Here is a 57,671-nt window from a genome sequence, read left to right on the forward strand (position 1 = left end):
TCGAGCGTCAGCAGCTTGCGCTGACCACCAGCGTGCTGAAGCTCGACGCGGGAAGCCGTGATACCCAAGAGCGGGTGGCGCAGTGGCTGGATCTGCACGCCGACCTGCACCGCCGTTGGTGCCGTCTTATTGAAGAGGTGCGCGGTGGCAGTGAGGGTGGCTTTGCCCTCTTCGCCGTTGCGGTGCGCGAGCTGGTAGACCTTGCCGAGAGCGATAGCGAAGCGTAAACGCTTTTCCAGCCGTTCGTGTCATCAACACCGCACCCCGTGCTTCTCGGGGTGCGGTGTTCTCGTTTTTGGTCAACCTGCCTGTGACAAACCTGTCTGCGATTGAGGTCGGGTTTGCGCTATACTATGCGCCGCCCGCTAAGCCAACCGTTAAGCCGCTCTGGAGAGACGCTGAAAATGTATAACCTCGCCCGCTCGATCTTCTTCCGCGTTGATCCAGAAAAGTCCCACGGTATGGCGCTGAGCGCGTTGGATGCACTGCATCGTGTCGGTGGGGTAACGCGGCTATTTGGTAAGCCGGTAAACGATCCCGTCGAGCTGATGGGGCTGCGGTTTTCCAATCGGGTGGGGCTCGCCGCTGGGTTGGACAAAAATGCTGACCACCTGGATGCGCTTGGCGCGCTGGGCTTTGGCTTTGTCGAAGTAGGCACCGTCACGCCTAAGCCACAGCCAGGCAACCCCAAGCCCCGGCTGTTTCGCTTAGCGCAGCATGAAGCGATCATCAACCGCTTTGGCTTTAACAATAAGGGGGTTGAGCACCTGATTCAGCAGGTCAAACAGCGCCACTACGGCGGCATTGTGGGCATCAATATCGGTAAAAACCTGACTACTTCGGTAGAGCAGGCGTTGGATGACTACCTGGTATGTTTAGACGCGGTGCACCCTTATGCGGATTACATTGCGGTTAACGTCTCCTCGCCGAATACTCCGGGACTGCGCAGCCTCCAGTTCGGCGAACAGCTGGACGCGCTATTAGGGCCGATTCGAGCACGAGCCACAGAGCTCAATGACCAAACGGGCCGCAACGTACCATTGCTAATTAAGATTGCCCCGGATATGAGCGCTGAAGAAGTAGCCTTAATGGCGGCAAGTATCGAGCGCAACGCCCTTGATGGCGTGATTGCCACTAATACCACGGTTTCCCGTGAGGCCGTGCAGGGCGATCCCCAAGCGGATGAGGCCGGCGGACTCTCTGGGAAACCGGTCTTTGATGCATCCAATCGTGTTATTCGCCAACTGCGCGAGCATCTACCCGCGTTGCCAATTATTGGCGTAGGCGGTATCGATAGTGCCGCTGCAGCCCAAGCCAAGATCGCCGCTGGAGCAGATTTAGTACAGCTCTATTCAGGCTTGATCTACCAAGGCCCGAAGCTGGTGGGGGAGTGCGTCAGAGCGTTGAAGGCTTTAGCTGCTGGAGCGCCAGCCGCTGGAACGCCAGCCGATAAAAAGCCCACCGATTAAAGTGGGCTCACTTGAAACCTTCGTTCAGACGTAAAGAAAAATAAAACGTTAAGTCATGACCATGGGGTTCTTATGGATACCGGAGATGCCGGTCATCCCATCCCACTGGTCGCCGCGACCTTCACGCCAACCGCTCATCCAGTATTCGCGTAAATTGATATCTTGACTGGGACAGTCATCACGAGAACGACCCGATACACCCGCTTTGTAGCCGTGGACATAAGCCCGCTGGAAGCGATCACGTTTTTGCCGTTTCATTGGCTAACCTCTTTTCACGAAAGCCTTTGATAAGAAATAGGATATTGTCGAATCTATTCACAAAACATGTTCGCAAATATCCATTATTCCGAGAGCTTGCTTCAAGAGCGAGTCGCCGCCTCAACTCAAATGTCTAGCACTCACGAGCTGAACGGGTCGAGTGGCGATCTCATTCAAATCATAGGCCGAGTCTTAAATCGACCCTGACAGGTAACGCATGCGTTTTTCAGTAGCTACTCTCTTATTGTTAGACCATGATGGTGTCATCTGTCGACTATCAATTTGTCATAAAACGTAAACTCATTTGCTATATATAGGAATTCCGCGCCATTACGCGCCGTTATTATCATGACCGAGTCGAATCAAAACGCCCCCTTGAGTCTGCTAGCCACTTGCCCGAAAGGCATTGAAGGCTTGCTCCACGATGAACTAGTGGCATTGGGCGCCACGCCGGGTAAAACCACGGTGGCCGGTGTGTATTTCACCGCCAGTCAAGCTATCGCCTACCGGGTATGCCTATGGTCGCGATTGGCCAACCGGGTCATTTTGACCCTGGTACGCGAATCGATGATCGACACCGCCGATCAGGTGCGCGATGTAGTTGCTCGCATAGCCTGGACTCAACACTTGGCGCCTGGCAATACGCTGGCGGTTGATTTTCACGGCCGTAGCGAACAGATTCGCCATACCCGCTTTGGTGCGCAAACCGTTAAAGACGGCGTGGTTGATGCCCTCCAGCTGGCGGGGCAGGAACGCCCCAATGTGGATACCAAAACACCGCACTTGCGTATCTACGCCCACTTGCACCGTATGAACTTAACCATTGGCCTGGATCTCTCTGGTGAAAGCCTGCACCGCCGCGGCTACCGCCGGGATGTAGGCCATGCGCCGCTAAAAGAGAATTTGGCCGCCGCGCTGTTGGTGCGTGCAGGCTGGCCAGAGCGCTTAAAAGCGGGAGAGCCGTTGATTGACCCGCTGTGTGGTGCAGGCACGCTGCTTATCGAAGCCGCCATGATGGCAGCTGACCAAGCACCGAACCTGAACCGTGAACGGTTCGGCTTTCACGGCTGGGCAGGTCACGATGACGAAGCGTGGCGGGAACAGAAGCGCGAAGCCGAAGCGCGTGCTTCGATTGGTCGCAAGCGCTGCAAGGCCCAGCTATTAGGCTTCGACCAGAGCCCCGCGGCGCTCTCTGCGGCGAAAGCCAATGCCATGCGAGCGGGCATCCCGGCATTGATTGCTCTGCATGGGCAGAGCCTAGCCCAGCTTACCCGCCCCGAAACGCTCACCGCCGAACGTGGCCTGCTGATCACTAATCCTCCTTACGGCGAACGCTTGGGCGAGCTGCCTGAACTGGTGCGTCTCTACGCCCAGCTGGGTGAGAAAGCCAAAGCGCTATTCCCCGGCTGGACGCTGGCGGTATTTACCGGCAACCCTGATCTCGGCCACCGATTGGGGATGCGTGCGCACAAACAGTACGCGCTTAAAAACGGTGCCTTGGATGCCAAACTGCTGCTCATGGAAATTGGTGACGCCGAGCACCTGCCGACCGTTAGCGATACAAAGCCTGTTCAGAGCGAGAGCGGTGCAGTGGCGGCGCCTAGTGAAGAGGCTAGCGAAGAGCAAACGGCTCATAAAAACCAAGACAATGCCCAGATGTTTGCCAATCGGCTGATTAAAAATCAGAAGCGGCTGAAAAAGTGGCTGAAGCAGAGCGGCGAAACCAGCTATCGCGTGTATGACGCCGATATGCCCGAGTACGCGTTGGCGGTGGATCGTTACGGTGACCGCGTACACGTGCAAGAGTACGCGGCGCCCAGTTCGATCAATCCGGCTCAAGCGCAGAAACGCTTGTACGATGCCTTGGAAGTCATGCCAGAGGCGCTTAACGTTGACGCCAGCAAAATCTATATCAAGCGTCGCGAGCGCCAAACCGGCAGTGCCCAGTACCAAAAACGCGCTGCCAGCGGCGAACGTTTTGAGGTGCAGGAAGGCACAGCTCGGCTCTGGGTAAACCTGCGTGACTACCTGGATACCGGTCTGTTTCTAGACCACCGCCCGGTACGACGCATGCTGGGTGAAATGGCCAGCGGTAAACGCTTTTTGAACCTGTTCTGTTATACCGCCACGGCAACGGTGCAGGCCGCCTTAGGCGGCGCCAGCGACAGCGTCAGCGTGGATATGTCCAATACCTACCTGGAGTGGGCCAAGGACAACTTTGCGCTGAATAAGCTCGATACACGGCTGCATCGCGTGGTTCGCGACGACTGTTTCCGCTGGCTGGAGACCGCCAACGCCGAGTTTGACCTGATCTTTATGGATCCGCCGACGTTCTCCAACTCGAAGAAGATGCGCGACACCCTCGACGTGCAGCGCGATCATCCACGGCTTGTGGAGCTCGCCATGGCGCGCTTGGCATCCGGTGGAACCTTGGTGTTTTCTAATAACCAGCGGCGCTTTAAACTGGATGAATCACTCAGCGAGCGCTACGCGGTAGAGGATATCACCGGGCGCAGTTTCGATCCCGATTTCCAGCGGCGTACGAACCTGCACCATGTGTTTTTACTTCGTCATAAGGCGTCATAAGAGAGTTTTTGCATGATTCAGCTATCCCTTTACACGACCATGGGTTGCCACCTATGTAGCCAGTTAGAAGCACTGGTGGCCGCACTAGCGAATCAAGAGGTGTGGCTGCACCACATCGAGATTAGTGATGACGACGCCCTGGTTGAGCGCTACGGCGTGCGGATACCGGTGATAGTGGATAGCGAAGGCAATGAGCTGGATTGTGGCTTTGAGCTGGAGCGTTTAAGCGCCTGGTTGCGCGAGCGCGGCTGGCTGGATGAGGCAGCGCTGGCAGCGTTTACAGCACTGCCAGACACCGCGCCGCCTAAAGGCGCCCATAAGCGTGATGGCCGACGTTTCTTAGGTTAATAAATGCATGGTTAATAAGTGCGTGGTTAATAAATGCATGGCCGGATTCGAGCGGCTCATATCGCATCCAGTAGCGATAGCTGGCGCATCGCTTCCTGACCTTCCGGGGTATGGTCGGCCACTTCCAGCACCTTGCGAAAGCCTCGTGAGGACTGGATGGTGGCCTCGTCCTCCAGCCACATATGGGCTTGATCCAGCGTATCGGCTAGCTGATGTTTCAGGCCGCCAAACTGAGTGCCGATTTGGCCCCAGGCGCGACTGAAAATCCAGTCACCAAACATATCCTGGTGAATATGAACCAACACATAGTCATGGTTGGTTTCCCAGCGTACGATCACAACACTCTCCTTACTTAGCCTTTAAAAGATAGCCTTTAAACACGCCTGCCCATCAAGCCGTCGCGGGCGTATTGTAAAGCTCGGATACCCAAACGCCTATGAAACTTGTCATCGACGCCAATATCCCCGCTGCCGAGCATTGTTTCGGCCATTTCGGTTCGCTCACCCGCGTGCCTGGGCGGGAGATAAACGCCGCCCACCTGCAGGATGCCGATGCACTCATCGTGCGCTCGATTACCCAGGTCAACAATCAGCTAATTGCCGATAGCGCCGTGCGCTTTATCGGCACCTGCACCATCGGCACCGATCATATTGACCAAACAGCGCTTGCCCAGCGCGATATCGATTTTGCCAGCGCGCCAGGCTGCAACGCCGAAGCGGTGGTGGATTATGTGCTGAGCAGCCTGCTGACCCTGGCGGAACGCGATGGCTGGGCACTTAGCGAGCGTACCGTGGGTATTGTGGGGGTGGGCAATGTGGGCAGCCGACTGCAGGCGCGGCTAACCGCCATGGGTGTGGCAACGCTGGCCTGTGATCCGCCCAAGGCAGCTGTAGAGAGGGCAGAAGAGGGATCTGAGCAAGGGTTTCACTCCTTAGACGCCTTGATCGAGCGCTGTGATGTGCTCTGCCTGCATACACCGCTTACCCAAGCAGGCCCTCACGCGACTTACCAGCTCCTCAATGCCCAGCGCATCGAGGAGCTGGCACCCGGTTGTGTGCTGCTCAATGCGGGGCGGGGTGACTGCGTGGATGGTTTAGCGCTACGCAGTCGCCTTGCGAGCAAGGGCGATATCAGTGCCATACTGGATGTGTGGGAGGAGGAGCCCAGTATCGACGCAGGATTGCGTGATCTGGTCTCACTAGCCACGCCCCATATCGCCGGGCATAGCTTGGACGGCAAACTACGCGGCACTTGGATGATTCAGCAGGCGCTGGCCCGTCACTGCGACCAGCCTAGCGAGTTGACGTTTGCTGATATCTGCCCATCACCCGCCCTTGTGTCCCTGCATCTGCAGCACGCACTTCCCCCGGAAGACGCTCTGCGGCTCTGCATGAGAGCGGCGTATGACGTGCGCCGCGACCACGATGCGCTTCAGCGTCAAACCCAGCACCACGGAATGCGCAAAGGCTTTGATGATTGCCGTGCCAACTACCCGCTGCGGCGTGAATTCGCCACGCTCAACGTGCAGCTATCAGGGGAAGCGGTAACGCTGGAAGGCGTATTGCGTGGGGCTGGGTTTGCAGTAACGCTTGCTAGGTTGTGAAAAACACGCTGTGAAAAACAGGTAGCGAAAAACAGCAAGGCCCGCAGATGCGGGCCTTAAATGTATGGAGCTACTGAAAAACTTACTGACGATAAGCGGCTTCTTTCAGCGCGCGGATGCGCTCATCCAGAGGCGGGTGGCTGGCAAATAGCTTTTCCACCAGCGAACGCGTTTGGCCTTTGGTGATGGCCATGGCGCGCAGCGTATCCGGCATTTGATCGGGCATTTCGGTTTCGGTTTTCAAGCGTGCCAGGGCACTCACCATGGCGTTGGTGCCCGCCAACCGCGCACCTGCTTCGTCGGCGCGGTACTCCCGGTAGCGCGAGAACCAGGCGACGATAGCCGAGGCTAAAATGCCGAATACAATTTCAGCGACCATGACTACCGCGAAGTAGCCCATAAAGCCCAGTCCGCCTTCGCCATCGCTGCGGCTGCGTAGGAAGTTATCCACTAGGTGCGCCACTACCCGGGCAAAGAACATCACAAAGGTGTTCACCACGCCCTGAATTAGCGCCAGGGTGACCATATCGCCGTTAGCGACGTGACCAATTTCGTGAGCCAGAACCGCACGCACTTCTTCCGGGCGCATGCGGTTGAGTAGGCCAGCCGAAACGGCCACTAGCGCATCATCCTTGTTCCAACCGGTGGCAAAGGCGTTGGACTGCTGAGCCGGAAAAATGCCCACTTCCGGAGTTTTGATACCCGCCTCGCGAGAGAGCTCAGCGACCGTGTCCAGCAGCCACTGTTCGGTAGAGTTGGAGGGCGTTTCGATAATCACCGTGCCGGTGCTGCGCTTGGCCATCCATTTGGAGATAAACAGCGAAACGATGGAACCTGCCATGCCGAAGATAAAGCAGAAGATCAGCAGGCTGGTGAAGTTGATGCCCTGGCCGCGGAGGTAGCTTTCTACGCCTAGCAGGCGCAAGGTAATACTGGCGACCAGCAAAACCGCTATATTGGTGCCTAAAAACAGCAGAATTCGCATCATAATGCAGGTACTCCCCTAAAGTTTATCGAAGCTTTACTAGATTAATGGCTTAGATACGTGCTGTTCATGGCAGTTTCAAGTCATGGCTACAAAAGCTACTGCCGATAGCGTGACAAGAAATTGGCAAAGCGATCGAGTGCATCACCTAATTGATCTGCCCAGGGCAGCGTTACGATGCGCACATGATCCGGTTCTGGCCAGTTAAAGGCCGTGCCCTGTACCAGTAAGATCTTTTCCTGCAGCAGCAAATCCAGCACCATCTGCTGGTCGTCTTTGATATTGAAAACCTTGGGGTCGAGCCGTGGAAAGGCGTAGAGCGCGCCTTTAGGTTTTACGCAGGAGACGCCGGGGATTGCGTTCAGCTTTTCCACGGTAATATCGCGCTGGGCCAGCAGCCGCCCGCCGGGCAGGATCAGATCATTGATCGACTGATAGCCCCCCAGTGCGGTCTGAATCGCATGCTGGGCAGGCACGTTGGCACACAGGCGCATGGAGGCGAGCATATTCAGCCCCTGGATATAGTCCTGAGCGTTGAGCTTGGCCAGGGTGCCGGAGATAATCATCCAGCCCGAGCGGAAACCGGCGCAACGATAGCTTTTGGAGAGGCCGTTCATGGTGATGACCAGTTGGTCATCGTCCGCCAGGGCGCCCGTGGCAGTGTGCTCGACGTCGTCATACAGAATCTTGTCGTAGATCTCGTCAGAGAACACCACCAGGTTGTGCTGCTTGGCGATGGCCAACACCTCTTTTACCACGGCGGGGGGGTAGACCGCGCCAGTGGGGTTGTTGGGGTTAATCAGCACAATGGCGCGAGTGTGGCTGGTGATCTTGGCACGAATATCCGCCATGTCAGGCGTCCAGTCCGCCTGTTCGTCGCACAGGTAGTGCACTGCGTGACCACCGGAAAGGTGGGCGGCCGCCGTCCAGAGCGGGTAGTCCGGCGCGGGAATGAGTACTTCATCACCGTCGTTGAGCAGCGCCTGCATGGCCATCACGATCAGCTCAGAGACGCCGTTGCCGATAAAGATATCTTCTATACCCACGCCGGGAATCTGCTTGCGCTGGCACTCCTGCATGATCGCCTTACGGGCAGAGTAGAGGCCTTTGGAGTCGCAGTAGCCCTGGGCGGTGGGCAGATTACGCATCACATCCTGAAGAATCTCTTCCGGCGCCTCAAAACCAAAGGGCGCAGGGTTACCAATGTTTAGCTTGAGGATTCGCTGACCTTCCTCTTCCAAACGCTTGGCATGGTCGAGTACCGGGCCGCGAATGTCGTAGCAGACATTGTGCAGTTTATGAGATTTCTTTAACGGGTGTGATTCGTGCGACTGCGGGGTATCCATGAGGTGTCTGTCCAAAAGTAGCTAGAGGCCCAAAAGTGTCCAAAAAGCATGAGTGTCTAAAAACTGCGCCCACAAGCCATCGTCGGCTATAGAGCTATTAGGCCATTATGCGTCGGAAAGTGCTTGATTGTCTTCGTCGTTTTGCACGGGCGGCGGAGGAATGTCTGCCGGGGTTTCAAGCGTTAACCTGCCCAGCTTGCCATCACGCAGTTCGTGAAGCAGCACTTCCGCGCCGCGGTGCAGATCAACGGCGCCGCCGGGACGCAGACCGCCTCGGCGGGCAGCGATATCTTTTAAGATGGCGTTACCGTCGAAGCCAGCAATAGCGAGAAAGTCGGGCTTTTTCGGGCCATCTGCATCAATGTCGTGGGGGATCTCTGGAGCGGCGTAGGGCGGCAGCTCTTTGAGCTTATAACGCTCGGTGAGCGCTTTGGGGTAGCGTTTGGCCAGCTCTGCGCTGGTGACAATCGCCACATCGGCGTACTCGATAGCAGTATCACGAATGGCGCCGGTGGCCGCAAGACGATAGGCGCTAGCCTGATCTTCAATTTTCGGCCATAGCACTCCAGGCGTATCGGTAAGCGCCACGCGCCCATCGATGCGCACCTTCTGCTGGCGCTTGGTCACCGCGGGCTCGTTGCCGGTTTTAGCGATTTTTCGCCCGGCCAGGCCGTTAATCAGCGTTGATTTTCCGACATTCGGTATGCCCATCACCATCACGCGTACATCCCGGTCAGCACGAACGGCTCCGGCCAGCTCATGGCACAGCTTGGGGATTTTCTTGAGTTCGCGGGTGTTGGTAGTGGTCACCGCCAAGGCGCGCATATTCTCTTGGGCATCGAAATAAGCCACCCATTCGGCCGTTCGCTCTGGGTCGGCGAGGTCGGCGCGGGAAAGAATTTTCAGCACCGGCTTGTGGCGGGTTAGCTCGGCCAGCATCGGATTGGCGCTGGAGTAGGGCAGCCGCGCATCGAGTACCTCAATGACGACATCAATTTCAGGCAGCACCTCCTTGATCTGGCGGCGGGCCTTGTTCATATGTCCGGGGAACCAGCCGAGCATGGGTTTCTCCTGCAAGTACAAAAATAACGGCACAAAAAAAGCGGGCGTCCATTCTAGCAGATGGCGCCCGCCTTGCTGGGTTTCCTTGAGAGGATTTATCAGCGATTACTCGTCGGGGTGAAATTCCAGTGAGACTGAGTTGATGCAGTAGCGTAACCCGGTAGTCTCCGGCGGCCCATCGGGAAATACGTGGCCCAGGTGAGCATCGCAGTGGGAACAAACTACCTCCGTGCGCTGCATGCCGTGAGTAGTATCCGTATGCTCCTCAACGCAGCGGCTGCCCAGCGGCCGATCAAAGCTTGGCCAGCCGCAGCCAGCATCGAATTTATGCTCGTTCTCAAACAGTGGCGCGTGGCAGCAGACGCAGTGGTAAATGCCCTGGGCGTCGCTGACCTGATAATCACCGGTGAACGGGCGCTCGGTGCCTTTCTCACGCGCTACGCGGTACTGCTCGGGGGTTAGCTGCTGTTGCCACTCGTCAGGGGATTTTTCTATTTTCGCCATGCTCTGTTCCTCTCCCTTATACATTGCTCTATACATCGCTGAGACCAAGCGTTGTTTGGGCTCACTAGCCTAGTGACACCACTTGGTCATCATGAGTTTCAGCATGGGCGATTATACATCGCTGTGCCAGGACAGGTTTCCGCGAGGGCGCTGTGAACCCATCCGTGGGCGCTACTTGCGACATCCCTGTCGCAAGACCCTCGCTTCAACCTGTCCTAGCACCCCACTATCAAGGGTTTTATAAGCCTTTATATTTAATCTAATTCTATACGCTAGCCGCACCGCCGTTACTGCGAGGATCGTGGGCGCTCTCTATCAGCCCATCCGGGTGATGCACAATACCGCCCGCATGGCCCATGGTGTCACTGAACGCCTCGGGCAGCACTTCCACATCGTGGCCTGCTGTGGCCAGGGCTGCCACCAAGGTGTCATCAAAACGGTTCTCAAGTTTTAGGTTAGTGCTGGTTTCGCCCCAGGTACGCCCCAACAACCAGCGGGGCGCCGTAATCGCCTGCTGCAGCGGCATACCGTGCAGTGCGTAGCGTGAGAATATCGCCGCCTGGGTTTGCGGCTGGCCTTCACCGCCCATGGTGCCGTAGACCAGGGTGCGACCATCGTTAAACTTGGCCAGCGCCGGGTTCAGCGTGTGGAAGGGTTTGCGCCCAGGGGCTAAGCCGCGCAGGTCTTCAGGATTAAGCGAAAAGCTGATGCCGCGGTTTTGCCACAGTACACCGCTTTCCGGCAGCACTACGCCGCTGCCAAACTCCCAGTAGATGCTCTGAATAAAACTCACCGCACGCCCTTCGTTATCCACGGTGCCCATCCAGATGGTGTCACCTGGCGCAGGCTCGTGGGGCCAGGGCAGGGCGCGCTGTGGGTCGATGTGAGTCGCCTCCCGGCCAATATTCTCTTCGCTGAGTAACTCCTGCAGCGGTGTGGGTACGCGGCCGGGGTCAGTGACGTTTTGGTCGCGCAGGATAAAGGCGCGCTTGGTCGCCTCGATGAGTCCGTGCAGGTGCTCAAAACCGTTGGGTTCGGCGGCTTTTAAGCGCTCGTAAATGCCTAAAATCATTAACGAGGCCATGCCCTGGGTGGGGGCGGGCAGGTTATATAGCGTGGCATCCTGCAGGGTTACTTCCAGCGGCGTGACTTGCTGGGCGCGGTAGGCGTGAAAGTCTGCCAGACGCAGTGGGCTGCCTACCGCCTCTAAGTCCCTCGCCATGCTCGCGGCCAGTTCGCCGCGGTAGAAGTCGTCTAACCCCGCTTCCGCCAAGCGCTTTAGTGTCGCGGCCAGGCGCGGCTGGCGCAACCGCTCGCCTTCGCGGGGAACCTGGCCGTTAAGCAGTAGGGCTTCAGTAAAGCCGGGGCTTTGAGACAGGCGCTCAACGTGCTTAGCGGTGAGTGCTTCTTGGCTTTGAGTAACTGAAATACCTGATTCTGCATGCCGAATGGCATCCGCCAGCAGCGTTGTTAGGGGCAGTGGTTTACCCCAGGCTGACGCTACGTTTAGTGCTTCCTGCCAACCGCCAATAGTACCTGCCATGGTCAGAGCAGCTTTAGGGCCGCGCTCGGGAATCTGCGCTTCACCCGCATAGAAATCTCTATCGGCGAGCCCAGCCGCTGGGCCGCAGGCGTCAATGGCAATGGGCGCTTTGCCCGGCTCATGAATGAGCCAGAAGCCATCGCCACCCAGGGCGTTCATATGCGGGTAGACCACCGCAATGGCGGCCGCCGCAGCGACCATGGCTTCTACCGCATTGCCGCCCTGTTTAAGCACATCGCGCCCGGCGCTGGCGGCGAGGTGGTGAGGGGCGACACAACTGCCGCCGTAACTGCGTTGGGTGTGGAGCATGACGAGTATCCTTTGTTATTAATAAAAATTATCAGGTAGAGGGTTACCAGCCAATCGCGTTCGGCAGCCACGTGGCAATACTGGGGAAGATAAAGACCAGTGCCACGGCGATAAACTGTAAGCCGATAAACGGTAGCGCGCCTTTATAAATATCCAGCGTCGAGACTTCTTTCGGCGCTACACCCTTGAGGAAAAACAGCGACCAGCCAAAGGGCGGGGTAAGAAACGAAGTTTGTAGCACGAGCCCCACCAGAATACCCAACCACACCATATCGACGCCCATCTGCACAAAGAAGGGCAAAAACAGCGGTAGGGCAATATAGCTGATCTCTATCCACTCAAGGAAGAAGCCCAGCACAAACATCAGCAGTAGCATGAATAGCATCGCGCCAAGCTCGCCACCGGGTACCCAGTCGAACATACGGGCCACCAAGTGCTCGCCCCCCAAGCCACGAAATGCCAAGCCAAATACCTGGGCGCTGATCAAAATAAAGAACACCATGGCCGAGATCACCAGCGTGGCCTTGGCAACCTCTTTGAGCAGCGCAAAGGTTAACCGCCCTGAGCAGGCTACAAACAGCAGTGCACCTAGCGCCCCCATGGCCGCAGCTTCGGTGGGAGCGGCGATACCGCCAATAATTGATCCCAGTACGGCAAACACCAAGCCCACAGGAGGACCCACTACGGTGAGCACTTTGCGTACCAGTTGGCGCCGCTCCATACTCGCACGCTCTTCGGCGGGAATCGGCGGCATCAGGTGTGGATACATTTTGGCGATCACCAGAATGGCAATAATATACACCGCCGCCAGGGTCAGCCCCGGCACCATGGCCGCTGCGAACATGGTGCCGACCGATTCACCCAAAATTTCCGCGAGCAGAATCAGCACCAGGCTAGGCGGAATAATCTGCCCCAAGGTGCCGGACGCGCAGATCATCCCGGTGGCCAGGGTTTTAGGGTAGCCGCGGCGTAGCAGCGTCGGTAGCGTGAGCAGGCCAAGGGTGACGATAGTGGCGCCCACAATGCCCGTGGCGGCGCCTAACAGCACACCCACGAGGATGATCGCCACGCCCATGCCCCCCGAGAGGCCGCCAAACAGGTGGCCGATGACATCGATCAACTCCTCGGCAAGCTTCGACTTCTCCAGCATCACCCCCATAAACACAAACAGCGGTATGGCCATAAAGGTGTAATTGGTCACTACGCCGTAAATACGTGACGGCAGTAGATTAAACAGCATCGGGCCAAAGCCAATGTAGCCAAAGAAAAAGGCGGTAGCGGCGATGCTGATGCCAACCGGGATGCCGACCAGCAGAAACACGAAAAAAGCCACGATCATGCCGATCGCCAGCCATTCATTGGGAGACATGCGTTATTCACCTCGTGTGGGTAGGGCGAAAGCCTGACGCAGCGCGTGGGCCAACCCTTGCAGCGCGAGAAGGACAAAACCGAATGGAATCAGCGATTTGAGCAGCCAACGCAGCGGCAGGCCACCGGGGTTGGGCGACGCTTCGCCGCGGGCGAATGACTGGGCGATCCAGGGCAGCGTCAGCCAGGCGATATACAGCCCCATCACCAGCAGCATTAGACCGCCGATGACCTCGATCACCCGTTGCAGGCCCAAGGGGAAGCGTTCGTAGAAAACATCTACGCGCACCTGCTCGCCCATCAATAGCAAATACGACATGCCAAACAGCGCAATAGGCGAAATCAAGTGCCACTGCAGCTCCTGCAGCCATATCGCGCCAATGCTGAACACATAGCGCATCAATACATCGCCAGCGACGAGTCCGATTAAAACCACGCAGATCCAGGCGGCGATCCAGCCAAATAGCCGAACCACCGCCTCAACTCCGTGGACAAAAAATGCCACGGCGCGCATATCAGACTCCGATAATGTCGTTTAACCAAGCCCGCTCACTGGCACCCGCCCAGCGGTCGTGGTTGGCTTTAAACGCCATGTAGCTATCGTGCACTTTGCGCACCAGCGGGTCGGCGTTGGCTTCGCTAGAGAGTGTGTCCATTGTCGCTTCGCGCAGCGCATCGACAACCGGTTCGGGCAGCATGCTAGCGGTCACGCCTTCGTTCTCCACTAGATCGGTCATGGCCTCGCCATTGACCGCTTCAGACCAGGTCACGCTCTCCAAGCAGGCGGCCATACAGGCGGTTTTGACAATCATCTTCAGGTCTTCTGGCAGGCTGTCCCAGTGGGTTTTCGAGATGAGCAGCTCACCCGTGGTTGAAGGTTCGTGCCAGCCGGTGGTGTGGTAGAACTTGGCCGCGTTGTGGAGCCCCATACGGCGGTCTTGGAAAGGACCCACAAACTCGGCTGCATCAATCACGCCACGCTCCAGCGCGGGGAAAATTTCACCACCGGGCAGTACCCGGGCATCCACGCCAAGTGAAGAGTAAACCTGGCCCGCCAAGCCAGGAACGCGCATGCGCAGCCCGTTGAGCTGGCTAATATCCTCAATCGGCTCGCGGAACCAGCCAGTCATTTGCACGCCGGTATTATTTAGCGGGAAGGCGACCATGCCGTAGGGCTCGTACACCTCGTGCCAAAGCTCCAAACCGCCGCCGTGGTAAAGCCACGCCATATGGCCCATAAAGCTCATGCCAAAGGGCACGGTAGTAAAGTACTGAGCGGCAAAGGTAGTGCCGGACCAGAAATAGCTGTTAGCGGCGTTCATTTCGATGGTGCCGCTTTGAACGGCTTCAAAGCCTTCAAAGGCCGGAATCAGTTCGCCGGATGAAAAATGCTGAATATTGAGTCGCCCGCCGGACATGGCGTTGATTTTGGCGATCACATCAGTGGGGCTGCCAGGGCCTTCCACGTAAAACGGCGAGCCGGGCGGGTAGGCATTGGTCATACGCCAGTTGAAACTCTCGGCGGACTGCGCGCGGGCGATAGATGGGGCGCCCAAGACAAGGCCTGCCGTGGAAGAGACGGCAGCTGTGGTGAGAAACTTGCGACGGGATAAGGACATAGCACACCTCATTAATGGGGGAGTTGGTCAGCAAGGGAACACAATGAAGTAGCAAGGGGTGTGCCATAAAAATCGATTTTTTTTATAAATAAAAGATTTTAAAGGTTTTTGTAGGTTGTGGCTTGCGAGTGTAAGTACAAGAAAAATAACCGCTTGCACCGATATAGCGCCTAATGAGTGCGCAGAGCACTCTCAGCGTGCACGTTGGCATCGCAGGCTTTGCTTTTTTTGACCCTTTCGGTTTTGGGAGCTTCAGGTAGAGCTTCGTGTGTAGGTGATTGAAAGAGGGGCAGTTAGCTTAGAAGTGGCAGAGTGCTTGACAGCTCAATGAGGTCTGAGTAACATACGCGCCACCTCGACGAGGCAATGAAACGTCCCATTCGTCTAGTGGTCTAGGACACCGCCCTTTCACGGCGGTAACAGGGGTTCGAACCCCCTATGGGACGCCACTTATTTTTGAGGCTGAGCCTTTAAAGATAAGAGATCGTCAGGTTTATCGGAATGCGGGAATAGCTCAGTGGTAGAGCATCGCCTTGCCAAGGCGAGGGTCGGGAGTTCGAATCTCCTTTCCCGCTCCAAGTACTAAAAGTGTTAAAAGCAGGCGAGGGCCGGGAGCTGGTGTGCCAGCCCAGTCGATCTCCTTTCCAGCTACACGTAATTGAAGTACTTAAAGTGTCCCATTCGTCTAGTGGTCCAGGACACCGCCCTTTCACGGCGGTAACAGGGGTTCGAACCCCCTATGGGACGCCACTTCCGATAAACAGAATGTTGCATAGCAAGTGTTCTATAAGCGGGAATAGCTCAGTGGTAGAGCATCGCCTTGCCAAGGCGAGGGTCGGGAGTTCGAATCTCCTTTCCCGCTCCAGTTTTAGGTGTCGGATTAAGTTATTGTCCTGCTCCAATTAGTCCCATTCGTCTAGTGGCCTAGGACACCGCCCTTTCACGGCGGTAACAGGGGTTCGAACCCCCTATGGGACGCCATCTAGCTTTATACGTTGTTTACGTTGCGGGAATAGCTCAGTGGTAGAGCATCGCCTTGCCAAGGCGAGGGTCGGGAGTTCGAATCTCCTTTCCCGCTCCATATAAACAAGATCAGATAGTTCTGCAATTTCCCAGCTTCAAAAGTTTAGTCTTCCCTTTGTTTCCATGATGTATCGGCTAATTGCTGGGCATCACTGTTTGCGTGTCTGACGATTGGTGGTCTTGCCCGCCTTGAAAAAAGTCGTTTGCGCCCTAATGTTTTACCTTCTCTTCTTTTTTTGCTGACAGGACATGTTCATGGCCGAACCGGCATTGTCGATCCGTGGCCTCACCAAGGTGTATGGCAACGGCTTTCAGGCGCTTAAAGGTATTGATCTAGACGTCCAGCAGGGCGATTTTTTTGCGCTGTTGGGCCCCAATGGCGCCGGTAAATCCACCACCTTGGGGGTGGTTTGCTCGCTGGTGCAAAAGACGGCGGGCAAGGTCTCCATATTCGGTATCGATGTGGATAAAGACTTCGCTAAAGCCAAGTATCAGCTGGGCGTGGTACCCCAAGAGTTCAACTTCAATCAATTTGAGAAAGTGCTCGATATCGTGCTGGCTCAGGCAGGCTACTACGGCATGACCAGTCGCGAAGCTTTGCCCCGCGCTAAGCAACTGTTGACCGATCTGGGCCTATGGGAAAAGCGCAACGGCAGCGCGCGCATGCTGTCAGGTGGCATGAAGCGCCGCCTGATGATCGCTCGAGCGCTGATGCATCGTCCCAAGCTGTTGATTCTGGATGAGCCAACCGCCGGGGTGGATATCGAGCTGCGGCGCAGCATGTGGGAGTACATGCGGCGGATTAACCAAGACGAAGGCACCACCATCATCCTGACGACTCACTACCTGGAAGAGGCTGAGAGCCTGTGCCGTAATGTGGCGATTATCAATAATGGCGACATTGTGCGGAACACTAGCGTGCGAGGCCTGCTGGCTGAGCTGAATACCGAGACCTTCCTAATTGATACCTCCGAAGCTATTACAGAGATCCCTAAGATAGACGGGTTTGAGATAAAACAGCTGGAGTCTACTCAGCTATCACTCGTGGTGCATCGCGGGCAACGTTTAAACGATGTCTTCAAGGCGTTGAGTGAGCAGGGCATCCAGGTGGTTTCCATGCGTAATCGAGCCAACCGCTTAGAGGAGATGTTTGTGTCGATGGTGGAAGGTAGTGGGCTAGGGGCGATAGACCAGCGCGTTGAGAAGACGGAGGAGCGCGCATGAATGCTACGCAAACATTGATTGCTCTTTGGACGCTAGTGCTAAAAGAGATCAAACGTTTCACCCGCATTTGGCCGCAAACGCTGCTGCCTCCCTCAATCACCATGGCGATGTACTTCATTATCTTCGGCAACCTAATCGGTTCGCGGATTGGTGACATGGACGGCTTCAGCTATATGGACTTTATTGTCCCAGGGCTGATCATGATGTCGGTGATTACCAACAGCTACTCCAACGTGGCGTCGAGTTTCTTCTCCAATAAGTTTCAGCGCTCGATCGAAGAGATGATGGTTTCGCCCATGCCCAATTGGGTGATCCTGGCCGGCTTTATTTTAGGCGGAATGGCGCGAGGCTTGGGCGTGGGGTTAATCGTTACAATCGTTTCGCTGTTCTTTACCCGTTTAACCATGGAGCATCCGCTGCTCACAGTATTAGTTGTCGTGCTCACGTCTGCGTTGTTCTCTATTGGTGGCTTTATTAATGCGTTACTGGCCAATAAGTTCGACGATATTTCTATCGTGCCGACCTTTATCCTTACGCCGTTGACCTATTTGGGTGGGGTGTTCTACTCGATCTCAATGTTGCCCGACTTCTGGCAGGGCGTTTCCATGCTCAATCCAATTTTGTACATGGTCAACGTTTTCCGTTATGGCTTCCTGGGCGTCTCGGATATTCCTGTTGGTTGGGCCCTCGCTGCCATTTTTGCCTTTATTATCGTGCTATTTGGTATAGCGTTGGTGATGCTGGAGCGCGGTAAGGGAATCCGCAGCTAAACCCATGACCGCCAGATTGAGAATCATTAGGGAGTTTTGACGCCATGGCGCATCGACCGGATACTTTAGAACACGCGCCGTTAGGGCGCGATTCCGCCTACCCTGAGCAGTATGACGCAGGGCTGTTATATCCGATTCCCCGGGCGGCCAACCGCGCGCCTCTGGGGATAGAAGAGGGTGACTTGCCGTTTATAGGCGAAGACGAGTGGCACGCCTTCGAAGTCTCCTGGCTGAACAGCCGTGGCAAGCCCATTGTGGCGGTAGCACGCTTTCGTTTGCCAGCCGCCTCACCCCATCTGATTGAGTCTAAATCTTGGAAACTCTACCTCAACAGCTTCAATCAAACCCGTTTCTATAGTCGTGAGGACGTGATGAAAACCCTCGCTCACGACTTGGCCGCTGCAGCGGGTGCCGAGGTGAGCGTTGAGTTGTTCGATGTGGATGCCCCAGAGCTTTCAGCACGCTCCCTGCCGGGGGAGTGCCTGGATGATTTAGATATCGCCATAAGCGATTACACGCCTAGCAGCACTCATCTAACGGTAGGGGAGGAGATCGTCGAAGAGACACTCTACTCGCACTTGCTGAAATCTAACTGCCCTGTTACCGGCCAGCCAGACTGGGGCAGCGTACTGGTGCGTTATAAAGGGCCTAAAATCGATCGCGAAGGGCTGCTTCGTTACCTCATTGGGTTTCGTCAGCACCAGGATTTTCACGAGCACTGCGTTGAACATATCTTTACCGACCTAATGGCCCAGGCAAAGCCTACACAACTGCTAGTGCTGGCGCGCTATGTTCGCCGTGGTGGCTTGGATATCAGCCCCTGGCGGGCAACGCCCGGGCTAACCCCGCCCACGCCGCTGCGTCTGGCAAGGCAGTAAACGGCAGTGTTATAAAGGGTGGTGCTACAGTAGCCCTTCACGATTGGATTTGGAGTCATTAATGGACGCACTTACGCTGCTTCACGAACGTAGCTCAATGGGCAAGTTGACGGAACCAGCGCCCAGCGCCGAACAGCTCAGCGCTATCTACCAGGCCGCACTACGTGCGCCCGACCATAAAGAGCTGCGCCCCTGGCGCTTTATCGAGTTCAGCGGGGAGGGGCGTGAGCGGCTAGGCGAGCTATTTGCTGAGGCGGAGTTTCAGGAAGACCCCAGCGCCGACGACGAAACGCTCAACTCTGCACGCAAAAAACCGCTGCGGGCGCCGATGATTATCGCCGTGATCGCTAACGTTACGCCCGAACTGGAAAAAGTGCCCAAAATGGAGCAGGTGATCTCTGCCGGATGCGCCGCTCATGGCATTCTGCTGGCGGCCCACGCCCTGGGTCTGGGTGCTATGTGGCGCAGTGGCAAGTACGCGTTTGACCCCGTGGTTCGTAAAGGGCTAAGCCTGGATGAAGATGACGAAGTCGTCGCGTTTATCTATCTGGGCACCTTAGGTGGACGCCACAAACCCGTGCCGCAGCATAATGTTGCCGACTTTGTGGAGCGTTGGGACTAGCGATGAGTCTCCCCCGTCAGCCAGGCATCCCTCATCCACGATTGCCCCTGCCAAAAGGCCAGCCGGAAAATCTGGCCGCTTTTCAGCAGTGGTTGAGCGATGCCATACCTATGGTGAGTGCGTTGGGCATTCGCGCAGTAACGCGCCAAGGCGATGCACTAACCTGGCAATTGGCGTTAACGCCCAACCTTAACGATAAAGGCACGGGCTTTGGTGGTGCATTAACGGCGCAAACCACACTGCAAGGCTGGTGCTGGGTAACGTTATGGTTGCGTGAGCGGGGGATCAACCGGGATGTCGTCGTCGCCGAGGCCAGTCAGCGCTTTCTTGCGCCGGTAACAAGTGACTACCGCCTGGTATGTACGCCAGCCGTGCCAGAAGGCCCCACTCAGCTTGCCAGCAAGCTCGCTGAGCGAGGAAAAGGCCGCATAGCTCTGACCCAGCAGCTCTATTGCGGCGAGAGGCTCTGCCTGGAAGCCAGCGGCAGCTACGCTGTGTTGCCGCCACACTAATCGAAAGGGCCATCAGCCTGAAAAGGCTTGCTATTTCGAGGCTTAGCCAATAGTATATGCGCCGTTCTGTCGCGAAAGGTTCAGCCTTTTAACAGCGCCAAAACGCGGAGGGGTGTCCGAGTGGTCGAAGGAGCACGCCTGGAAAGTGTGTAAGCCGCAAGGCTTCGAGGGTTCGAATCCCTCCCCCTCCGCCACAGAATTTTCAAGGCCGCCAAGCACTTAGCTTGGCGGCCTTTTTCTTTGTGTGCAAAGCATAGTGCGCAAGGCTCTGATGGTGTCAGCTAGTTGGCCACAACGCAGTAATGGTCAACGCTGTGTGGTCAGTGAGTCCTACTCTAGTTCAGTCGGCGCCGCGCGGAGTTCGATGTATGACATAAGGAAACACATTAGCGGAATGCTCAGGTATTGCACTCAGTTCCTGCGGTCAAAATCAATATAGTCGCGGGTGCAGGCCATGCACGCACCGTCGGCTTAGCTATTTATTTGCGTTGGCGATCCTTGGCCTTTTTAGTTGTTCGTATAAAGGCGGGTAAGGATAAAGCCAGCTTGCGAATAATTAGTCATTTTTAAGGTGTAGGTAAAGTGAGTCAAACTCGCCAGCTTCTTGTAATTTTTGCCAGTCAGGTATGATTATCTGTCTTCTGTTAGTGTGGATTAAGCCATTGTTGCGAAGCGATTGTAATACCCTATTGACATGCACTGGGGTCATTCCCGTTGCGTCTGCCAGTTCCGCTTGGCTAATGGGCATGTGAAAAGAATTACCCTCCACTAACCCCACTGCCTTCAGGCGTAGCAGGAGCTCACAGATAACATGAGCGATGCGTGAGTAACCTTCGCGTTGCCCGACATTTAAAAGCCACTCGCGGAAGATAGAGGCGTCCACTAACGTCTCGTGCCAGAAGGGGGTGATGAGGCGAGGGTGCTGCTCAAATAAAAGATGCAAATCACGGTGCTGTATGAAACCGAGTTTACATGGGCTGAGTGAGGCAATATTAATATCGATGACTTGCAGGTGCAGGCTTTGCAGATCTGGCATATCTCCAGGTATATGCAGTGCCATTATCTGCCGTTTCCCCTCAAGGGTTAATTTATATACACATGAGAAACCCTCTAGGAGTAAGCAACATTGAGTAGGTTGATCACCCATTTTGACGATGTCTTGACCAGGCTTTACGTCTACGGTTTGTACCGGTAATTTCTGCAGTGTCAGCTTTTCCTCACTAGTAAGAGTATAATTACTTTCTATCTTGCGAATCATTAGATAGGTATGAGGCGGCAGAGCAGTAGGCATGCTTAACTCCTAAGTTGGTAGGAATGAGATATTTTTCAATAGTGCCTATGATGAGCTGCTAATCTAAATATATGTAAAAATCTAGCCTGCTTTATAAAAGGCGTATAACAATAGTGTAATTAGTTGTAGTTAATGAATAAGTTGTAAAGAGGCTTTTGATTGCCTGAGCTAAAAATATGGTTACGTCTTACTGGATTAGAATGTTTTACAGTTTGTAAATGTAATCGAATGGTGGTAGGGGGTTATTTGATATGAACGTTTTGATATTGAATGATTAGCAGCTGACCCTCAGTAGGCCAGCTGGGTAGGTATGAAGCAGAAGCGTTTCAACGCTCTACGTTAATCTATTCGCGTATTAAAAAGGCAGCACGCCGCTGAAGCCGACACCGAGTACGGCAACGATAACAACAACGATAACGACGATAGTGGTAGTAGACATATTCTCTTCCTTTGAGTAGTGAGCGTTTCTACAGCGTAGTCGCGAAAGCGCTATTTCGCACGTTGGCAAAAACAGCTGCACTGCGTTTCCTCACGACGGAATGAAGTAACCAGCATGCGCCAGCGAGAGTAAGGCAGGTAGGGGGGCTGCTGAGCTTGGCGCCGTGCTTACCTGATTTGCTGTTGTTCTTTTAGGCAGTTAAGCAGCAACTGACGGATTTCTTCATGTTGCTTCGCATCGCCGCGCCATATGCAGTGCGACTGATGTCGTGTCGTTGAATCGCTCAGAGGGAGAAAGCTCACATTGGAAAATCCAGCCTTGGCAAGTGATTGGGGAACTAGAGCAACGCCCATCGCATTGGCTACCAGGGCAAGAATGGTCAACCAGTGGGAGACTTCGTGACAAATATGGGGTTTAACATCGGCGTGGTGGAATAGACCGATGATCCTGTCGTAATAGTGAGGGGCAAGGTCGCGTCCAAACAGGATGATGGGCTCATTGTCCAGTTCCTTGACCGCCAACTCGCGTCGGCCTGCCAGGTGGTGATGTGCTGGCAAGCAGCACAGGAAGGGCTCGTCCGACAGGATGACCGACTCGATCCCCACGGGTAACGGCATCGAGTGGATGAAGCCGATATCGAGTTGTTCTTGCATCACTGCTTCTACTTGATCTGCCGAGTTGCGTTCGATCAATTGTATTTCGATGCCGGGATAGCGGGATTGCAGGCGTTTGAGCAGTTCCGGCAGGCCGCGAAAGAGCATGGCGGGAGTAAACCCGACACGCACCAGGCCGGTAGCGCTTGAAGCAATGCGCTGCACCAGCGTTTGCGAGTCTTCTAGCTGCTCGAGAATCCGGCGTGCCTGGCGCTGGAAGGCTTCTCCGGCGGGTGTGAGGGTAACGCGTTTGCTATTGCGCAGCAGCAGCTTGACCTTTAGCTCCTCTTCCAGTTGACGCAGGCTGGCACTTAGCGGTGGTTGAGAAATATGCAGGCGCTGCGCTGCTCTACCGAAATGCAGCTCCTCCGAGAGCACCAGAAAGTAACGCAACTGTCGAAATGTCAGCGCCATTGGCTTCGTTCCTTATCGTTTCTTGTTCTTCAATCATACATAAAACTGAATCAATGGATCCTAAAACAGTATTGGAGACGGCCTCCGTACCCGCCTAATGTGACGATAAAACATATAATAAGTCCAAGAGGTACACCGTCGTGAATGAACTGATACACCGCAATATCCCCGATTCCTGGGGGCAGAACAGTTACCATAACGATCCCACCCTTTCCCAGCTTCTGGATCTTTATTTGCCGAAGGCGCTACGTCAGCACCTGGAGCGCCACTTCAACGAGATGGGAGCCCTTGCTGGCGGTGAGCTGGAAGCGCTGGCCATCGAGGCTGACAAGCATCCGCCTGAACTTGCCCTGCGCAGCAGAAATGGCGCCGAGCGTCAGCAGATCCTCAAACATCCAGCCTATCAACGCCTGGAAGCGTATGCCTATGGGCAGTTCGGGCTGGCGGCGATGTCGCACCGCGGTGGAGTGCTTGACTGGTCGGAACCCATGCCGCCGGTAGTGAAGTATGCGCTGACGTACCTGTTCGTACAGGCAGAGTTTGGCCTTTGCTGCCCGCTTAGCATGACCGATGCACTGACTCGCACGTTGCGCAAGTTTGGCGACGAAGCGTTGGTGAACCGCTACCTGGAAGCGTTGACCTCACAGGATATGGATCTGGCCTATCAGGGAGCGATGTTCATGACCGAGCAGGATGCAGGCTCTGATGTTGGGGCGATTACCACGGAAGCGAGGCAGGAAGAAGGCAAGTGGCGCCTTTATGGCGACAAATGGTTCTGCTCTAACCCTGATGCCGCGCTGGCGATGGTATTGGCGCGCCCCGAGCAGGGGGAGCGGGGCACTCGCGGTCTCACGCTATTCCTGCTGCCCCGGTATCTAGAAAATGGTGATCTTAACCATTACCGCATTGTACGCCTGAAAGACAAACTGGGCACTCGCTCCATGGCGAGCGGTGAGATCCTGCTCGAAGGCGCCGAAGCTTATGTGGTGGGAGAGCCGGGGCAGGGCTTCAAGCAGATGACGGATATGATCAACATGTCTCGTCTCTCGAACGGAGTGCGGTCGGCGGGGTTGATGCGGCGCTCACTCAACGAGGCGCTTTTCATTGCCCGCCATCGTCAGGCGTTCGGTAGCCAGCTCATCGAGCTGCCGCTTATGCAGCGTCAGCTCAGCAAGATGATGCTCACTGCCGAGCAGGGGCGCACGATGGTCTTCCACACGGCAGAGTGCCTGCGGCGTGCCGATGCAGGGGATACCCAGTCAGCCAAGCTATTGCGCATCCTGACGCCCATGATCAAGTTCCGCACCACGCGGGATGCACGCAAGGTGGCTGGGGATGGCATGGAAGTACGTGGTGGATGTGGCTACATCGAGGAGTGGTCGGATGCCCGCGTGCTGCGCGATGCCCACCTTGGCTCAATATGGGAAGGCACCAGCAATATCGTTGCCCTGGATGTTTTCCGGGCGATTCGGCGTGAACAGACCTTGCCGATACTGGCTGACTACTTGCATCAACAGTTGCAAGCGTCCGTCATTGAGGATCACGAGCGCCACCTGTTGCAGGTGCTCCTCGACAAGGCAGTAGAGGGCGCGAATGCACTGGCAGAGGATCCTGCCTGCGAGCACGATGCACGGCGGATCGCCAGCGGTCTCTACCACATTACCTCCGCCATTCTTATGGCCTGGGAGGCGTCTCGGATCACGGGAGACAGGCGGCGATTGGCACTGGCCTGGCTGGTGGTATGCCACAAGTTACTCCCTCCCGATCCGCTCTCGGTCAGTCGAGCGTCGCCGGAAGCGCTGGCGCTGCTGCTCAGCGAAACGCCGATGACCGACGAACAGGTCGCGGCGGTGGTGAATACCCAAGCACTGGCGCGTTCCCACGGGCTGGAGGTGGTTCATGGATAAGCCCAATGGCGCACTGAGCGGAATCAGGGTGATCGATCTGAGCCGTGTGCTGGGAGGCCCGTACTGCACCCAGGTGCTGGGTGACTATGGTGCGGATGTGATCAAGATCGAGCCTCCTGGGGGGGATGAAACCCGCGGCTGGGGGCCTCCTTTCGAAGGCGATGCAGCTTCCTATTTCCACGGTTTGAACCGCAGCAAGCGCGGGATGGCGCTGGATCTCCGCCATCATGACGGCAAGGCACTATTACTGCAGCTGTTGGAGGGAGCCGATGTCCTGGTGGAAAACTTCAAACCGGGAACCCTGGAAAAGTGGGGGCTGAGCTATGACATTCTCAGTGCGCGCTTTCCCCGTCTGATCCAGTGCCGAATCAGTGGGTTTGGTGCTGATGGTCCGATGGGCGGTTTGCCTGGCTATGACGCCGTCATCCAGGCAATGGCGGGGCTGATGAGTGTCAACGGTGAGAAACAGGGGGAGCCACTGCGGGTGGGGCTGCCCATTGTCGATATTGTGACCGGCCTCAATGCCGTCATTGGTATCACCTTGGCTCTCCATGAGCGTACGCGCAGCGGGCTTGGGCAGTTTGTCGAAACAGCACTGTTCGACTCAGGGCTCTCCTTGATGCATCCCCATTTTCCCAATGTATTCTACGGTGGGCCGCCGCCGCGTCGCACGGGAAATGAACATCCCAATATTGCCCCTTATGAGGTCTACCGGACGGCGACACAGCCGATTTTTCTGGCGGTTGGCAATAATGTGCAGTTCGCGCGCTTATGCGAGTTGCTCGAATGCCACGACGTTAGCCTGGATGAACGTTTTGCAACCAATGGTGCCCGCCTGGGTAACCGCGATGCACTGCGTGATGTTCTGGAGAGTGCCATGGCCAGGTGGGAAGGGGATAAACTCGCCGACCGGTTGATGCGTATCGGCGTTCCCTGCGGGCCCGTACTCGATACCACGCAAGCGCTGGCGCATCCGCATACCCAGCACCGCGATATGATCGTCAATATCGGCCATTACAAGGGCACTGGCTCGCCGATCAAGCTAGCCCGTACGCCCTCACGCTATGAAACGCCACCCCCACGCTTTGCCGAACATACCGACGCAATCCTTCATGAAGCAGGATTGACCGTGCAACAAATAGAACACCTTAGAGCGAAAGGCGTGCTGCCGGATGTGCCGGTGGCCTAGCCCTCAGTGCACCATTGTGTGCCTGACTGCCCAGTCGAATGGGTTGATAACAATCACCAATGATGTTGATGCCAATAACAACACAACATGAGAGTAAAACCATGAAACGCACGCACCTGACCACTGGCCTTATCTCCACCGTTTTTGCCGTTCTAGCCAATACGGCCTCGGCCGCAGAGCTTCCCAGCACCATGACATGGACCGCCTATGATGTGGGCTCGCAAGGACACTCGGAGGCCTCCGCCATCGCCGATGCCTTTGGCAAGGCCTACAACACCCGCATACGTATCCAGCCTGCGGGATCGGCTATTGGGCGATTGCAGCCCCTGGTGAGCGGCCGAGCTGACTATGCCTTTCTGGCTACGGAGTCCTTCTTTGCAACGGAAGGAAGTTACGACTTCAGTGAGCGCCGCTGGGGGCCACAAGACCTCAGAGCCGTTGCAGGAAGACCGTCTACCTTCGGTGTGCCATCGGCTGCCGACGCCAATATCCACACGCTCGATGACTTGCGGGGGCAACGGGTTGCCTACGTGGCAGGCAACCCTTCGGTCAATGTGAAATGTGATGCGATCTTGGCCTTTGCAGGGCTGAGACGCGACGATGTGGAGGCGGTGATGTTCCCGACTCACGGCGCAGCCATGAGTTCGTTGGTCGAGGATCGGGCCGACGCCACCTGTACGACCACCACCGCCAGCCAGCTTTATGAGCTGGAAGAGTCGTCTCGTGGTATTCGCTGGGTGGATATTCCTGCCGATGATGAAGAAGGCTGGGCGCGCATGAATCAGGTGGCCCCCGTTTTCCAGTCATTCCGTGAAATCATTGGCGCCGGGCTAAGCGAAGAATCTCCCGCCAACATGCTTGCCTACCGTTACCCGATCATCGTAGCCATGGCTGATCGTGACGAAGAAGAGGTCTACCAGTTCATCAAGAGCCTGGATGAGAGTTATGACCTTTATCGTGACGCGACCGCTGCCATTCACCGCTGGGCAATTGAGGACGCCGGCGTGCCGCCTATCGATATACCTTTCCACCCTGGGGCTATCCGCTATATGGAAGAGAAAGGGCTATGGAGCGAGGAGATGCAGACATGGAACGATAACCGCCTCGCCCGCCTGGAAGCACTGAAACAAGCTTGGGATAACCTGCTGAACGAGGAGCCAGACCTTGAAGGGGATGCGCTTGCCGAACGCTGGGAAGCTCGCCGGCAAGAAGTGATTGTCGCGCTTTGACCACGGGGTTGATATGTCACTGGGAGCGACATCATGAGCAATTCAAGTCAACAGCGATTGGAAGGTTCGGCAAGGTGGATAGTGATGGGGTTGGGGGCCGTCGGTCTGTTGATGACGATCAACCAAACCTTTGCCCTCAAACTGTTAGGATTCTATCCGATCGGTAATGCCTTTATCTACTATCTGATAGGGCTGTTCCTATCGGCGGCACTACTGATCTTTCCGGCTCGCAAGGCTGATAACGAACGCCTCCCCTGGTATGACTGGGTGCTGGCGGGGGCTGCTCTTGGTGGCGCCATCTACCTTGGCCTTAATGGCCTGCGCATGACCCAGCAAGGGTGGGAGTACTTCGCCCCGCTCGAAGCAACGCTGGTGGCAACAATCATGCTGCTACTGGTGCTGGAAGGCGTTCGCCGCTGTGGTGGCTGGGCGATTTTTGCCGTGGCACTGCTATTTGGGCTCTATCCACTCTATGCAGGCCACATGCCTGGTTTCTTGTGGAGTAATGGTTTTGGATGGGGGGAAACCATTCGAGCCCATGTCATGGGGGCGGAAAGCATTGTGGGCGTGCCGATGCAGGTCGTCGCCAACCTGATTATCGGCTTCGTCGTGTTCGGGATAGCGTTGACCATCACCGGTGGCGGTGAGTTCTTCATGAATTTCGCCACTGCATTGATGGGCCGAAGCCGCGGAGGGCCCGCCAAGGTGGCCGTCGTTTCCAGTGCCTTCATGGGCAGCTTATCCGGTAGTGCGGTATCCAATATCCTGACCACAGGAACGATTACCATTCCTGCCATGAAGCGCAGTGGCTATTCACGCGAGTATGCCGCAGCCATAGAGGCGTGTGCCTCCACGGGTGGAACCTTGATGCCGCCCGTTATGGGGGCCGTTGCCTTCATCATGGCTTCCTTCCTAGGCGTCAGTTACGGTGAGGTCATGATGGCGGCGTTGCTGCCTGCGGTGCTCTTCTACTTGGCCCTGCTGCTTCAGGTGGATAACTATGCTGCCCGCAAAGGTCTGACGGGCATGCCCGCCAAGGATATCCCCAGGGTGCGTGACACGCTGCTCTCTGGATGGCCGTACCTGCTCAGCCTGGGCGTACTGATCTACATGCTGCTTGTCATGCGTCTGGAAAGTCAGGCACCTTACTATGCCACCTTGATATTGCTGGCGATTGCACTGGTGCGCCGTCAGCAACGGCTGCGTATCAGCCAACTGCTGGATTTTTTCTATCAGCTAGCACACGGGGTGGGGAGTCTGGTTGCCGTCTTGGCCGGTATCGGTTTGGTGGTCGGTGGGCTTTCCTATACGGGGGTTGCAGGAGCTTTCTCTCGTGAACTGCTGCTCTACGCAGGTGACAGCATTCCCCTGATGCTGGCGGCGGGAGCGATTACCAGCTTTATCCTCGGAATGGGAATGACGGTCAGCGCATGCTATATCTTTCTGTCGATTTTGCTTGCACCAGCGTTGGTGGGGGCTGGTCTTAACCCTCTCGCCAGCCACCTGTTCATACTTTACTGGGGAATGCTCTCCTATATCACTCCACCCGTGGCGCTGGCGGCCATTACTGCGGCCGGTGTTGCTGGCGCCAACAGTACCCAAACGAGCCTGCACGCTGTGCGGTTAGGGGCCGTGCTGTTCGTGCTGCCGTTCCTGTTTGTGCTCAACCCTTCGCTGATTTTGCAGGGCCCCCTGTTGAGCGTGATCGCCTCCGCGTTTACAGCCATGACTGCGATCTGGCTGGTGGCAGCGGCGATGGAAGGATACCTTTATCGAATAGGTTCGGTGGGAGTACGCATGCGTTGTGCGCTGCTGGTACCTGCCGCGCTGATGATCTATCCCGAATGGATCAGTGATCTGCTGGGCTTTCTAGCGCTTGCATTGTGCTATCTGATAGCGGTGCTGAACACTACGAAACGCGCAGATATTACGAAGTGCTCTACCTAGATGACGTTGCTTTATACACCCACGGCGTTCGGCAGCAGAGTTTGTCGAGCGCCGTCATGCTTACTCTGCATCCCGCAACGCTTTTCCCAGCCTGCCAAAGTAGTCGCTGAACGCTGCATTGGCCTGCTCCCTTTGCTCGCCCTGCGGATACAGACCCATCTCCGCTTCGGGAGACGCCTTGGTACCTTTGACCAGAAAGTGATTGGTGATGGCGGCATCCTGCACAAAGGCTTCGAAAGCGCGGGCGCAGAGCTCTTCGGGTTTGCTGTAGTAGAGCTGACCGAGCTTTTTATCCACTTGCACCGAGTGCTGAAACAGCTCGCTAGGCTGATCGCCTGCTGGCTGAAGCAGAATAGCCTTGAAGCACTTCATCAATAATTGATTAAGCGGGTGGGGGATGGGCACTGCATCGGCGAGCCAGGCGGTAGAGGCGAACATGCTGACTGGCGTGCCGCGAAAACACTTGCTGACGATATAGTGATCAAAAGCATGAAACCACTCGTGGGCAATGCTGCCGGGGCCAGCATTTTTGGCCAGTGAGAAACTGCGCTGGCTGGGGTCATAGTGAGCAGAAACGCCAGGTCGACCACCACTGCCGTACTGAAGTGCGATTGAGCCGCGTAGTGAAATCAACGCCTCTGGCCCCTGTAGAATCAGCATGAGATCGCACAGCGCATCATGAAACAGCTCGGCGGCACGGTCACGCTCAGCGTTGGTGACCCAGCGGCCAATCTCAATAGAGCGAAAATCAAACTGGCGCCGTATCAAGGCAAAGCTACTCGTTTGCCCCTGGCGATGGTCAGGCCCGTTACGGTAAAAGTCCCGCGCTTCGATGCTCACTTGCCGTGTCTCCTTGCATTCCGCTATCCAGACCCCCACTAACTAACTGTAACGCATTTTAATTGCCTCATTTTCCACCGTCAGGAGAGAGATATGAGCAAGCGTATTTTAGTAGTATTAACGTCTCACGATCAGTTGGGCGATACCGGCAATAAAACTGGTTTTTGGCTTGAAGAGCTGGCAGCCCCTTATTATGTCTTTAAAGACGCGGGTGCTGAAGTAACCTTGGCATCGCCCAAGGGAGGGCAGCCGCCGCTGGATCCCAAAAGTGATGCAGAGGATAGCCAAACCGATGAAACGCGCCGCTTCAAGAAAGATGAAAAAGCGAACGCGGAGCTTGCCGCTACCCATCGCTTGAGTGACATGAAAGCTGATGACTTCGATGCGGTGTTTTACCCCGGTGGCCATGGCCCACTATGGGATCTCGTCGACGACGCGGACTCTATTCGCCTGATCGAAACCTTTATCGCTCAAGGCAAGCCGGTTGCCTCGGTTTGTCACGCGCCGATCGTATTAGTGAATGCGAAAGACAGCGCTGGCGAGCCGCTTGTCAAAGGTCGTCAGATAACGGGCTTTACCAACGGCGAAGAAGAGGCCGTTGGCTTGACCAATATCGTGCCGCATCTCGTGGAAGATGCCTTGCAAAAGTGCGGCGGGATTTATAGTAAAGCGGATGATTTCACTCCTTATGTACGTGAAGATGGTCAGCTGATCACTGGACAAAACCCCCCTTCCTCAGCGCTGACAGCTGAGACACTGATGGCGTGGCTGATGAAATAGCGCACCATTTTCAATATCGCGTTTGGTGACAACGGCGAGGTTCTCTTCGCCGTTGCTATTTTGGGTACTGAAGATATTCCGGCTACGCTTATAGAGAAGTAGGTTATGCAGTGGCAATCGCTGTGTTCGCATCAGTTCAAAAGGAGACGACTAGCATGGAAACAGCACGGGTCTATCGGATGAAGACGGCAGAGCATCTTTGCCCATTCGGTATGAAAACAGTCGATTTGTTAAAACGCAAAGGCTACCAGGTCGATGACCATCCGCTGACATCCCGAGATGAAATTGAAGCGTTCAAGGCCCAGGAGAATGTTGATACCACCCCGCAAACCTATATCGGCGATAAACGTATTGGCGGCTATGAAGAGGTGCGCGAGCATTTAGGCATGAGCGTGCCAAGTGCAAAAGAGACTTCCTATCGGCCGGTGATCGCCATTTTTGTGACCGCTTTGCTCATTGGGTTGGCGGTTAGCTGGGTTGCCAATGGCACCTTGGTGGCGGCACGAATGCCCGAATATGCGGTGGCCTCGGCCATGGTACTGCTGGGTTTGCAGAAGCTGCAGGATGTAGAGAGCTTTAGCACCATGTTCCTTAACTATGACCTGCTGGCTCAGCGCTATATCCCTTACAGCTATGTATATCCCTATGCAGAAACCCTGGCAGGGATACTAATGCTGGCCGGTGCCATGCTTTGGCTAGCAGCACCGCTGGCGCTGTTTATCGGCACGGTGGGCGCGGTGTCGGTTTTTAAAGCCGTGTACGTGGATAAGCGTGAGTTGAAATGCGCCTGCGTTGGCGGAAGCAGCAATGTGCCACTAGGGTTTGTATCGCTGACAGAAAATATCGCCATGGTATTGATGGGGCTATGGATGCCGCTGAAAATGTTGTTTTAACAATCGTCGTCAAGAATCTGCTTGGCTAAAATGCTGTTTAAACTCCAAAAAACCTTTAAAAAACAATTTATTTGCCGCTACATATCATAGGTTAGATAAACCCGCTGTTATAAAGCGCACTGTGTACACACAGCGAAAGGAACTCGCGATAGGGAAGAACAAGCAAGGATTGCTTGTGTAGCACAAGGATGCACAAACAGGATGTTTGTGGCGCAAGATCAGGGATGACCTAATGAAAACCCGGCCAAGGATTGGCCGGGTTTTTTTTGAAATTAATGACAGTTTAATTAAACTCTTATAATGCTTTTATTAACTTTTTTATGCTTGCGGTGCACGCTACTGATGATAGGGCGTCTGCGTTACAAACAATTACTCCTTTCTACAGTAGAGTCGTCGGTAAGAAAACGCTTCCTTCAACAAGCATAGTGATAATAAAGCGAGCTTAATTCATTCATGGGTGTTTCAACCGCTGTTTGGCAGTTAAGGCAGCGTATGGTGACGCTGTTCTTGCCGGTGCCTTCCAAGCGGAAGCGATTAAAAAACGGATTTTTGGGTGACTCTGAGTTACCGCAATGACGACAGATGACATCCAGTCCGTTGACTTTATTGATAATTATAATGTCGCGCACGCTGACCTCCTACCAGTAGGTTGTTGATGGTTCAGGCGTGGTAACGTCCGTGTAGAGCAGTATCGTTACCGATACTTATAAAAGTATAGCGCTGCTGGGCATAAGCGCCATATGAAAATATAAAATAATGTGCTTTAAATTAGTGCAATTAATCTAAGTAAAAAAAAGATAATTTTTTCCGTTTTGATAACATAGGTTAGATAAATAACTTGCTTTAAGGTTCACTGTGGGTGAACACCATAAGGAAGTGACAACAGGGAAGATCGAGCTAGGAAAGCTTACGCTCATGGAAGCACAAACAGGATGTTTGTGAAGACATATCAAGGAAGGTTTGATAAAGCCCCGGCCAGGGAAAGGTCGGGGCTTCTTTTTTATACGCTTGTTTTACTTTTTGCCTTTCTTCTTGTTTTTCTTGCTGTGATTGCTTTGGTTACTTGTTTGGCTCTCGCTACTTTCGTCGTTGTTACCATCATTCTCACTGTCAGGCTTGTCGCTGCCTTGGTGAGTAAGCGGGCTCGCTTGGTCTAAGCGTGGGTGGTTATCAAGGAACTCACGCTGCAGGTCGGGCAGGCGGTCAAGTGCTTGCAAGGTGTGGGTGAGGGCGTGAATAGCCGCCAGTACATCCTGAGTATGACCTGTTTCTGAGATAGTGTGCATATTGCGGATGGGAAACCCAATCGAGGTGGCGGCACTGTCGATAGAGGCCAGTACGCCCGCCATACCATCGGTACCCGTATCTACACCCACAATATCGCGCTGCAGCGGAATGCCTTGCTCTTTAGCGGCAGTGGCGATAATCCGGTTGAGCTGTTCGCTGGCAATCGAGCCCACCGCCATGGTGAAGCCTTTGCCCATCTCTAACGGCTGCATGCGCTTGTCGCCGATGCCAGGAGCAGCTACATAGTCGTGATTTACATCGACGCCAATCAACGCATCCGGCTTCATTTCGCCCACCATCACGCGGCTACCGAAACGGCCAATCTCTTCGTAGCTGGCAATCGCAAACAGCACGCGCACATTTTTCGTGCCCCCTGCTTCGGCGATCAAACGTGCCACTTCGGCGGTCACAAAGCAGCCTAGGCCGTTATCCAGGTAAGCGCCGTAGAACGTATTAGGACTAAATCCTGGGCGGATAGGGCGGTCGAAAATAATCGAATCGCCAGGGCGTACACCCAGGTTCAGCACTTGCTGCTTTTTATTCTCACCGTGGATCTGCAGGTCCAGGTAAATCTGCTCTTTTTTCAGCCCTTTGCTGCCATCGCGCTGAGCAGGGTCAGAGAAGTGAATCGCGCCCAGTGCTTCTACCGTGCCGCCTTCAATGCAGCGGTAGCTGCCGGGGGCGTCAGGGTCTTCGCTAAACAGCTTCACTTCATGGCCGATCAACACGGTCGGCAGGAACGAATCCGTGTTGATCCAGATCTTGCCGTCCTCACCAATCGAGCGCACCTGCATGCGGATTTTATCCGCATGGCCGATCAGCATGACCTTGAACATATCGTCGCGGTCAGGGTGTGTGTCCAGAACCACGCCCGCGTTGCCCTTGAACTGGTGAATATGCCAGCTTTTAGGCGCAAAGCTCTCAAAATGCGGTTTGAGAACGCCGTAAGTCATGGCGGCTTCCAGACCGACGGGGCTGGGGGCGGCAAGAATATCGCGCATCAGTTTGAACTGCGCCTCGGGCATTGGTTGCGTCCAGGGTTTTGCACTATCGCTCATCGTTGTTGCTCACTCATCTTTAGGTGGATGTTAGTCACCTCTAGTCTGCCAGATTCCCGCGCGGTGTGTAGAGAAAGCCGCTTATTCGTGGTGATGAATTAGCTGACGCAGGGCGCTGGTGGCGGCGGAAGGTGGGTGACGGCGGCTCAATATAATGCCCAGCTCACGGCGAATGGTTGGCTCGACCAGCGGGCGGTACTCAATCCCATCGGCGGCAATTTGACGAAAACTGAGCGAGGGCAGCACGCTAATGCCTAACCCAGCAGCTACCATCCGGCCTACCGTGGCGATCTGGCGCGCATCGCATAAAATATCCAGCCGCTCTCCCACGCTCTGCATAATACGGTCAATATCCTGGCGTGAGCTGGAAAGGCGATTAATGCCAATAAACGGATACTCAGCCAGCTGTCTCCAGGCCACTGTCGATTGTGTCAGCAGCGGGTGCCCGCTGGGGCAAACGGCCACATAGCTATCTTCGAGGACGGGCTCAAACGTCAGGTCATCTGCATCGCTTGGCGGCACTGAAAGCCCCAGGTCAGCGCGGCCTTCGCGCACCATCTGATTGATCTGTTCGGCCAACACGTCGTGCAGGCTGAGGTTGATGCGCGGATAGGCCTCATGGAAACGCTTAATAACTCGAGGAAACAGACCCGCTGCGAGGGTGGGCAGGGCGGCGATCGTCACCTTGCCACGCTGTTTTGAAAACTGGTCGTTAAGATCCTCAAAAGCTTCATTCCAATCATTCAATAGCCGCACGGCAACCGGCAGAAAGGCTTCGCCTTCCGGTGTGAGGGCAAGCTGGCGAGTAGTGCGGGCAAACAGCGCGCCGCCCACACTCTCCTCAAGTTTGCGTAACGCGATGGAGATCGCCGGTTGGGAAAGGTGTATCCGCTCGCTGGCCTCTGCAAGGCTGCGGGAATGGGCGACGGCTACAAAAACACGCAACTGCTGGATGCTTGGATTCATTTAGAAAGTAAAACATAAATTAAAAACTATTCAATATACAAAATTAAACTGGAGCACCATGCTTGGCTTATCGCGACTCGATTCGTCGCGATCACCGTTTTACATAAAAAACCGCTCTACAATAACAATAGCTCGCCTAGCGAGCTTCGGAGACACGATGAAAACGCTACTGACCGCCATGGTGGCAAGCGCCGCTGTGCTAGCCGCTGCGACCTCTCATGCCGATGAACGCCTGCTGATTGGTTCTACCTCCAGCTCCTCCAGCCACTACAGCTACTTTGTGGCAGTCAATCAGATTATTAATAACCAAGTTGAAGGGATCAGTTCTTCGGTTGCCGAAACCGGTGCCACGGTGGATAACCTGCGCCGTTTAGGCCGCAACCAAATCGATATGGGCCTGGTGACCACCAATACGGGTTATCACGCTTACGCGGGCGAGGAGGATTTTGAAGGTCGCCCCGTCGATAATCGCCTGCTCTGGGTCTACACCGTGGCACCGCAGAATGCCGTAATGCGCCAGGATGCCGAGGTGGAAACCTTCGCTGACTTAAACGGTGTGCGCTTCAATCCAGGCATTACGGGGTCAGCCACTGAGAAAACCACCGAAGCGGTAATGCGCGCACTCGGCATCGAGCCGGATTATGTACGTGGATCCACCACCGACATGGTTGACGCCATGAAAGATGGTCGCGTGATGGGATCCGTTAAGTCAGGTGTCGGGGAACGCCTGGATGGCTCCTCCATGGACATCGCCACTTTCACACCGATAAGCGTGCTGTCGCTCGACCAAGAACAGGCCGACACACTGCGCAGCGAAATGCCCGATGTGGCGATTGTCGATGTACCTGAAGGGGCTGCAGAGGGAATTCCTGCCTACACCACTTGGGCCTTTGGTGTGGCCGTGCACGCCCATCCGGATATGGATGAAGAAACCGCCTATCAAATCGTCAAAGCCGTGATGGAAAACCCGGAGCCGCAGGTTAACGCCTTTGCGGCCATGCAGGACGCGGATATGGCGAAGATGACGTTGGAGGTTGGCACTGTGCCACTTCACGCCGGTGCTGCACGTTATTTCGAAGAGCAGGGGTACGACATCCCCGATGCCTTGCAGCCTGTTCAGTAAGGCCAATCGGAGAAGATGATCATGCGCGAGACAGTCACCAAAGGCTTGGCGCTCCTGCTGGGTGGGCTAATCCTTTATACCTCCGCCACTGGGCCGTTCGAGAGTTTGATTCAGCGGAGCATCTTTCTCGCGCTGGTCATCCTGCTAGGGCTTGCCGTTTACCCGTTAGGGCAAGGCAAGCGCTGGCGCCCGTTGGGCATCGCTATTGATGCGGTGCTGGCAGTGGACGTGGTAGTTGCCTGCAGCTATGTGGCGCTTAACTACGAACAAATTCTGGTCGAACTCCCCTGGGCAACACCTCGGGATATGCTGCTGACCGGCGTACTGCTAGTGGCTATTCTAGAGTTGTCACGCCGTGCCATCGGCGTGATCTTTCCACTGCTGGTGTTAGTGGGATTAGCCTACGCGTGGTTTGGGGCCGCCATTCCAGGGCCGCTTGGCCACCGCGGCTTTGATCTTTACTACATGACCGAAACCATCTACCTCGGTGACTTGGGCGTGTGGGGCATGCTGGTGGGCGTCGCCGCGACGACCATTGCTGCCTTCGTGCTGTTCGGCTGTTTGCTGCTGCACACGGGGGGCGGCAATACCTTTATGGATCTGGCGCTGCGTATTAGCGGGCGTTCACCGGGCGGTGCCGCCAAAGTGGCTACCGTGGCCTCCGGACTGTTTGGCATGGTGAGCGGTAGTGCGGTGGCCAATGTGGCTACGACGGGCAACTTCACCATTCCGATGATGAAGCGCTTGAATTATCCGCGCCCATTCGCAGCCGGGGTTGAAGCCGTAGCGTCCACCGGTGGTCAAATCGCACCGCCGATCCTTGGTGCTGCGGCATTTATCATGGCGGAAATTCTCGGTGAGAGTTACCTGCGTATCGCCTTAGCGGCCTTGCTGCCCGCGATCCTTTTCTACCTGGGGGTGTTTGTCACTATTCACTTGGTCGCCAAGCGCCGCCAACTGCAGGTAGTGCCTGACGATGAGCTGCCAAGCTGGTCAGACGTGATACGCCCTGAACGTATTATTCCCATTCTGGCTGCATTAGGCGGGCTGTTTTACGGCGTGCTTAGCGGCCGCTCGATTCAAATGTCGGCGTTCTACGGCATCTTAATGACCGTGCTAACGTTCGTGCCTTTTGCGCTCATGGCTAAGATGCCGCTGCGCGAGATCCTCGGCAAGCTGGTGGCAGGCTTAGTCGATGCAGGTAAAGGCATGGTGATTATCGGCGTGCTGCTGGCCGGGGCGCAGATTCTGGTGGCGATGATCGGTATGACCGGCATCGGTGTGACCTGAGCCAGCTTGATCGTCACGGTGGGCGGCGAATCGCTGTTCCTGGTCGCCTTTATCGTCGGCGGCGTGTGTCTGATTTTGGGCATGGGGATTCCGACCACGGCAGCGTATGTGCTGGTGGCATCAGTACTGGCGCCAGCGCTCACCACCATCGGTGTTGAGCCGCTGATTGCCCACCTGTTCGTTTTCTACTTCGCCACCCTGTCAGTGATTACACCGCCTGTCTGCATTGCGGTGTTCGTGGCCTCAGGCATTGCCGACACCAACTGGCTGCCTGCGGCGGTTGAATCAGTGCGCTTGGCGGCGGCTATCTACGTCATTCCTTTCCTGCTGCTGATCTACCCGGCCTTGGCGGGGTTTGGTTCTGCCCTGGAGATCGTCCTGGCCAGCTGCCAAGGGGTCGTGTTCGTAATGGCCTTTGCCGCGCTGATGTCCCGGGTAGCCATGACGGGTAAGCGCGTGGTCGATGTCGTGGGGCTGATCGCGGTGATTGGACTTGCGCTGACGCCCGGCTGGCTCACCACGCTAGCGGCGCTAGCTCTGATCATTGGGCTATTTATACGCCGCCGCTCGCTGCTGAGAGACGAGCAGAAGCCTGTCGCGGGCGACCACCACTCTCTTCAGACCAAGGAGACACAGCTATGAGCTTTTTATTAGGCAGCGGGGCGGGCTTTTCCGGTGACCGTACCGATGCGGCCGTGGCGGTGGTGGCAGAGTTGATCAAACGTCAGCAACCCTCTGCCCTGGTTTTTGAAACCCTGGGTGAACGGACATTAGCGGCAGCCCACCGCGCGATGCGTGATGATCCCGAAAGCGGGTTTGAACCGCTGTTAGACGAGCTGCTGGCGCCGGTGCTGCGCGACTGCCTGGATCACGATATTAAGATTTTAGGCAACTTTGGTGCGGCGAACCCCAGTGGTGCTTGTCAGGTAATTGCTGACTTGGCGACACAGCTTGGGCGCGGGGATGTATGCATTGCCCAGGTGCATGGTGACGATATCCGTCAGCAGCTACATAGCTTGGACTTACAGCGCTGGGAGGCCGAGCGGCTGGAGTTGCCAAGCGATGACTCCCTGATCTCAGCCAATGTCTACCTGGGTGCCAAGGCGCTGGCAGAGGCGTTAGCCATGCAGGCGAATGTAGTGGTTACAGGTCGTGTTGCCGACCCGGCGCTGTTTTTAGCGCCGCTGATGCACCACTTCGATTGGCGTTGGGACGACTGGGATCGCCTGGCTTGCGGGATGATGGCGGGGCATTTAGCAGAGTGTGGCGCCCAGGTGAGCGGCGGCTACTTTGCCGATCCGGGTTTTAAAGACGTGCCGGGGCTCGCCACGGTGGGCTATCCGATTATTGAAGTGGAGCAGGATGGCAGCCTTATTATTACCAAGCCTGCCAATACCGGTGGCTATGTTACCGAGCAGACGGTGAAAGAGCAGCTGCTTTACGAAGTGCATGACCCGGCGAATTATCTAACCCCGGATGTCACGGTGGATCTTTCCCACGCAGAGGTGCGTCAGTTGTCATCCAACCGCGTGGCGGTGACGGGAATTCGCGGCAAGTCTGCGCCCGAGCGACTCAAAACCACCGTGTGCTATGAAGGCGGCTGGCAGGGTGAGGCGGAAATCTCCTATGCCGGCCCCAACGCCTTGGCAAGAGCACAGCTCGCAGCCCAGGTACTGCGTGAACGATTAATCTTTCGAGCCCCTGCCGAGCTGCGCACTCGCTTGGATATCATTGGCTTGGCCAGCGTATTCGATAGCGATAGCGGTGAGCTGCAGCGCAGCGCTTCAGCCTCCGCCAGCGGCGATTATCGGCTGCGGTTGGCGGCTGAACACAGCGAGCGGCGCTGGGTGGCCCGTGCCACCCAGGAGCTATTGGCGCTTTATTGTGCCGGGCCCGCGGGTGGTGGCGGCGTGCGGCGCCAATTTCAAAGGCGAGTGTTTACCGCCTCTTATTTGGTCAAGCGTTGCGACGTTAATGCCCATGCCACGCTGTTTGAAGCGTCGCCGCTCGGCGAACGCAGGAGTGAACGCTATGTTGCAAACTGAACGCACGCAAACAGCGGTGCGCCCGCATTCCTCAGTAACTCTTCATCAACTCGCCCACGCCCGTGCTGGTGATAAGGGTGAACGCCTCAATGTGGCACTGTTTGCCTATGACCCCGACCACTACACCACCTTACTGGAGCAGGTAACCGAGGAGCGTGTGCTGGCGCTGTTTGCTCACCGCGGTGCCAGCCAAGTGCGACGCTACCCTTTGCCCAATTTGGCGGGCATGAACTTCGTGATTGATGACGTGCTGCAGGGCGGTGTTAATGGCGCGCTCAACTTGGACGGGCATGGCAAAACGCTATCGTTTTTGCTGCTAAGCATGGAGGTTGAGTCGAGCTAGACCTTTTTACCTCGCCCCTCGACTTAGGTGGTCATGACCCGCTGCCTGAAAGGCCTTACTATGACGATAAAATACGCACGCTAATTATTAGCCGTCGTTAAAGAGCCGTTCAGGAGCAGCCCCATGACCGTTGCAACGCTAGGTGCCCAGCGCTTCAAAGTGCTGATGGCGGGCGTTTTTAGTCAAATATTATGTGTTGGCATCGCGCGCTTTGCCTATACCCCATTGCTACCGGTGATGCAGCAGCAGACCTGGATGGGAGACGCCGATGGCGGCTGGCTGGCTGCGGTTAACTACGCGGGCTATATGCTGGGGGCAGTGCTGGCCGCCTCTATTCGCAGTATTTATATTAAAGACACGCTATTTCGCTGTGGGTTAATCCTGGCGGTAATCACGACGGCGGGTATGGCGCTTACCGATCACTTCTGGGTTTGGGCAGGGTTGCGCTTTCTGGCGGGTCTTTCAAGCAGCGCTGCAATGCTATTAGCGTCAGGGCTGATTCTTCACTGGTTAATCCAACATCGCCAGCGCGGTGAGCTGGGAATTCATTTTGCCGGTTTGGGGCTAGGCATGATTGTCGCGGCGGTGGCTGTTGAGATGATGCTCCAGTTTTCCTTTAGCTGGCAGACCCAATGGTGGGGCTTTAGCCTGCTGGGTGCCGTGCTGCTGGTGCCTGCCTGGCGCTGGCTGCCGCGGCCGGAAAGGCCGCTAGCGGGGGCTCACTTGGCGAGTAGCCGAACCGCTACGCCGCCAACACGTGCTTTTATGCGCTGGATGCTCGCCGCCTACTTCTGCGCCGGTTACGGCTATGTCATCAGCGCTACTTTCTTAGTTGCCATCGTTGAGCGTGAGCCGTTGCTGGCAGGGATGGGCAACTGGACGTTCGCCCTGGCCGGTTTAGCCGCTGCGCCTGCCGTCATGCTATGGGATTTAGTCGCCCGTAGAGTGGGCTATTTAATGGCACTGATGATCGCTATGAGCATTCAAGTTATTGGTATTGTGCTCCCAGCCATTACCGCGAATGCAGCGGTGGTGCTGCTAAGCGCCGTTCTCTATGGCGGCACCTTCCTTGGCTGTGTCAGCTTAGTGCTGACAATGGCGGGCAGGCTCTATCCCGCCAGCCCTGCTCGATTAATGGGGCAGATGACGCTCGCATACGGCGCCGCCCAGATATGCGCCCCGGCGTTAACCGGTATGTTGGCTGAAGCCTCTGGCCATTATGGCGTTGGACTATGGCTGGCGGGCGGTTTTGTTACGCTGGGCGTCGTACTGCTGGCCTGTTTACGCCGGGTAGATCAGACCGCCCAGCGCTTGGATGCCGCAGCCAAAGCCTCGGTGTACGCCTAGGGGCCGGAGCCTGGTGGGCTTTGCCCGCAAAATCCTCTAGGATAGGCGGCTTTTTCAGACAGGATAACTGCGCAAATGACCACTTCTGGGCAACCTCGTACCCAGTGGCTAGGCCGCTGGGGATTTATGTTGGCAGCCACCGGTTCTGCGGTAGGGCTGGGCAATATCTGGAAATTCCCCTATATGACGGGGGAGTACGGCGGCGGTGCCTTCGTGCTGGTTTATCTGCTGTGTATCCTGGCTGTGGGTGTACCGGTCATGATGGCCGAAATCGCCTTTGGGCGGCGTGGCCGCGGTAGTCCAATTGATGCCGTACGCCGGGTAGTGAACGAGTCTGGGCGTTCATCGGCGTGGTCGCTGTTTGGTTGGATGTCGATGCTGTGCGGCTTTATGATCCTATCGTTTTATGTCGTGGTGGCGGGCTGGTCGTTCTCGTACCTCTGGAAAATGCTCACCGGCGGTTTGAGCGGCGGCACCGTTGAGGAACTGGCGGCCGTGTTTGGCGCTAATAATGCCAACCCCTGGAATCTAGGTTTCTGGAGCACGCTGGTAACGCTGGCGACCATGGTCATTGTTGGTAAAGGTGTACAGGAGGGGATTGAGAAAAACGTCCGCTGGATGATGCCCGGCCTGGTGATCATGCTACTGGTACTGATTGTGTTTGGCGCATTCTCCGGCGGCTTTAGCGATGCCTTTGCGTTTCTGTTCTCGTTTAACACCGGCAGTCTATCCAGCGAGGGGATGCTGGCGGCGTTGGGACATGCGTTCTTTACGCTTTCGTTGGCTGCTGGCGCGATCATGACCTACGGCAGTTATCTGCCCAAAGACACCTCGATTGCCCGTACAACGCTCGGCGTTGCCTTGGCGGATACGGTGGTTGCGCTGATGGCGGGGCTGGCCATTTTCCCGGTTATTTTTGCCAATGGCATGGATCCGGGAGAGGGCCCGGGGCTGATCTTTATGAGCCTGCCCATTGCGTTTCAAGCGATGCCGCTAGGTACGCTGTTTGGCATTCTTTTCTTTATCATGCTCTCTATGGCCGCGCTCACCTCTTCGATATCCATGGTCGAAGCGACTATCTCGTGGCTATGCGATAGCAAAGGCTTCTCGCGGCGTTCGGCGGCGTGGAGCACGGGCATTGTGCTGTGGTTGATTAGCACGGCGGCGATGCTCTCGTTTAATGTCGGTGCCGACTGGACGCTGGCGGGTAAGACGTTCTTTGACTGGTTAGACTACCTGACGTCACGCTGGCTGATGCCGCTAGGGGGCCTGGGCACGGTCGTGATGGCGGGCTTTGTGCTCAACATCAATATCATGCGCGATGAGCTTGGCCTTAACCCGCGCCTTTATGCGCTATGGCTGCTGATGGCTCGCTATGTCAGCCCGCTCGGTATTCTGGTGATTTTTGCCAACGTGCTAGGGCTTTATAGCGTGACGTTTTCAGCGCACTGGCCGTGGCTCTTGGCGATTCTGGTCGCCATGGTGGCGCTTGGTGAAACCCTAACCCCACGGCTGCGACACGCGCTGAAGGGGACGTAATACTACGGCACCTGACCTGATAACAAACGCTGCTGCTGAGCTTTTACTTCATCGCTACGTAGCGGCGTTTGGCAGGTTGCAAACACCTCTGTTAAGAACCGCTTGCGTGAGCCTTTGTAGGTGCCGCTCAGTAGCGCCGCCTGGGTAAGTGCATCAAGCAGTGCTTTACGTGACTCGCCCGTAAGTTGCGCATAACCCTGTAGCGCGACTGGCCAATCAACGTCAATTGCCTGTGGTTTATCCGGCAGGCTATTCAGCAGGCGAGCCAACAGCAGCACCAGGTTGGGATGGGGGTGTTGGTTGCGCATAATAAGCTCGCCAACGCCCTGGGCCACTAAGCGTCGGGTGTGTTCATCGCTGTTCGTTAGCGATTCCATTAAGTGCTTAACCAGGGCGGGGCCACGGGCCTGTAAATAAGCTTCTTGAATAATGCGTGCGGCAATCCAGGCGTTCCATACGGCGTATAGCGGCCCGGTTAATACGGGTAGAAAACCGCGCAGCGTCAGTCGCCCCAATAGCCGTCGCAGCAGTAAACGCAGTAGAAAGCTGCTTAAGCTGATTTTTAAGCGATAAAGCAGCGCTTTAAGCGTTAGCTTCCAGCCATGTAGGTAGGCGTGGGGGTCGACGCCATAAATAAGGCTACCCGGGCTGGGATACTCCAACGCCGATCGGGAAACACCGTGAACAGTCAGCTGGATATCGGGTTCCAATGTTTCTGTTTGCCCATAACGTAGACCTGCCAAGCGGGTAATATTCGCTACGCCGCGCAGCGCGTTCCAGTATAAAAAACCGATTTCCAGTGCGGTAACACAGCCTGCAATAGCCAGGTAGCCGGCCCAGTAGGGAAGTTGCTCCCTTAAACTCATGCTCTCCCAGTGACCGGTGGCAAACTCACGCATCCACCATTCGGCGCTGCCAATCAGGGTGCCGGAAATCAGGCCAGCGAGCGCTGCCCAGGCGATGATCCAGCGCCGTGCTCGCTTCAGTGCACGTGGGTCGGGAGAATCAAGTGCCGGGTGGCGGCGTAAATAACGCTGTACATAGCGGCTAGCCCAACGCTGCGCTAAGCCAGGGGCTGGGGCGTACTCTTTATCTGGCCGAGTCAGAGACATGAAAAAAGCGCTTCCTGCGTTGGCGTCCGTTAAATCCGATAAACGCTAGGGTAACGGTTACGTACGCGAACTACACGCATCGATAGCGCCTGGGTGAGTGCCCACTTTCATTAGTTCGTCCCAGCGTGTGGTAAAGCGATTAGAGCGATGGGCGCAGCGTAACTGCCAGGCGGCTGGTGCATTCGTCATGCCAAAGCTGATTGTGCCTTGCCCCATGCGCTGGTTGATCTGATCAATGGTGGCCATCAAAAACGGGTGGCGATCGCGGGCAGGTTGATGCAGTAACGACATTTGGTACTGTTCGGCATCTACTAAATCCAGCAGCATTACGCCGGCCTTCATAAATTGGTAGCGGGGGCGATGAATCCGCTCAAGACCTTGGCGGACGGCATCAAGGATCACCCGGGTATCGTCGCTGGGTGAGGGCAGGGCGATCAGCTCCTGCGGGAAGTATTGCAACTGATCGCGACGATGACGGTTAGTGTTGAGAAATACCATCACCGCACGGGCTAAACTGCGCTGCTCGCGAAGTTTTTCAGCGCTGCGCTGCGCGTGACGGCGCAGCGCGTTATGCACCTCTGCAAACACACCGGTCGGTTGTCCGAAAGAGCGGGAGGTCATAATGCGCTCTCGGGGTTTATCTAGCGCGTTCATCGTCAAACAGGGTACGCCGCGTAGCTCAAGCGCCGTACGCGCTAGTACCACCGAGAAGTGTTTGCGGAGCTGTTTTTCATTGCTCTCACGCAAGTCCCAGGCGGTGTTAACGCCGCCAATGGCCAAGCGCTCGGCAAGCCTGTGGCCGACGCCCCACACGCTGCCTACCGGTGTACGTTTGAGCAACGCCTCCGTAGTGTGATCATGCCCATTAAGCAAGCAAACGCCTTGGTAGTGAGAGGCTTGCTTGGCAAGGTGATTAGCCAGTTTGGCGAGCGTATGAGTGGGGGCCAACCCAATACAGACCGGTAACCCCAAATGGCGGCGGATACGCTGGCGCAATTCTCGCCCAAGCCCCTCACACTGCTCTGTGGTTAACCCTTCCAGATAGACGAACATCTCATCTATCGAGTAGGGCGCAACCTCCGGGCAGGCATCGCGTAGCAGTTGAGTCAGCCGCCTCGACATATCGCCGTAAAGCTCATAGTTAGACGACAGAAGATGGATCTCGCCGCGCCGGCGCAGCCCTTCAAGCTTGAAGGCGGGTGTGCCCATGGGGATATCCAGCGCTTTCAACTCCGCTGAGCGGGCGATCACGCAGCCGTCGTTGTTTGACATCACCCCCACAGGCCTGCCTTCCAGCGCGGGCTGAAAAATCCGCTCGCAGCTTACGTAGAAGTTATTGGCATCGATTAGACCGATCATCGCAAGTACTCGTGCACGACGGCGCGTACCACCCCCCATAGCTGGCAGTCGCTGCCTTCAATAGGCATTGGCGGATAGTTTGGATGGCTCGAACATAGATGCGGCGTGCCACGGTAAAGCGCGTAGCGTTTTATCAACGCCTCGCCCTCCAGCATGGCGACCAGAATATGCCCCAGTCGCGGCTCAATACTGCGATCAACCACCAGCAAGTCACCCTCGAAAATTCCCCACCCCTCCATGCTGTCACCGGTGGCGGTGGCATAAAATGTCTCAGTAGGGTTTTTAATCAGCCGTTTGTTGAGGTCTAGCGCGCATGGCTCGTAATCCTGGGCTGGCGAAGGAAAGCCACTAAAACCAGTGCGGCCGCTAGACAGCGGCTGAGAGGTTAACGGCAAGGCTGGCGTAAAGTGAGCTGACTGGCCCGGCATCGTCGGTATCCTGGTGTTTAAAATATTGTATAAATATACAGTATTTTGCATGGCGAAGGAAAATGCAAGGGTCGCGAGCTAAAGCTCCCTCCCACAGCTGTCTTCCTCATACGCACCGACCAAATTGGAAATAGGAATGATATGCTTAAGGCATCTTAAAAGGAGGTCACGGCATGCACGTCTTCGCTAAATCCTGGCGCTTAACCACTGGGCTTTCGGCTCTGTTGCTCTCAGGCACGGTCAGTGCCTCGTCCGAGCAGCTTGAAGCGGATCTCCGCCAACGCATGGCAGGCGAAAACGATAGACTCACCTTTAGCCGTATTTACGAAGACGAAGCGACGCAGCGCTATATCGCTGAAGAAGTGGCGATCACACATACCAATGGTGATGTGATTACCATCGAGCGCTACAGCGTCGAAGGAGACTATGAACGCCCCGACCAAGTGGTGATGGATGGCATCGCGGTCAGGGAGGCAGCACAATCAGCGCCACTACTCAGCATTGCGACACTAATACTCCCCGAACCACCCCGGGCAGTATTCTCCACCGAGGACGTGGATCAGGCAGTCGAAAATGTCGCTTTCAAGGCCATGACCGCTCGCGATATCACGCTCCGGCTAGACGGGGGTATAACCGAGAGTGTTTTGGACGACATGAACACGACTTACCCTGAAGGCCAAATCCACATCAGTGGGTTTACCCTGGAAGGATTGAGTCGCAACGCCCTGCAGCTTCTAGAAATAGAGGACGTCAGCGCCGAACTCAAAGACCTGGAGAGTGGCATTACCTCTGAACTCGCGCTGGCGAATTTCCGTATTGAACAGCTGGTCGGGTTAGACAGCGCCGGGGAAGAAAGCGTTGAGCACGCCGAGCTGAACGGCTTCAGCCTGATCGGCGACAACTGGCAGGCTGTGCTTGAGCGACTCTGGGTAAACGGCAGTAGCTATAGCGGCGACGCAGGCTTTGAGGGGGCTTATTTCGATGTCGCCGAACTGATTCACCTTGTGCCCCCTGAAGACCGCCAAGCATTTCAGAGCCTGAGCAATGTCCTTACCGGGGGCACCGGACAGCTGAGAGCCAATGGATATAGCCACTCCCGATGGGAAGAATCAAGCAAGGAGAACCGACTGATATCCGAAGGTGCCTTGACCTTGACGGGCGCCGCCGGGCTGGAGTTCACCATGAACCTTCCCATCACGCTGCCTGCTGGCACCACTATCGAGCAGGCCACACGCAACCCCGCGCTTTTGGAGTCGGCAACCCTGCATGGCGGCGACCTCGTTGTTGCTTACTCCGATGAGGGCATGCTGCCGCGTTTAGCGACCGAATTAGCCGCCCAGCAGGGGGGCAACGAAGAGCGGGTAATCTCCCAAACCCTGGCCCAGGCTCAGCAGCTTGGTCAGTTATTCGGCCCGCAGGTCACCAAACTGATGACGGCAATGGTCGATATCATGGCCGGTTATTCCCAGCAGCTCACTGTTAATGTAGGGCTACCCAACCCCTTTACCCTTAATCAGCTCATAATGAACCCGATGGGCAGCGCAGAGCAGCTAAGGTTTACCTTTGAGTTAAAGTAGCCCTGTAAGGCGCTTGGTTGTCCATTCGGTCAGCATTTTATGCCTCAGGCAACATGAAGCACGTTCATGTACGACCTGACGCGGATGCGATGAAAGTCGCGTCAGGCTGCGTTATGATAGCGCCCTCGCTTCTCCCATGATGACTCTTTCTCGTTACGAGGTTCCCGCCGATGTTCAGCCGCGATATGACAATTGCCGGATTCGATGATGTGCTGTTTGATGCCATGCAGAAAGAAGTGGAGCGCCAAGAGGCCCACATCGAACTGATCGCTTCCGAAAACTACGCCAGTCCCCGCGTACTCGAAGCTCAGGGCAGCCAGCTGACCAATAAATACGCTGAGGGCTACCCCGGTAAGCGCTACTACGGCGGCTGTGAGTTCGTCGATATCGCTGAAAATCTGGCCATCGATTACGCCAAAGAGCTGTTCGGCGCCACCTACGTGAACGTTCAGCCCCACTCCGGTTCGCAAGCCAACAGCGCGGTGTTCCAAGCGCTGGTTAAGCCAGGCGACACCATTTTAGGCATGAGCCTGGATGCAGGCGGCCACCTGACCCACGGTGCCAAGCCTAATTTTTCCGGCAAGCACTACAACGCCATTCAGTACGGTCTGGATGAGCAGGGGTTAATTGATTACGCTCAAGTGGCTCAGCTTGCTCGCGAGCACAAGCCCAAAATGATCATCGCCGGTTTCTCAGCCTATTCACAAATTGTCGATTGGGCCAAGTTCCGTGAAATCGCCGATGAAGTAGGTGCTTACTTACTGGTTGATATGGCCCACGTCTCTGGTCTGGTAGCGGCGGGCGTTTACCCCAGCCCCTTGCCCCATGCCCATGTGGTCACCTCCACTACCCACAAAACCCTACGCGGCCCCCGCAGTGGCGTGATTCTCTCAGCGGAAAACGACGCTGATATCGAGAAGAAGCTGCAGTCAGCGGTTTTCCCCGGCGGCCAGGGTGGCCCCTTGATGCACGTAATCGCGGCGAAAGCGATCTGCTTCAAAGAAGCTATGGCGCCCGAGTTCAAAACCTACCAGCAGCAGGTAGTCAAGAACGCCCAGGCAATGGCCAAGGTGTTTATCGATCGCGGTTACGACATCGTCTCCGGCGGCACCGAAGACCACCTCTTCCTGCTTTCGCTGATCAAGCAAGGCGTAACCGGCAAAGACGCCGACGCTGCTTTGGGCCGTGCCCACATCACCGTGAACAAGAACGCCGTTCCCAACGACCCGCAAAGCCCGTTTGTCACCTCTGGCCTGCGTATTGGCACCCCGGCTGTGACCACCCGCGGCTTCAGTGAGCAGGAGTGCACCGAGCTAGCTGGCTGGATCTGTGACATTCTTGATGTACTGGCCAAAGGCGAAGATACCAGCACCGTCGAAGCCCAGGTGCTGGATAAAGTGGCCGAAGTTTGTGCGCGGCTGCCGGTTTATAAATAAGCATCTGTAACAATACTCCTTGGCTAAGGATGGCCCAAAGAACGGGTGGCCCATTAGGGTCGCCCGTTTTTTGTTGGGAATATGCGGCTAGTTCAGTTTCACGAGCGCAGCCAAGCTCAGTTTTACCAGTGCCGACGCCTCTGCTTGTGAAGCTGATTCGCTATAGCAGCGCAGCTCCGGCGCATTGCCAGAGGGGCGGAGGTGCACGATGTCGCCATTCTCAAGTGTGGCTCTTAGGCCATCGGTACTATTCACTGATGAAATGCGGGACTCAAGCCCTAATGTTTGCTGCATTAGCTCAGGTGAAGCCTGCCATTCGGTCAGCAACGCATGGCTTTTCTCCGTGGCGAAACCCTTGAGTCGATCACTCGCCGTATAACGAGCAGGTAAGTCAGCGATTAACCGCGACAGGCTAACCCCACGTTGGGCGGCCATCACCATTAAAGTAAGAGCGGGCAGTAACGCATCGCGGGTAGGCAGTGCGGCTAACTGACGGCCTTCGCTCTCCAGTCTGCTCCCTAATAAAAAACCACCGTTGGCCTCAAACCCAGCCACTCGAGCAAACCGCTCACTGAGCTTAGCCATACTGTCCAACACATACGGTGAACCAATGCGCGTGCGCTCAACTTGCTGAAAGGCACCGCAAGCTTCAATCGCCGTGTTGCAACTGACCGGCACTGCCAGCGCTTCGATTCCCAATGCGCGGGCGCAGAGTAAGCCTACGATATCGCCACGCTGCCATGTACCCGTTTCATCCCCTAGTAAGGGGCGGTCGCCATCGCCATCCGTGGAAAACAGAGCCTGTAACTGGTGCTGGTTGGCCCAGGCACGCCCTTGAGCCTGATCCTCATCGCTAACGGCCTCGGTATCTACAGGCACAAAGGCCTCGCTGCGGCCTAGCACCACCACATCCGCACCTAACTCGCTCAAAATATGCGCGTTTAAATCGCGCCCCGCGGCCGAGTGCTGGTACAAGCCTACCCGCCAACCTTTCAATGGTTCGCCTGGAAACCATGCAGTGAAGCGTTGGGAATATGCCTTATTAGCTGCTTCAGAGACCTCGCTGCGCGCTGGTGCAGGTAGGGTAGGCATTCCTGCCTCGGCATTAAGAATGGCAAGTTCATCAGTTTTGGTAATCTCGCCATCGGGGCGGTAAAACTTGATGCCGTTCCGGTCAAACGGGATATGGCTGCCGGTAATCATGATGCAAGGTACGCCATCCGCCATCGCCTTTAATGCCAGAGCAGGGGTCGGTAGTACACCGTAGTCATCCACCTTCACTCCTAGCGCATGAGCGGCACTGGTACAGGCGGCTGCCATTGCGGGGCTGCTGGGGCGGCGATCCATGCCTAACGCAATACGCTCCACGGGAAAAGATGTGCGCATGGCGGTAATAAACGCCACGGTAAAGGCCGCACATACTTCATCGGTAAACTGTTCAACCAGCCCTCGTGCGCCGCTGGTACCAAAAGCAATGCCGCTGTCCTGAATAATCGCGGTCGTGGAACGTACTGAGCTCAACATGTATCTCCTGGAGAAAGTGCCTGCCATGAGTTTAACACCCTAGGCGAGAAGCGCTACGGGGCGCTTTGGCTATTGAAGCGGGCAACCGTAATAGAAAGTTGCCAAGACAAAAAAGGCCCCCGCAAGCGGAGGCCATCACCAAATATCAGTCCGTTTAATTAAACTTCAGCGATGCCTAAATTCAGGCCTACTAAGATAGGGTCATGGTCTGAGCTACGGAACGCATCATCGGCGTATAGGTTTTCATCCTGACGGTCGCTGGTGAAGTCGGTGTTGTAGTCCAAAGCAGATGCTTCATCCGCATTAATGTGCCAGGTCGTGGTGCCCGTGACCTGTGTTGCGAGCGTTTCACTGGCTAACGCATGATCCAATGAACCCCAGAAACCATCAAAGACGTAGCTGTAATCATCATCAAGCAGGTCATAGCCAGCATTCTTCAGGGTTGTGATGGGGTCTTCCATGGCATAAGCATTCAAGTCACCAAGAATCAGCACGTCGCTGTCATCGCTACCGGTGGGCTTAGTGGATAACCATTCAAGCAATTCCTCCGCGGCCTCGACCCGTGTGGGGTTATTGTTGGCCTGGCCGTCGCCGATAGCGTCTTCCCCATTGACGACACTGCCTTTGGATTTGAAGTGATTAACCACCACCGAAAAGGTTTCACCGTTACTATCTTCAAAGGTTTGCATCACCGGAGCGCGGTTTGCAGTGGTGAAAGCCCCATCGGTTTTAGTGGCTGCAGCGCCGGTAGGTGTCACTGCCTGACTGTTGTAGATGACCCCAACCGCAATGGCATCGTCTCCAGGGCTAGTGGTGTTGCCAAACCCATCTTCGGGGATGCTGTAAGCCCAAGTGACTCCCTGAATGTTTTTATCCTGCACGTCTGCATTCAGTGCATCGACCAACGTTGCAATGGCGCTATCGTCACCATAGCCGTTGTTCTCGATTTCCATGAGACCCACCACATCAGCACCGCTGGTATTAATCGCCTCAACGATTTTGGCTTCCTGACGGGCAAACTCTTCAGCATTATTGGCCCCGCGTGGATCATGCAGAGTGCCATTTAAGGTCTCTGTTTTGTTGCCGTTTTCATCCAGGGTAGTGAAGTAATTCAATACATTGAAAGAAGCCACCGTAATATCGGCATCACCCAGGGCATCTGTATCCGGTGTTGCCGGACGTTCAGCGCCGGTAAAGTCCAGGCCTTCAACGTTTTGGACTTTCCACTCTTCGAAGTTGTAATCAAGCACGCCTTCGAGTGTCTGAAGCTCATCGCCACCGCGCAGCGGGTTAGTACCAGAAAGCTCTTCACCGTTACGACCATAAATAATCGGATCAGCGTTTTGTGTTGAGTTTGCGTCATCGATTTTGATGGTGCGCGCTTCGGCGTCTTCAAGCCAAGCGCTATAGCCTTCTACGTCAGGCACGTTGACTTCCGTGAACTGCTCTAAGCGGCCACCGGATGAAAGCGTGACTTCGCCGTAACGGCCAAGCTCGTAAAGCTCAGTGACCACCAACGGCTCCCCGTCTAACGCTTCTATGGCTACGCGCATGCCTTCAAAGGCTTCCAGGCCTTGTTTATCGGTAAACGGCATGATGATTCGCTGGCTTTCAGGCAAAGGCATATCGCTAGCCAGCACTTCAAGGCTGCCGCGTTCGGCAGTTAACTGCGTTTTCTCGAAATACTCTGAGACCTCGCCGCTAATACGAATCTGGTCGCCAGCAGAGATCTGTTCCAGCCACTCACCACTGCCACTGCCCACATACACAAAGATACCTTCTGAGGTCTCGGCATTATTGTCGTTATCGCTATCTTCCTCTTGCAGGAAAAATCCATCCAGGCCCGGCGTTACCATAGTGACGATAGCTTCAAGCGTCACTTCTTCACCTAACATGGGGCTGACATCTTCATCGCCCTGTACCGCAGAAATCAGCGTAATATCCACCTGCGGCTCATTAGCCAGGCCTGGTGATGCAACGGCAGGTACATCCCTATCATCACCACCCAATGCATCGGAGCTAACCGCGCCGTTAGTGTCGGTGGTGGTGAATTGGCTTAAATCGACATCCCACGAGGCAGCGTCGAATCCATCGGTATCTGGATAAGCTTCCATCGCCACTTGGTTGCCGTCAACACGCGGGTCGCCTTGCCATAGGGTTACGGCATCGCCACCTCCTCCCAGGCCTGAAGCGTCCTCGGCATAGCCAATTTTTAGGCTATCGATATTTTGTAAGTTGCTCCACGCTGCGCGGAACTCTGCGACAGATTCGGCGTTGCCATCCACCATAACAATTGCCGATTCCCCTGGGGCAAGTGATGTTAATCCTTGAATTTCAACAGCATCCATGGGGTCGGCGCTGTCATCATCGTAATAAAGTGGTTGAGTGGTGAAATCCAGCGTTTCATTAGAGCGGTTGGTGATCTCGAACCAGTCTTCCGTAATATCGGTGCCGCTTTGGCCTGACCAAATCTCAGTGATGGCCAAGCCAATATCGCGCTCACCGGGTACATAAGGAGCTTCCATGGTGCCCAGTTGAAATTTGGTCGTCGCATTAGCTGGTAATTCACCATACTCAAACGACCAGTTTTCCGGGGTGCCAATGGCGCTTAAAAGCTCATCCGCCATGCCGACGCCATCGCCGCTAAAGGCGGCATTGCGGGCACTGCCAACGGCAACGGCCGTGACACCCTCTTCGAGGCCAGGAGGAAGGGCGGAGTTGTTGGAGGAGTCTGCGGTGTCCTGCCACTCATCGCTATTGGTTTGCACGGCGTAGATAAACGTGGGGTCGCTAGCCTCGCCAACGAATGCAAGCACCTGATCACCGCTGACCGAAAGGTTGAAGCCGTTATTACCCACTTCGTTGCTGTTAGCAGTGGTGAATTGTTCAGAATCCGCCGTGTATGTAACCACGGTGCCAGCAGCTACTCCGCCTTCTGGCGCTGTCCATTTCACAGCACCTTCACTGGAGCGAAAGCCATCGCCTCTCCAGCCTGAATCGGTAAAGGTAATTTCTGCACCTTCGCTGATACCCTTTAACGCCACAAACTGAAAGGTTTTTGCACTACCACTGACTGACGTAATCGCAATATCACCGGCTTGAGGGATCCAATCCGGCAAATTAAACTCAATATCAGTGCCGATAAAGCGCTGCTGCTCAGCGGGTAAATCCTTAGATTCTTGACCATCGTCCAGCCAATCCACCGTACCGCTATCAAACAGTACACTTGCGGTAACACCTTCATCAGTGATGGAGACATCAAACAGTGATTCTGGCTTCGCCGTCAGTGCGTCTGGAAGCGTATTGAGATCTATACCGTCGATTTCTCGAGCGGCATAAGCGCCATCCCATAGGTAAAGGCCGAAACCTACGTCGTCGTCATCGTTAACCGGGCCTGCCAATATCAGATAACCCTCATCGCCAGCAGGCTCAATAGAGCGCACCGCACGGCCATCCAGATCCAAACGCAGGGGGGCGCCAAAGGAAGCTTCGTTAGCCTCGCCAGCGACGAGGTCAATCACATTTTCAACGGGCACTAATTGCGCAAAGCCATTATCCAACGGCGAGCGTAGACCAAGATAAAGGGAGTCACCGATAAACACAGCGCCTTCAATATTGACCCCTAACGAGAGGCTCAGCGCATTTTCACCAAGCCCATGACCATTATTAGCATCCCAGTCGTTAAGCTGGCTGGCTAAATCGGTAAACTGGCCCGTCACCTCGATGTTCAAGCTCTCAGCGTTATCACCGGTCACTTCAGTGGCGAAAATCATTGAGCGCTGGCTGCTCTCGTGAGAGCCCAACCAGTAGTGGGTACCTTGATACGTCGCCACTGCTTCCAAATCCACTTCTTGGGTGTCATTCAAACCCAGGGCATCATTCAGGTTGATTTCCGCTAGAGGAGCGCCGTCAGTGTCGCGCTCATAGAGGCGTAACACTTGGTCTTCATCATCCGCCACCAGCATTAAACCCTCACCCACGGCAATTGCTGCTGAAGCGTCAGAAGTGCCCGTGTGGTAGCGCTCTCCCAGATTGAAGTTTGGGTTGCTTGGCTCAGGCTGGCTGGGGTCTATTGGGTTATTTGGCTCTGTTGGCTCTTCAGGCTCTGTTGGCTCTTCAGGCTCTGTTGGCTCTGTTGGCTCTTCAGGCTCTGTTGGCTCTTCAGGTTCAGTTGGCTCTTCAGGTTCAGTTGGCTCTTCAGGTTCAGTTGGCTCTTCAGGCTCTGCTGGTTCTTCAGGCTCTGTTGGTTCTTCAGGCTCCTCTAGCTCGCTCTCAAGCTGCTCAATATAACGACTCAGTAGCGACTCAACATCATCCACGCTGGAGCCATCGCCGATCAAAGGGGCTAATACACGTGCTGGTTGCTGTTCAATGCTTTCGCTGCCGTTAAAAAATGCTGCGGCAAGCTCCTCACGAGACAGCCCGTCCGCCAGCAGCGCTGACCAGTACACTAAGCCTTCTGGGTCAGGCTCACGGTTCAAAACAGTGTTGTAGAGTTGATTTAGCCAAGTGGTATCGTTCAAGTTGGAAACGGTGGCTTCGAACTCATTAGACGCTTGAAAACTATTAGAAATCTCTTCTAAAGCTAAGCCGTTGCGGTACTCATTGACCCAGTACGCGAGGCCGGCAGGGTCAGCCGTACGTAATAGGTGAATACTATAGAGTGTAATAATAGGTTGGATTTGCAGCTGAAATTCATTGCTGGTTACTATTGAGTCAAGAATGGTCGCTACATCGGCCGTTCCGTTATCCAGTGCGGCAGTCCAATAATTAGCGCCAGCCTCATCCGGCTCACGCAACAGGATATCGCGATATAACGTAGAAACAAGCTCAAAATTGGTCATTTAACCAGCCCTCACAGGATGAATAGGAAGATTGAATTTATTACTAATTCATAGCAATTAAATGACTTAAATGTTTTATTTTAATGATGCTTGGATTACGAAGTGGTTTTTGGCAACGCTAGAATACTTTTTTCTTTAAAGCGTCACGTATTTGCAATGGTTGATTGCGTAATCTCACGTTTGCCTATTTTTTCACTGATTAAAAAAGGGAACCGCCATGAGTAATTTCCAGCTTCAACTCCTACACGCAGCCGATATGGAAGGGGGAGGGGGAGATCTGCTTAACGCACCCAATTTCGTTTCTATCGTGGATCACTTAGAAGATCAGTACGCCAATTCGCTTTTTGTCAGCTCGGGCGATTTAGTTCTGCCTGGGCCGTATTTGAACGCCGCCGCTGATTCAAGCTTACAAACGGCCTTCCAGGCAGCGGTTGAAGAGATTTATGGGCTAGAAGCGGGTTCCATGAGCGGAATCTTGGCGGCCTCTGGGCGTGTTGAGACTCTATTGATGGACTTGGTCGATGCAGCGGCCGTGACATTGGGCAATCATGAGTTCGACCTAGGCACTGATTTAATTGCTGCAATGATCGCTCCGGTGGTTAACGGCACTACGTCTGCTGAAGTTGAATGGCTGGGCTCGCAGTTCCCTTATCTCTCAGCCAACCTGGATTTCTCAGCTGATGCCGCCCTAAGCGGGCTGGCTACCGATGGGTTATTCAGCCAAGACGCTTTTCAAGCCACTTTGGAAGAGCTACTAGCTGGCGCTAGTAAGCCCAAGCTTGCCCCGGCGGTGATTGCCGAGCGTAGTGGTGAAAAAATTGGCATTATTGGCGTAACTACCCAAATCCTGGAGAGCATCTCTTCGCCAGGTGATGTAGACGTGCTGACGGGGGGAAGTAACGACATGCAGGCCCTGGCCGATCTGATTCAGCCAGTCATTGATGACCTGGAAGCGCAAGGCATCAATAAAATCATCCTCAGCTCGCACCTTCAGCAAATTCAGTTTGAAGAAGAGTTAGCGACTCTGCTGGATGGGGTCGATATCGTGATAGCGGGCGGTTCTAATAGTCTGCTGGCAGATCAAGAAGATCAAGACCGCGGCTTGTTCCCGGGAGCGGGCGAACCCTACGACTCTTACCCCATTGTTACCCAGGACGCATCAGGTAACGATGTCGTGATAGTGAATACTGACGGTGGTTGGCGCTACGTTGCCGAGCTAGTGGTGGAGTTTGACGAACAGGGGCGAATTATTGTCGATTCCATTGACGAGAACACTTCCGGCGTTTACGCCACTACTGACGAGCAAGTGGAAGCGTTATGGGGTGACTTGGCAAGTGCCTTTGCCGAAGGCACCAAAGGCAATATTGCTAATGATTTAGTCGGCTCAGTGGGTGAATTTGTCGCTGAGCAAGATGGTAACATTCTTGGCTTAACCGACGTTTATCTGGTCGGTGAGCGGGAAGCGGTGCGCACCGAAGAGACCAATCTGGGTAATCTAACGGCCGATGCCAACCTCTGGTATGCCAAGCAATTGGACGAAGACGTTGTGGTATCGTTCAAAAACGGCGGCGGTATTCGTGAACCGATTGGTAATGTCGTCGTAGAAGGAAGCGACAGCGAACCAAGCTACCAAGCACCAGGTGCCAATCCCGCCATAGGCAAGCCAGAGGGCGGCGTATCCCAGTTGGACGCAGCGTCATCACTTCGGTTTAACAATGACCTTACCATCCTCACTGTTACGCGCAGCAAACTGTTGGAGATTCTGGAACATGCGGTAGCCGCCTCAGCACCGGGTGTCACAGCAGGTCAGTTCGCTCAGGTGGGGGGGATTCAGTACAGCTATGATGACAGCCAGCCCGCTGGCGAGCGCATCCAAAATGCGGTCATTGTCAACGAAGATGGCAGCGCCAACGATGTAATCGCCGCTAATGGCCGCCTGGTAGGTAGTGCTGAAGAGACTGTCAAAGTCGTTACACTAGGCTTTTTGGCCGATGGCGGCGACGGCTACCCACTAGGTGAAGACAGCTACCAAAATCGGGTAGACCTTATGAGTGCCTTCGAGGATGACGGCCTGTTTGACTTCGCCGACAAAGGCACTGAGCAGGATGCCTTTGCTGAATACATGGCCAACATGTTCAGCGAAACACCGTTTAGTGAAGAAGAAACCCCTGCCAGCGAAGACCTGCGAATCCAAAACCTTGGTGAGCGCTCTGACGCTATTTTCGAGGCACCCGTCGACCCGCTGTTGCGCCTTTATGACGCAGCCTTTGACCGCGATGCGGACGGAAAAGGTCTAGGGTACTGGGTGGAGGTGAAAGGGGCGACGGGTCTAAGTGATATTGCCAATAGCTTTATTGCTTCAGCTGAGTTCAGTGAACAAAACGGAAATTTAGAAAATGAGGCCTTTGTTGAACTTATGTATTCAAATGTACTCGAAAGGGGGGCTGATTCAGCAGGGAAAGAGTACTGGCTGAATCAGTTGAATAATGGTGTCGATCAAGGCACCGTAATGGTTGGTTTTACAGAGTCAGATGAGAGCATGATGCTGTTTGGTTAGTTATTTATTTGCGGATCTCGGGTTGATAGATAGATAAATACCACCCCAATCAAGCAGTTTTTACTCTCATAACGCCCCTACCCTAGGCAGGGGCGTTTCTGTTATGCTGCCGCAATAATCTTCGCGTGACTTCTTTGATTCAACGGTGACCCCTCCATGGCAAAGCAACAGGAAGCGACGGATCTACAGCGTGCATTAAGCGCCTGTAAGGGTTCGTTTGTATCG

General features: G+C 55.3%; 46 protein-coding genes, 7 tRNA genes and 1 pseudogene (2 of these 54 running past the window's edge). 33 read left to right on the forward strand and 21 right to left on the reverse strand.

Translation table 11 applies throughout. The annotated features are described in order from the left end of the window. Together JI62_RS16220 and JI62_RS16225 are read left to right on the forward strand one after the other, a co-directional pair. Positions 1 to 227, forward strand: partial view of an NAD-glutamate dehydrogenase gene (locus JI62_RS16220; RefSeq protein ID WP_088701130.1) — the final stretch only. 4,597 nt of this gene lie to the left of the window's left edge; the window shows 227 of its 4,824 coding nt (coding positions 4,598-4,824); its start codon lies off the left edge, out of view; its stop codon occupies positions 225 to 227. Between the two features lie 177 nt (positions 228 to 404). Continuing rightward, positions 405 to 1,469, forward strand: coding sequence for a quinone-dependent dihydroorotate dehydrogenase (locus tag JI62_RS16225; protein WP_088701131.1), 1,065 nt, complete (start codon positions 405 to 407; stop codon positions 1,467 to 1,469). Between the two features lie 48 nt (positions 1,470 to 1,517). On the opposite strand, the gene rmf is transcribed toward JI62_RS16225, so the two are convergent. Next, positions 1,518 to 1,727: a ribosome modulation factor gene (gene rmf, locus JI62_RS16230; protein WP_035577708.1), complete on the reverse strand. Its 210-nt coding sequence runs from the start codon at positions 1,725 to 1,727 to the stop codon at positions 1,518 to 1,520. Between the two features lie 348 nt (positions 1,728 to 2,075). Between rmf and rlmKL the strand changes: the two genes are divergently transcribed. Beyond that, positions 2,076 to 4,313 carry a bifunctional 23S rRNA (guanine(2069)-N(7))-methyltransferase RlmK/23S rRNA (guanine(2445)-N(2))-methyltransferase RlmL gene (gene rlmKL / locus JI62_RS16235; RefSeq protein WP_088701132.1) on the forward strand — a complete coding sequence of 746 codons (2,238 nt, stop codon included), beginning with the start codon at positions 2,076 to 2,078 and terminating at the stop codon, positions 4,311 to 4,313. 12 nt (positions 4,314 to 4,325) lie between these two features. After that, complete coding sequence (locus JI62_RS16240; RefSeq protein WP_088701133.1) at positions 4,326 to 4,661, forward strand: glutaredoxin family protein; 336 nt, start codon at positions 4,326 to 4,328, stop codon at positions 4,659 to 4,661. 56 nt (positions 4,662 to 4,717) lie between these two features. Here the strand turns inward: JI62_RS16240 and JI62_RS16245 are convergent, their stop codons facing one another. Beyond that, positions 4,718 to 4,999 (reverse strand): hypothetical protein, encoded by a 282-nt coding sequence (locus tag JI62_RS16245; RefSeq protein ID WP_088701134.1) that lies wholly within the window; start codon positions 4,997 to 4,999, stop codon positions 4,718 to 4,720. A 98-nt stretch (positions 5,000 to 5,097) separates the two neighbouring features. Here JI62_RS16245 and pdxB point away from each other — a divergent pair, with 98 nt between their 5' ends. Continuing rightward, the gene (gene pdxB, locus JI62_RS16250) at positions 5,098 to 6,264 is read left to right on the forward strand and encodes a 4-phosphoerythronate dehydrogenase PdxB (RefSeq protein ID WP_088701135.1); all 1,167 of its coding nucleotides are present in this window, start codon (positions 5,098 to 5,100) and stop codon (positions 6,262 to 6,264) included. An 82-nt stretch (positions 6,265 to 6,346) separates the two neighbouring features. Here the strand turns inward: pdxB and htpX are convergent, their stop codons facing one another. The 8 genes from htpX to JI62_RS16290 all read right to left on the reverse strand — a co-directional run bounded on the left by htpX (position 6,347) and on the right by JI62_RS16290 (position 15,000). After that, positions 6,347 to 7,252: a protease HtpX gene (gene htpX / locus JI62_RS16255; protein ID WP_088701136.1), complete on the reverse strand. Its 906-nt coding sequence runs from the start codon at positions 7,250 to 7,252 to the stop codon at positions 6,347 to 6,349. A gap of 95 nt (positions 7,253 to 7,347) precedes the next feature. Continuing rightward, entirely contained in the window at positions 7,348 to 8,595 is a 1,248-nt protein-coding gene (locus tag JI62_RS16260; RefSeq protein ID WP_088701137.1) for a pyridoxal phosphate-dependent aminotransferase, read from the reverse strand. Between the two features lie 105 nt (positions 8,596 to 8,700). Further along, positions 8,701 to 9,657: a ribosome biogenesis GTPase YlqF gene (ylqF, locus tag JI62_RS16265; protein ID WP_088701138.1), complete on the reverse strand. Its 957-nt coding sequence runs from the start codon at positions 9,655 to 9,657 to the stop codon at positions 8,701 to 8,703. Positions 9,658 to 9,762: 105 nt separating this feature from the next. After that, positions 9,763 to 10,161 (reverse strand): peptide-methionine (R)-S-oxide reductase MsrB, encoded by a 399-nt coding sequence (msrB, locus tag JI62_RS16270; protein ID WP_088701139.1) that lies wholly within the window; start codon positions 10,159 to 10,161, stop codon positions 9,763 to 9,765. A 265-nt stretch (positions 10,162 to 10,426) separates the two neighbouring features. Next, entirely contained in the window at positions 10,427 to 12,013 is a 1,587-nt protein-coding gene (locus tag JI62_RS16275) for a gamma-glutamyltransferase family protein (protein WP_088701140.1), read from the reverse strand. 43 nt (positions 12,014 to 12,056) lie between these two features. Beyond that, complete coding sequence (locus JI62_RS16280; protein WP_088701141.1) at positions 12,057 to 13,382, reverse strand: TRAP transporter large permease; 1,326 nt, start codon at positions 13,380 to 13,382, stop codon at positions 12,057 to 12,059. 3 nt (positions 13,383 to 13,385) lie between these two features. After that, positions 13,386 to 13,895, reverse strand: coding sequence for a TRAP transporter small permease subunit (locus JI62_RS16285; protein ID WP_088701142.1), 510 nt, complete (start codon positions 13,893 to 13,895; stop codon positions 13,386 to 13,388). A gap of 1 nt (position 13,896) precedes the next feature. Then, on the reverse strand, positions 13,897 to 15,000 hold the full coding sequence (locus tag JI62_RS16290; RefSeq protein ID WP_088701143.1) for a TRAP transporter substrate-binding protein: 1,104 nt from the start codon (positions 14,998 to 15,000) through the stop codon (positions 13,897 to 13,899). Positions 15,001 to 15,373: 373 nt separating this feature from the next. On the opposite strand from JI62_RS16290, the gene JI62_RS16295 reads away from it, so the two are divergent. The 12 genes from JI62_RS16295 to JI62_RS16350 all read left to right on the forward strand — a co-directional run bounded on the left by JI62_RS16295 (position 15,374) and on the right by JI62_RS16350 (position 20,223). After that, positions 15,374 to 15,449: transfer RNA gene (locus JI62_RS16295), tRNA-Glu, on the forward strand. Positions 15,450 to 15,503: 54 nt separating this feature from the next. Then, a tRNA-Gly gene (locus tag JI62_RS16300) sits at positions 15,504 to 15,578 on the forward strand. Positions 15,579 to 15,674: 96 nt separating this feature from the next. Further along, a tRNA-Glu gene (locus JI62_RS16305) sits at positions 15,675 to 15,750 on the forward strand. Between the two features lie 40 nt (positions 15,751 to 15,790). Next, positions 15,791 to 15,865, forward strand: a tRNA-Gly gene (locus JI62_RS16310). A 40-nt stretch (positions 15,866 to 15,905) separates the two neighbouring features. After that, positions 15,906 to 15,981: transfer RNA gene (locus JI62_RS16315), tRNA-Glu, on the forward strand. A gap of 25 nt (positions 15,982 to 16,006) precedes the next feature. Next, positions 16,007 to 16,081: transfer RNA gene (locus JI62_RS16320), tRNA-Gly, on the forward strand. A 197-nt stretch (positions 16,082 to 16,278) separates the two neighbouring features. Next, positions 16,279 to 17,247 (forward strand): ABC transporter ATP-binding protein, encoded by a 969-nt coding sequence (locus tag JI62_RS16325; protein ID WP_088701144.1) that lies wholly within the window; start codon positions 16,279 to 16,281, stop codon positions 17,245 to 17,247. Further along, on the forward strand, positions 17,244 to 18,017 hold the full coding sequence (locus JI62_RS16330; protein ID WP_088701145.1) for an ABC transporter permease: 774 nt from the start codon (positions 17,244 to 17,246) through the stop codon (positions 18,015 to 18,017). Before JI62_RS16325 ends, JI62_RS16330 begins: the two co-directional genes overlap by 4 nt. Positions 18,018 to 18,061: 44 nt before the next feature. Continuing rightward, the gene (gene queF / locus JI62_RS16335; protein ID WP_088701146.1) at positions 18,062 to 18,895 is read left to right on the forward strand and encodes an NADPH-dependent 7-cyano-7-deazaguanine reductase QueF; all 834 of its coding nucleotides are present in this window, start codon (positions 18,062 to 18,064) and stop codon (positions 18,893 to 18,895) included. A 61-nt stretch (positions 18,896 to 18,956) separates the two neighbouring features. After that, positions 18,957 to 19,517 carry a nitroreductase family protein gene (locus tag JI62_RS16340; RefSeq protein ID WP_088701147.1) on the forward strand — a complete coding sequence of 187 codons (561 nt, stop codon included), beginning with the start codon at positions 18,957 to 18,959 and terminating at the stop codon, positions 19,515 to 19,517. Positions 19,518 to 19,519: 2 nt separating this feature from the next. Beyond that, positions 19,520 to 20,029: a YiiD C-terminal domain-containing protein gene (locus tag JI62_RS16345; protein ID WP_088701148.1), complete on the forward strand. Its 510-nt coding sequence runs from the start codon at positions 19,520 to 19,522 to the stop codon at positions 20,027 to 20,029. A 106-nt stretch (positions 20,030 to 20,135) separates the two neighbouring features. Continuing rightward, positions 20,136 to 20,223: transfer RNA gene (locus JI62_RS16350), tRNA-Ser, on the forward strand. A gap of 362 nt (positions 20,224 to 20,585) precedes the next feature. Here JI62_RS16350 and JI62_RS16355 read toward each other — a convergent pair. Together JI62_RS16355 and JI62_RS16360 are read right to left on the reverse strand one after the other, a co-directional pair. Next, positions 20,586 to 21,320 carry a Crp/Fnr family transcriptional regulator gene (locus tag JI62_RS16355; protein WP_088701149.1) on the reverse strand — a complete coding sequence of 245 codons (735 nt, stop codon included), beginning with the start codon at positions 21,318 to 21,320 and terminating at the stop codon, positions 20,586 to 20,588. A 606-nt stretch (positions 21,321 to 21,926) separates the two neighbouring features. Continuing rightward, on the reverse strand, positions 21,927 to 22,826 hold the full coding sequence (locus JI62_RS16360; RefSeq protein ID WP_088701150.1) for a LysR family transcriptional regulator: 900 nt from the start codon (positions 22,824 to 22,826) through the stop codon (positions 21,927 to 21,929). A gap of 140 nt (positions 22,827 to 22,966) precedes the next feature. Between JI62_RS16360 and JI62_RS16365 the strand changes: the two genes are divergently transcribed. The 4 genes from JI62_RS16365 to JI62_RS16380 all read left to right on the forward strand — a co-directional run bounded on the left by JI62_RS16365 (position 22,967) and on the right by JI62_RS16380 (position 29,098). Further along, complete coding sequence (locus JI62_RS16365) at positions 22,967 to 24,733, forward strand: acyl-CoA dehydrogenase family protein (protein ID WP_088701151.1); 1,767 nt, start codon at positions 22,967 to 22,969, stop codon at positions 24,731 to 24,733. After that, the gene (locus JI62_RS16370; protein ID WP_088701152.1) at positions 24,726 to 25,922 is read left to right on the forward strand and encodes a CaiB/BaiF CoA transferase family protein; all 1,197 of its coding nucleotides are present in this window, start codon (positions 24,726 to 24,728) and stop codon (positions 25,920 to 25,922) included. The genes JI62_RS16365 and JI62_RS16370 overlap by 8 nt, the downstream gene beginning before the upstream one ends. Before the next feature lie 101 nt (positions 25,923 to 26,023). Next, a complete protein-coding gene (locus JI62_RS16375; RefSeq protein ID WP_088701153.1) occupies positions 26,024 to 27,151 on the forward strand; it encodes a TAXI family TRAP transporter solute-binding subunit in 1,128 nt (375 codons plus the stop codon). Positions 27,152 to 27,184: 33 nt separating this feature from the next. Beyond that, a complete protein-coding gene (locus JI62_RS16380) occupies positions 27,185 to 29,098 on the forward strand; it encodes a TRAP transporter permease (protein WP_088701154.1) in 1,914 nt (637 codons plus the stop codon). Between the two features lie 60 nt (positions 29,099 to 29,158). Here JI62_RS16380 and JI62_RS16385 read toward each other — a convergent pair whose 3' ends face one another. Next, positions 29,159 to 29,938: a CLCA_X family protein gene (locus JI62_RS16385; protein ID WP_088701155.1), complete on the reverse strand. Its 780-nt coding sequence runs from the start codon at positions 29,936 to 29,938 to the stop codon at positions 29,159 to 29,161. A gap of 93 nt (positions 29,939 to 30,031) precedes the next feature. On the opposite strand from JI62_RS16385, the gene JI62_RS16390 reads away from it, so the two are divergent. Continuing rightward, positions 30,032 to 30,718, forward strand: coding sequence for a type 1 glutamine amidotransferase domain-containing protein (locus JI62_RS16390; protein ID WP_088701156.1), 687 nt, complete (start codon positions 30,032 to 30,034; stop codon positions 30,716 to 30,718). 155 nt (positions 30,719 to 30,873) lie between these two features. Then, entirely contained in the window at positions 30,874 to 31,611 is a 738-nt protein-coding gene (locus JI62_RS16395) for a glutaredoxin (protein WP_088701157.1), read from the forward strand. Positions 31,612 to 32,024: 413 nt separating this feature from the next. On the opposite strand, the gene JI62_RS16400 is transcribed toward JI62_RS16395, so the two are convergent. The 3 genes from JI62_RS16400 to JI62_RS16410 all read right to left on the reverse strand — a co-directional run bounded on the left by JI62_RS16400 (position 32,025) and on the right by JI62_RS16410 (position 34,922). Beyond that, the gene (locus JI62_RS16400) at positions 32,025 to 32,240 is read right to left on the reverse strand and encodes a hypothetical protein (RefSeq protein ID WP_088701158.1); all 216 of its coding nucleotides are present in this window, start codon (positions 32,238 to 32,240) and stop codon (positions 32,025 to 32,027) included. A 384-nt stretch (positions 32,241 to 32,624) separates the two neighbouring features. Then, positions 32,625 to 33,956: a M20/M25/M40 family metallo-hydrolase gene (locus tag JI62_RS16405; RefSeq protein ID WP_088701159.1), complete on the reverse strand. Its 1,332-nt coding sequence runs from the start codon at positions 33,954 to 33,956 to the stop codon at positions 32,625 to 32,627. Between the two features lie 81 nt (positions 33,957 to 34,037). Further along, positions 34,038 to 34,922, reverse strand: coding sequence for a LysR family transcriptional regulator (locus JI62_RS16410; RefSeq protein WP_088701160.1), 885 nt, complete (start codon positions 34,920 to 34,922; stop codon positions 34,038 to 34,040). A gap of 157 nt (positions 34,923 to 35,079) precedes the next feature. On the opposite strand from JI62_RS16410, the gene JI62_RS16415 reads away from it, so the two are divergent. From JI62_RS16415 to JI62_RS16440, 6 genes and pseudogenes are all read left to right on the forward strand, one after another. Next, positions 35,080 to 36,045: a TAXI family TRAP transporter solute-binding subunit gene (locus JI62_RS16415; protein ID WP_088701161.1), complete on the forward strand. Its 966-nt coding sequence runs from the start codon at positions 35,080 to 35,082 to the stop codon at positions 36,043 to 36,045. A 21-nt stretch (positions 36,046 to 36,066) separates the two neighbouring features. Further along, positions 36,067 to 37,977, forward strand: a pseudogene (locus tag JI62_RS16420) (TRAP transporter permease). Beyond that, positions 37,974 to 39,380 carry an acyclic terpene utilization AtuA family protein gene (locus JI62_RS16425; RefSeq protein ID WP_088701162.1) on the forward strand — a complete coding sequence of 469 codons (1,407 nt, stop codon included), beginning with the start codon at positions 37,974 to 37,976 and terminating at the stop codon, positions 39,378 to 39,380. The pseudogene JI62_RS16420 and the gene JI62_RS16425 overlap by 4 nt, the downstream one beginning before the upstream one ends. Beyond that, on the forward strand, positions 39,367 to 39,723 hold the full coding sequence (locus tag JI62_RS16430; RefSeq protein ID WP_088701163.1) for an AtuA-related protein: 357 nt from the start codon (positions 39,367 to 39,369) through the stop codon (positions 39,721 to 39,723). The genes JI62_RS16425 and JI62_RS16430 overlap by 14 nt, the downstream gene beginning before the upstream one ends. A gap of 123 nt (positions 39,724 to 39,846) precedes the next feature. Beyond that, positions 39,847 to 41,070, forward strand: a complete 1,224-nt coding sequence (locus tag JI62_RS16435) for a YbfB/YjiJ family MFS transporter (protein ID WP_088701164.1) — start codon at positions 39,847 to 39,849, stop codon at positions 41,068 to 41,070. A 75-nt stretch (positions 41,071 to 41,145) separates the two neighbouring features. Continuing rightward, positions 41,146 to 42,609 carry a sodium-dependent transporter gene (locus tag JI62_RS16440; RefSeq protein WP_088701165.1) on the forward strand — a complete coding sequence of 488 codons (1,464 nt, stop codon included), beginning with the start codon at positions 41,146 to 41,148 and terminating at the stop codon, positions 42,607 to 42,609. Positions 42,610 to 42,611: 2 nt separating this feature from the next. On the opposite strand, the gene JI62_RS16445 is transcribed toward JI62_RS16440, so the two are convergent. Genes JI62_RS16445 through JI62_RS16455 form a run of 3 tightly spaced genes read right to left on the reverse strand, consistent with a single transcriptional unit; the run spans position 42,612 to position 45,508 of the window. Further along, positions 42,612 to 43,721: an LBF_2804 family protein gene (locus tag JI62_RS16445; protein ID WP_088701166.1), complete on the reverse strand. Its 1,110-nt coding sequence runs from the start codon at positions 43,719 to 43,721 to the stop codon at positions 42,612 to 42,614. A 57-nt stretch (positions 43,722 to 43,778) separates the two neighbouring features. After that, positions 43,779 to 45,080, reverse strand: a complete 1,302-nt coding sequence (locus JI62_RS16450; protein ID WP_088701167.1) for a Y-family DNA polymerase — start codon at positions 45,078 to 45,080, stop codon at positions 43,779 to 43,781. Beyond that, positions 45,077 to 45,508: a LexA family protein gene (locus JI62_RS16455; protein ID WP_088701168.1), complete on the reverse strand. Its 432-nt coding sequence runs from the start codon at positions 45,506 to 45,508 to the stop codon at positions 45,077 to 45,079. Before JI62_RS16455 ends, JI62_RS16450 begins: the two co-directional genes overlap by 4 nt. A gap of 173 nt (positions 45,509 to 45,681) precedes the next feature. Between JI62_RS16455 and JI62_RS16460 the strand changes: the two genes are divergently transcribed. Together JI62_RS16460 and glyA are read left to right on the forward strand one after the other, a co-directional pair. After that, positions 45,682 to 47,085, forward strand: coding sequence for a hypothetical protein (locus JI62_RS16460; protein WP_088701169.1), 1,404 nt, complete (start codon positions 45,682 to 45,684; stop codon positions 47,083 to 47,085). A gap of 170 nt (positions 47,086 to 47,255) precedes the next feature. After that, a complete protein-coding gene (gene glyA, locus JI62_RS16465) occupies positions 47,256 to 48,521 on the forward strand; it encodes a serine hydroxymethyltransferase (protein ID WP_088701170.1) in 1,266 nt (421 codons plus the stop codon). An 87-nt stretch (positions 48,522 to 48,608) separates the two neighbouring features. On the opposite strand, the gene JI62_RS16470 is transcribed toward glyA, so the two are convergent. Together JI62_RS16470 and JI62_RS16475 are read right to left on the reverse strand one after the other, a co-directional pair. After that, positions 48,609 to 50,045 (reverse strand): phosphomannomutase, encoded by a 1,437-nt coding sequence (locus tag JI62_RS16470; protein WP_240513270.1) that lies wholly within the window; start codon positions 50,043 to 50,045, stop codon positions 48,609 to 48,611. 158 nt (positions 50,046 to 50,203) lie between these two features. Beyond that, positions 50,204 to 54,889, reverse strand: a complete 4,686-nt coding sequence (locus JI62_RS16475) for an ExeM/NucH family extracellular endonuclease (protein ID WP_088701171.1) — start codon at positions 54,887 to 54,889, stop codon at positions 50,204 to 50,206. Between the two features lie 217 nt (positions 54,890 to 55,106). Here JI62_RS16475 and JI62_RS16480 point away from each other — a divergent pair, with 217 nt between their 5' ends. Both JI62_RS16480 and JI62_RS16485 read left to right on the forward strand, forming a co-directional pair. Further along, positions 55,107 to 57,446, forward strand: coding sequence for a DUF4214 domain-containing protein (locus JI62_RS16480; RefSeq protein WP_088701172.1), 2,340 nt, complete (start codon positions 55,107 to 55,109; stop codon positions 57,444 to 57,446). A gap of 156 nt (positions 57,447 to 57,602) precedes the next feature. Further along, positions 57,603 to 57,671, forward strand: partial view of a type I secretion system permease/ATPase gene (locus JI62_RS16485; protein ID WP_088701173.1) — the start only. 1,695 nt of this gene lie beyond the right edge of the window; the window shows 69 of its 1,764 coding nt (coding positions 1-69); its start codon is at positions 57,603 to 57,605; the stop codon falls past the right edge of the window.

Source organism: Halomonas campaniensis (assembly GCF_002211105.1).
Classification (GTDB): Bacteria; Pseudomonadota; Gammaproteobacteria; order Pseudomonadales; family Halomonadaceae; genus Vreelandella; species Vreelandella campaniensis_A.

Bases quoted from the DNA above. Each gene is read 5' to 3' on its own strand.
- rlmKL (WP_088701132.1), top strand. From the start codon at position 2,076: ATGACCGAGTCGAATCAAAACGCCCCCTTGAGTCTGCTAGCCACTTGC.
- JI62_RS16470 (WP_240513270.1), bottom strand. From the start codon at position 50,045: ATGTTGAGCTCAGTACGTTCCACGACCGCGATTATTCAGGACAGCGGC.
- JI62_RS16450 (WP_088701167.1), bottom strand. From the start codon at position 45,080: ATGATCGGTCTAATCGATGCCAATAACTTCTACGTAAGCTGCGAGCGG.
- JI62_RS16435 (WP_088701164.1), top strand. From the start codon at position 39,847: ATGACCGTTGCAACGCTAGGTGCCCAGCGCTTCAAAGTGCTGATGGCG.
- JI62_RS16330 (WP_088701145.1), top strand. From the start codon at position 17,244: ATGAATGCTACGCAAACATTGATTGCTCTTTGGACGCTAGTGCTAAAA.
- JI62_RS16415 (WP_088701161.1), top strand. From the start codon at position 35,080: ATGAAAACGCTACTGACCGCCATGGTGGCAAGCGCCGCTGTGCTAGCC.
- JI62_RS16455 (WP_088701168.1), bottom strand. From the start codon at position 45,508: ATGCCGGGCCAGTCAGCTCACTTTACGCCAGCCTTGCCGTTAACCTCT.
- JI62_RS16260 (WP_088701137.1), bottom strand. From the start codon at position 8,595: ATGGATACCCCGCAGTCGCACGAATCACACCCGTTAAAGAAATCTCAT.
- pdxB (WP_088701135.1), top strand. From the start codon at position 5,098: ATGAAACTTGTCATCGACGCCAATATCCCCGCTGCCGAGCATTGTTTC.
- JI62_RS16440 (WP_088701165.1), top strand. From the start codon at position 41,146: ATGACCACTTCTGGGCAACCTCGTACCCAGTGGCTAGGCCGCTGGGGA.
- JI62_RS16325 (WP_088701144.1), top strand. From the start codon at position 16,279: ATGGCCGAACCGGCATTGTCGATCCGTGGCCTCACCAAGGTGTATGGC.
- JI62_RS16345 (WP_088701148.1), top strand. From the start codon at position 19,520: ATGAGTCTCCCCCGTCAGCCAGGCATCCCTCATCCACGATTGCCCCTG.
- ylqF (WP_088701138.1), bottom strand. From the start codon at position 9,657: ATGCTCGGCTGGTTCCCCGGACATATGAACAAGGCCCGCCGCCAGATC.
- JI62_RS16285 (WP_088701142.1), bottom strand. From the start codon at position 13,895: ATGCGCGCCGTGGCATTTTTTGTCCACGGAGTTGAGGCGGTGGTTCGG.
- JI62_RS16370 (WP_088701152.1), top strand. From the start codon at position 24,726: ATGGATAAGCCCAATGGCGCACTGAGCGGAATCAGGGTGATCGATCTG.
- JI62_RS16340 (WP_088701147.1), top strand. From the start codon at position 18,957: ATGGACGCACTTACGCTGCTTCACGAACGTAGCTCAATGGGCAAGTTG.
- JI62_RS16225 (WP_088701131.1), top strand. From the start codon at position 405: ATGTATAACCTCGCCCGCTCGATCTTCTTCCGCGTTGATCCAGAAAAG.
- JI62_RS16410 (WP_088701160.1), bottom strand. From the start codon at position 34,922: ATGAATCCAAGCATCCAGCAGTTGCGTGTTTTTGTAGCCGTCGCCCAT.
- JI62_RS16375 (WP_088701153.1), top strand. From the start codon at position 26,024: ATGAAACGCACGCACCTGACCACTGGCCTTATCTCCACCGTTTTTGCC.
- JI62_RS16405 (WP_088701159.1), bottom strand. From the start codon at position 33,956: ATGAGCGATAGTGCAAAACCCTGGACGCAACCAATGCCCGAGGCGCAG.
- JI62_RS16395 (WP_088701157.1), top strand. From the start codon at position 30,874: ATGGAAACAGCACGGGTCTATCGGATGAAGACGGCAGAGCATCTTTGC.
- glyA (WP_088701170.1), top strand. From the start codon at position 47,256: ATGTTCAGCCGCGATATGACAATTGCCGGATTCGATGATGTGCTGTTT.
- JI62_RS16430 (WP_088701163.1), top strand. From the start codon at position 39,367: ATGTTGCAAACTGAACGCACGCAAACAGCGGTGCGCCCGCATTCCTCA.
- JI62_RS16280 (WP_088701141.1), bottom strand. From the start codon at position 13,382: ATGTCTCCCAATGAATGGCTGGCGATCGGCATGATCGTGGCTTTTTTC.
- JI62_RS16445 (WP_088701166.1), bottom strand. From the start codon at position 43,721: ATGTCTCTGACTCGGCCAGATAAAGAGTACGCCCCAGCCCCTGGCTTA.
- JI62_RS16275 (WP_088701140.1), bottom strand. From the start codon at position 12,013: ATGCTCCACACCCAACGCAGTTACGGCGGCAGTTGTGTCGCCCCTCAC.
- htpX (WP_088701136.1), bottom strand. From the start codon at position 7,252: ATGATGCGAATTCTGCTGTTTTTAGGCACCAATATAGCGGTTTTGCTG.
- JI62_RS16360 (WP_088701150.1), bottom strand. From the start codon at position 22,826: ATGGCGCTGACATTTCGACAGTTGCGTTACTTTCTGGTGCTCTCGGAG.
- JI62_RS16390 (WP_088701156.1), top strand. From the start codon at position 30,032: ATGAGCAAGCGTATTTTAGTAGTATTAACGTCTCACGATCAGTTGGGC.
- JI62_RS16355 (WP_088701149.1), bottom strand. From the start codon at position 21,320: ATGCCTACTGCTCTGCCGCCTCATACCTATCTAATGATTCGCAAGATA.
- JI62_RS16425 (WP_088701162.1), top strand. From the start codon at position 37,974: ATGAGCTTTTTATTAGGCAGCGGGGCGGGCTTTTCCGGTGACCGTACC.
- JI62_RS16480 (WP_088701172.1), top strand. From the start codon at position 55,107: ATGAGTAATTTCCAGCTTCAACTCCTACACGCAGCCGATATGGAAGGG.
- JI62_RS16240 (WP_088701133.1), top strand. From the start codon at position 4,326: ATGATTCAGCTATCCCTTTACACGACCATGGGTTGCCACCTATGTAGC.
- JI62_RS16475 (WP_088701171.1), bottom strand. From the start codon at position 54,889: ATGACCAATTTTGAGCTTGTTTCTACGTTATATCGCGATATCCTGTTG.
- JI62_RS16290 (WP_088701143.1), bottom strand. From the start codon at position 15,000: ATGTCCTTATCCCGTCGCAAGTTTCTCACCACAGCTGCCGTCTCTTCC.
- JI62_RS16460 (WP_088701169.1), top strand. From the start codon at position 45,682: ATGCACGTCTTCGCTAAATCCTGGCGCTTAACCACTGGGCTTTCGGCT.
- rmf (WP_035577708.1), bottom strand. From the start codon at position 1,727: ATGAAACGGCAAAAACGTGATCGCTTCCAGCGGGCTTATGTCCACGGC.
- JI62_RS16380 (WP_088701154.1), top strand. From the start codon at position 27,185: ATGAGCAATTCAAGTCAACAGCGATTGGAAGGTTCGGCAAGGTGGATA.
- msrB (WP_088701139.1), bottom strand. From the start codon at position 10,161: ATGGCGAAAATAGAAAAATCCCCTGACGAGTGGCAACAGCAGCTAACC.
- queF (WP_088701146.1), top strand. From the start codon at position 18,062: ATGGCGCATCGACCGGATACTTTAGAACACGCGCCGTTAGGGCGCGAT.